49 protein-coding genes (1 of these 49 cut by a window edge) are annotated in these 49,573 nt (G+C 71.1%); 27 read left to right on the top strand and 22 right to left on the bottom strand.

What is annotated here, in order from left to right; all coding sequences use genetic code 11:
* Nucleotides 1–162: 162 nt before the first annotated feature.
* Nucleotides 163–384, bottom strand: coding sequence for an antitoxin (locus ACFVTR_RS08950; protein WP_376943265.1), 222 nt, complete (start codon nt 382–384; stop codon nt 163–165).
* A gap of 145 nt (nt 385–529) precedes the next feature.
* On the opposite strand from ACFVTR_RS08950, the gene ACFVTR_RS08945 reads away from it, so the two are divergent.
* A complete protein-coding gene (locus tag ACFVTR_RS08945) occupies nt 530–1,165 on the top strand; it encodes a GNAT family N-acetyltransferase (RefSeq protein ID WP_387036586.1) in 636 nt (211 codons plus the stop codon).
* A gap of 111 nt (nt 1,166–1,276) precedes the next feature.
* Here ACFVTR_RS08945 and ACFVTR_RS08940 read toward each other — a convergent pair whose 3' ends face one another.
* The 5 genes from ACFVTR_RS08940 to ACFVTR_RS08920 are packed head-to-tail and all read right to left on the bottom strand — an operon-like array spanning nt 1,277 to nt 5,843.
* Entirely contained in the window at nt 1,277–2,017 is a 741-nt protein-coding gene (locus ACFVTR_RS08940) for a TSUP family transporter (RefSeq protein ID WP_387036584.1), read from the bottom strand.
* Nucleotides 2,018–2,057: 40 nt separating this feature from the next.
* Complete coding sequence (locus tag ACFVTR_RS08935; RefSeq protein ID WP_387036582.1) at nt 2,058–3,524, bottom strand: cation acetate symporter; 1,467 nt, start codon at nt 3,522–3,524, stop codon at nt 2,058–2,060.
* On the bottom strand, nt 3,521–3,904 hold the full coding sequence (locus tag ACFVTR_RS08930; protein ID WP_387036580.1) for a heavy metal transporter: 384 nt from the start codon (nt 3,902–3,904) through the stop codon (nt 3,521–3,523). Before ACFVTR_RS08930 ends, ACFVTR_RS08935 begins: the two co-directional genes overlap by 4 nt.
* Entirely contained in the window at nt 3,901–4,656 is a 756-nt protein-coding gene (locus ACFVTR_RS08925) for a LytR/AlgR family response regulator transcription factor (protein WP_376943277.1), read from the bottom strand. The genes ACFVTR_RS08930 and ACFVTR_RS08925 overlap by 4 nt, the downstream gene beginning before the upstream one ends.
* Nucleotides 4,653–5,843 (bottom strand): sensor histidine kinase, encoded by a 1,191-nt coding sequence (locus tag ACFVTR_RS08920; RefSeq protein WP_387036578.1) that lies wholly within the window; start codon nt 5,841–5,843, stop codon nt 4,653–4,655. The genes ACFVTR_RS08925 and ACFVTR_RS08920 overlap by 4 nt, the downstream gene beginning before the upstream one ends.
* 225 nt (nt 5,844–6,068) lie before the next feature.
* Here ACFVTR_RS08920 and ACFVTR_RS08915 point away from each other — a divergent pair, with 225 nt between their 5' ends.
* Nucleotides 6,069–6,440, top strand: coding sequence for a DUF485 domain-containing protein (locus ACFVTR_RS08915; RefSeq protein ID WP_387036577.1), 372 nt, complete (start codon nt 6,069–6,071; stop codon nt 6,438–6,440).
* Nucleotides 6,437–8,071, top strand: a complete 1,635-nt coding sequence (locus tag ACFVTR_RS08910; protein ID WP_387036575.1) for a cation acetate symporter — start codon at nt 6,437–6,439, stop codon at nt 8,069–8,071. The genes ACFVTR_RS08915 and ACFVTR_RS08910 overlap by 4 nt, the downstream gene beginning before the upstream one ends.
* 129 nt (nt 8,072–8,200) lie before the next feature.
* On the opposite strand, the gene ACFVTR_RS08905 is transcribed toward ACFVTR_RS08910, so the two are convergent.
* The 3 genes from ACFVTR_RS08905 to ACFVTR_RS08895 all read right to left on the bottom strand — a co-directional run bounded on the left by ACFVTR_RS08905 (nt 8,201) and on the right by ACFVTR_RS08895 (nt 9,945).
* Complete coding sequence (locus ACFVTR_RS08905; RefSeq protein WP_387036573.1) at nt 8,201–8,404, bottom strand: hypothetical protein; 204 nt, start codon at nt 8,402–8,404, stop codon at nt 8,201–8,203.
* Nucleotides 8,405–8,500: 96 nt separating this feature from the next.
* The gene (locus tag ACFVTR_RS08900; protein ID WP_387036571.1) at nt 8,501–8,809 is read right to left on the bottom strand and encodes a tyrosine-type recombinase/integrase; all 309 of its coding nucleotides are present in this window, start codon (nt 8,807–8,809) and stop codon (nt 8,501–8,503) included.
* Between the two features lie 566 nt (nt 8,810–9,375).
* A complete protein-coding gene (locus ACFVTR_RS08895; protein ID WP_387036569.1) occupies nt 9,376–9,945 on the bottom strand; it encodes a hypothetical protein in 570 nt (189 codons plus the stop codon).
* Nucleotides 9,946–10,495: 550 nt separating this feature from the next.
* Between ACFVTR_RS08895 and ACFVTR_RS08890 the strand changes: the two genes are divergently transcribed.
* Nucleotides 10,496–10,699, top strand: a complete 204-nt coding sequence (locus ACFVTR_RS08890; protein WP_387036567.1) for a hypothetical protein — start codon at nt 10,496–10,498, stop codon at nt 10,697–10,699.
* Nucleotides 10,700–10,904: 205 nt separating this feature from the next.
* On the opposite strand, the gene ACFVTR_RS08885 is transcribed toward ACFVTR_RS08890, so the two are convergent.
* Both ACFVTR_RS08885 and ACFVTR_RS08880 read right to left on the bottom strand, forming a co-directional pair.
* Nucleotides 10,905–11,381: a hypothetical protein gene (locus ACFVTR_RS08885; protein ID WP_387036565.1), complete on the bottom strand. Its 477-nt coding sequence runs from the start codon at nt 11,379–11,381 to the stop codon at nt 10,905–10,907.
* Nucleotides 11,382–11,445: 64 nt separating this feature from the next.
* Nucleotides 11,446–11,793 carry a hypothetical protein gene (locus ACFVTR_RS08880; protein WP_387036562.1) on the bottom strand — a complete coding sequence of 116 codons (348 nt, stop codon included), beginning with the start codon at nt 11,791–11,793 and terminating at the stop codon, nt 11,446–11,448.
* 358 nt (nt 11,794–12,151) lie between these two features.
* Here ACFVTR_RS08880 and ACFVTR_RS08875 point away from each other — a divergent pair, with 358 nt between their 5' ends.
* A complete protein-coding gene (locus tag ACFVTR_RS08875) occupies nt 12,152–12,316 on the top strand; it encodes a hypothetical protein (RefSeq protein WP_387036560.1) in 165 nt (54 codons plus the stop codon).
* Between the two features lie 265 nt (nt 12,317–12,581).
* Here ACFVTR_RS08875 and ACFVTR_RS08870 read toward each other — a convergent pair whose 3' ends face one another.
* From ACFVTR_RS08870 to lpdA, 3 genes are all read right to left on the bottom strand, one after another.
* Nucleotides 12,582–13,022 (bottom strand): GNAT family N-acetyltransferase, encoded by a 441-nt coding sequence (locus ACFVTR_RS08870; RefSeq protein ID WP_387036611.1) that lies wholly within the window; start codon nt 13,020–13,022, stop codon nt 12,582–12,584.
* A 57-nt stretch (nt 13,023–13,079) separates the two neighbouring features.
* Nucleotides 13,080–13,259: a hypothetical protein gene (locus tag ACFVTR_RS08865; RefSeq protein ID WP_387036559.1), complete on the bottom strand. Its 180-nt coding sequence runs from the start codon at nt 13,257–13,259 to the stop codon at nt 13,080–13,082.
* A gap of 158 nt (nt 13,260–13,417) precedes the next feature.
* Complete coding sequence (lpdA, locus tag ACFVTR_RS08860; protein ID WP_387036557.1) at nt 13,418–14,815, bottom strand: dihydrolipoyl dehydrogenase; 1,398 nt, start codon at nt 14,813–14,815, stop codon at nt 13,418–13,420.
* 134 nt (nt 14,816–14,949) lie between these two features.
* Between lpdA and ACFVTR_RS08855 the strand changes: the two genes are divergently transcribed.
* The 17 genes from ACFVTR_RS08855 to erm all read left to right on the top strand — a co-directional run bounded on the left by ACFVTR_RS08855 (nt 14,950) and on the right by erm (nt 30,367).
* On the top strand, nt 14,950–15,951 hold the full coding sequence (locus ACFVTR_RS08855; RefSeq protein ID WP_387036555.1) for a DMT family transporter: 1,002 nt from the start codon (nt 14,950–14,952) through the stop codon (nt 15,949–15,951).
* Between the two features lie 123 nt (nt 15,952–16,074).
* Nucleotides 16,075–16,443 carry a GntR family transcriptional regulator gene (locus ACFVTR_RS08850; RefSeq protein WP_387036553.1) on the top strand — a complete coding sequence of 123 codons (369 nt, stop codon included), beginning with the start codon at nt 16,075–16,077 and terminating at the stop codon, nt 16,441–16,443.
* Entirely contained in the window at nt 16,440–17,345 is a 906-nt protein-coding gene (locus ACFVTR_RS08845; protein ID WP_387036551.1) for an ABC transporter ATP-binding protein, read from the top strand. The genes ACFVTR_RS08850 and ACFVTR_RS08845 overlap by 4 nt, the downstream gene beginning before the upstream one ends.
* A complete protein-coding gene (locus ACFVTR_RS08840) occupies nt 17,342–18,124 on the top strand; it encodes a hypothetical protein (RefSeq protein ID WP_387036549.1) in 783 nt (260 codons plus the stop codon). Before ACFVTR_RS08845 ends, ACFVTR_RS08840 begins: the two co-directional genes overlap by 4 nt.
* Before the next feature lie 94 nt (nt 18,125–18,218).
* Nucleotides 18,219–18,965: an ABC transporter ATP-binding protein gene (locus ACFVTR_RS08835; RefSeq protein ID WP_387036547.1), complete on the top strand. Its 747-nt coding sequence runs from the start codon at nt 18,219–18,221 to the stop codon at nt 18,963–18,965.
* On the top strand, nt 18,962–20,281 hold the full coding sequence (locus ACFVTR_RS08830) for an FtsX-like permease family protein (RefSeq protein WP_387036545.1): 1,320 nt from the start codon (nt 18,962–18,964) through the stop codon (nt 20,279–20,281). Before ACFVTR_RS08835 ends, ACFVTR_RS08830 begins: the two co-directional genes overlap by 4 nt.
* 53 nt (nt 20,282–20,334) lie before the next feature.
* Nucleotides 20,335–20,670 carry a chorismate mutase gene (locus tag ACFVTR_RS08825; protein ID WP_376943302.1) on the top strand — a complete coding sequence of 112 codons (336 nt, stop codon included), beginning with the start codon at nt 20,335–20,337 and terminating at the stop codon, nt 20,668–20,670.
* Entirely contained in the window at nt 20,667–21,605 is a 939-nt protein-coding gene (locus tag ACFVTR_RS08820; RefSeq protein WP_387036544.1) for an SDR family NAD(P)-dependent oxidoreductase, read from the top strand. The genes ACFVTR_RS08825 and ACFVTR_RS08820 overlap by 4 nt, the downstream gene beginning before the upstream one ends.
* Nucleotides 21,602–21,796: a hypothetical protein gene (locus tag ACFVTR_RS08815; RefSeq protein ID WP_387036542.1), complete on the top strand. Its 195-nt coding sequence runs from the start codon at nt 21,602–21,604 to the stop codon at nt 21,794–21,796. The genes ACFVTR_RS08820 and ACFVTR_RS08815 overlap by 4 nt, the downstream gene beginning before the upstream one ends.
* A gap of 185 nt (nt 21,797–21,981) precedes the next feature.
* Entirely contained in the window at nt 21,982–22,908 is a 927-nt protein-coding gene (locus tag ACFVTR_RS08810; RefSeq protein ID WP_387036540.1) for a phosphate/phosphite/phosphonate ABC transporter substrate-binding protein, read from the top strand.
* Between the two features lie 50 nt (nt 22,909–22,958).
* Nucleotides 22,959–23,858: a phosphonate ABC transporter ATP-binding protein gene (gene phnC / locus ACFVTR_RS08805; protein WP_387036538.1), complete on the top strand. Its 900-nt coding sequence runs from the start codon at nt 22,959–22,961 to the stop codon at nt 23,856–23,858.
* A complete protein-coding gene (phnE, locus tag ACFVTR_RS08800; RefSeq protein ID WP_387036536.1) occupies nt 23,858–25,609 on the top strand; it encodes a phosphonate ABC transporter, permease protein PhnE in 1,752 nt (583 codons plus the stop codon). The genes phnC and phnE overlap by 1 nt, the downstream gene beginning before the upstream one ends.
* The gene (locus ACFVTR_RS08795) at nt 25,606–26,760 is read left to right on the top strand and encodes a TIGR03364 family FAD-dependent oxidoreductase (RefSeq protein WP_387036534.1); all 1,155 of its coding nucleotides are present in this window, start codon (nt 25,606–25,608) and stop codon (nt 26,758–26,760) included. The genes phnE and ACFVTR_RS08795 overlap by 4 nt, the downstream gene beginning before the upstream one ends.
* A 52-nt stretch (nt 26,761–26,812) precedes the next feature.
* Complete coding sequence (locus ACFVTR_RS08790) at nt 26,813–27,583, top strand: phosphonatase-like hydrolase (RefSeq protein ID WP_387036532.1); 771 nt, start codon at nt 26,813–26,815, stop codon at nt 27,581–27,583.
* A gap of 7 nt (nt 27,584–27,590) precedes the next feature.
* A complete protein-coding gene (locus ACFVTR_RS08785; RefSeq protein WP_387036530.1) occupies nt 27,591–28,751 on the top strand; it encodes an alcohol dehydrogenase catalytic domain-containing protein in 1,161 nt (386 codons plus the stop codon).
* Between the two features lie 96 nt (nt 28,752–28,847).
* Nucleotides 28,848–29,387 carry a hypothetical protein gene (locus ACFVTR_RS08780; RefSeq protein ID WP_387036529.1) on the top strand — a complete coding sequence of 180 codons (540 nt, stop codon included), beginning with the start codon at nt 28,848–28,850 and terminating at the stop codon, nt 29,385–29,387.
* Between the two features lie 170 nt (nt 29,388–29,557).
* Nucleotides 29,558–30,367, top strand: coding sequence for a 23S ribosomal RNA methyltransferase Erm (gene erm, locus ACFVTR_RS08775; RefSeq protein ID WP_387036528.1), 810 nt, complete (start codon nt 29,558–29,560; stop codon nt 30,365–30,367).
* Nucleotides 30,368–30,373: 6 nt separating this feature from the next.
* On the opposite strand, the gene ACFVTR_RS08770 is transcribed toward erm, so the two are convergent.
* The 5 genes from ACFVTR_RS08770 to ACFVTR_RS08750 form a co-directional block, all read right to left on the bottom strand.
* Complete coding sequence (locus tag ACFVTR_RS08770; protein ID WP_387036526.1) at nt 30,374–30,550, bottom strand: hypothetical protein; 177 nt, start codon at nt 30,548–30,550, stop codon at nt 30,374–30,376.
* Nucleotides 30,547–30,816 carry a hypothetical protein gene (locus ACFVTR_RS08765; protein ID WP_387036525.1) on the bottom strand — a complete coding sequence of 90 codons (270 nt, stop codon included), beginning with the start codon at nt 30,814–30,816 and terminating at the stop codon, nt 30,547–30,549. The genes ACFVTR_RS08770 and ACFVTR_RS08765 overlap by 4 nt, the downstream gene beginning before the upstream one ends.
* Before the next feature lie 13 nt (nt 30,817–30,829).
* On the bottom strand, nt 30,830–31,324 hold the full coding sequence (locus ACFVTR_RS08760; protein WP_387036524.1) for an NUDIX domain-containing protein: 495 nt from the start codon (nt 31,322–31,324) through the stop codon (nt 30,830–30,832).
* Nucleotides 31,325–31,358: 34 nt separating this feature from the next.
* On the bottom strand, nt 31,359–33,692 hold the full coding sequence (gene purL, locus ACFVTR_RS08755; protein WP_387036522.1) for a phosphoribosylformylglycinamidine synthase subunit PurL: 2,334 nt from the start codon (nt 33,690–33,692) through the stop codon (nt 31,359–31,361).
* A 134-nt stretch (nt 33,693–33,826) separates the two neighbouring features.
* Nucleotides 33,827–43,033, bottom strand: coding sequence for a SpvB/TcaC N-terminal domain-containing protein (locus tag ACFVTR_RS08750; RefSeq protein ID WP_387036521.1), 9,207 nt, complete (start codon nt 43,031–43,033; stop codon nt 33,827–33,829).
* A 170-nt stretch (nt 43,034–43,203) separates the two neighbouring features.
* Here ACFVTR_RS08750 and ACFVTR_RS08745 point away from each other — a divergent pair, with 170 nt between their 5' ends.
* The 3 genes from ACFVTR_RS08745 to ACFVTR_RS08735 all read left to right on the top strand — a co-directional run bounded on the left by ACFVTR_RS08745 (nt 43,204) and on the right by ACFVTR_RS08735 (nt 46,797).
* On the top strand, nt 43,204–44,808 hold the full coding sequence (locus ACFVTR_RS08745; RefSeq protein WP_387036520.1) for an AAA family ATPase: 1,605 nt from the start codon (nt 43,204–43,206) through the stop codon (nt 44,806–44,808).
* A gap of 110 nt (nt 44,809–44,918) precedes the next feature.
* A complete protein-coding gene (locus ACFVTR_RS08740; RefSeq protein ID WP_387036518.1) occupies nt 44,919–45,422 on the top strand; it encodes a hypothetical protein in 504 nt (167 codons plus the stop codon).
* A 175-nt stretch (nt 45,423–45,597) separates the two neighbouring features.
* Entirely contained in the window at nt 45,598–46,797 is a 1,200-nt protein-coding gene (locus tag ACFVTR_RS08735; protein ID WP_387036516.1) for an MFS transporter, read from the top strand.
* A 13-nt stretch (nt 46,798–46,810) separates the two neighbouring features.
* On the opposite strand, the gene ACFVTR_RS08730 is transcribed toward ACFVTR_RS08735, so the two are convergent.
* Nucleotides 46,811–47,629 (bottom strand): shikimate 5-dehydrogenase, encoded by an 819-nt coding sequence (locus tag ACFVTR_RS08730; protein WP_387036514.1) that lies wholly within the window; start codon nt 47,627–47,629, stop codon nt 46,811–46,813.
* 73 nt (nt 47,630–47,702) lie between these two features.
* Entirely contained in the window at nt 47,703–48,215 is a 513-nt protein-coding gene (locus ACFVTR_RS08725) for a DUF3817 domain-containing protein (protein ID WP_387036513.1), read from the bottom strand.
* Between the two features lie 120 nt (nt 48,216–48,335).
* Here ACFVTR_RS08725 and ACFVTR_RS08720 point away from each other — a divergent pair, with 120 nt between their 5' ends.
* Together ACFVTR_RS08720 and ACFVTR_RS08715 are read left to right on the top strand one after the other, a co-directional pair.
* Nucleotides 48,336–48,869, top strand: a complete 534-nt coding sequence (locus tag ACFVTR_RS08720; RefSeq protein WP_387036511.1) for an adenine phosphoribosyltransferase — start codon at nt 48,336–48,338, stop codon at nt 48,867–48,869.
* An 86-nt stretch (nt 48,870–48,955) separates the two neighbouring features.
* Nucleotides 48,956–49,249: a hypothetical protein gene (locus ACFVTR_RS08715; protein WP_387036509.1), complete on the top strand. Its 294-nt coding sequence runs from the start codon at nt 48,956–48,958 to the stop codon at nt 49,247–49,249.
* A 57-nt stretch (nt 49,250–49,306) separates the two neighbouring features.
* Here the strand turns inward: ACFVTR_RS08715 and ACFVTR_RS08710 are convergent, their stop codons facing one another.
* A protein-coding gene (locus ACFVTR_RS08710) for an AMP-binding protein (RefSeq protein WP_387036508.1) crosses the window boundary here: on the bottom strand, nt 49,307–49,573 show its 3' end. 1,323 nt of this gene lie beyond the right edge of the window; the window shows 267 of its 1,590 coding nt (coding positions 1,324–1,590); its start codon lies off the right edge, out of view; it ends in the stop codon at nt 49,307–49,309.

The following is a 49,573-nucleotide window of genomic DNA, read 5'->3' as shown; positions in this document are numbered from 1 at the left end:
GGCTTTTTTATTTTCCCCCAAGGGGCCCGGCGCGGGGGCGGGGGGGGGGGGGGGGGGGGGGGGGGGGCGGGGGGGGGGGGGGGGGCCCCCCCCCCCCCCCCCCCCGACCCGCTCATGACGAAGGGGGCGGATGCCGATGCATCCGCCCCCTTCGTCTGCGCGCTACTTCTCGGTGCCGACGGCCCCGTCGATGTTGCCGCGAACGTCGTCGATCTTGTCGTGGTGCTCTTCACCGACGACCTTCTTCGCCGCGTCGCTCACGCCGTCGAGGATCTTGTCGCTGATGTCCTCGGCCTGCTCGCTGTTCAGCGCCTCGTCGATCTTGTCCTTGTTCTCCTCGATGAAGTCCTGTGCCTTCTTCGTGATGTCGTCCAGAGCGCCCATCGCCCCCCGCCTTTCGTGTCTGTTCGGTCGTGCTCTCGTCATCGTATGTGGCGGACGACGCAGGGGGAAGGGGGGCCGATGCGGCTCGTCCGTCCCGCCATCCGGCCGTCGTCGGCGGTTCACCCGCGCATGGCAGACTCGACGGGTGCCCGCGATCATTCCCGCCGAGACCGAACTCCGGGGGCGCCACGTGCGCCTCACCCCGCTCGCCGTCGACGACTTCCCCGAGCTGTACGAGGCGCTCGCCAGGCCCGAGGTGTTCGCCGGCGGATTCGGCGGCGGCCCCGCCGGGCGGCCCGAAGGGCGGGCAGCCTTCGACGACTGGGCGCACGCGTACTACTTCGGTCGTGGCGGCGACGCCGCCCTGCCGTTCGCGGTACGCCTCGAGGGCGGCCCCGACGCCGGGCGGATCGTCGGCGCGACGAAGCTCGCCGACTTCGACACCGCGAACGAGTCGACCCACATCGGCTGGACCGGCTACCACCCAGATGTCTGGGGCACTGCCGTGAACCCCGAGACGAAGCTGCTGCTGCTCGACCTCGCCTTCTCGCACGGCTTCGGCCGGGTGAAGATCCAGGCCGATTCCGTGAACGCCCACTCGCGTGCGGCGATCGAGAAGCTCGGTGCGAAGCTCGACGGCGTCATGCGCCGCGACAAGCGCCGCGCCGACGGCAGCTGGCGCGACAGCGCCGTCTACTCGGTGATCATCGACGAGTGGCCCGAGGTGCGGGCCGGGCTCGAAGCTCGAGTCGCCCGCTTCACGGCCGACTCGAACGCGTAGCTCGGCGCGTTCGCGTACGAGCCCCGTTTCCGGTGTGAGTCCGGTTTCCGCCTGCGAGCTCCGGATGCGTCGGGTTCGGTCGCGGAGATCGGGTTCAGTGCGGGCGGGAGGTCACGACAGCAGGTCGATCGCGCCGTCGACGAGGGCGGCCGCGCCGCCGAGGTAGGCGATGACGATGACCGCGGCGCGCGCGGCACGATGGCCGACGCGAGGGGCGAGCCACTCGCCGGCGACGAGCCCGACGAGCAGCGCGCCGACGATGAAGGGCCAGGCTCCGGCGTCGAGCGCCGGCCACGCCCACCCCGTCGCCGCCAGCTTGCCCGTGAGGGCGGCCGCACCGATCGCGACGAAGTACGCCTGCGCCGTCGCCGCGAACGCCGTCTGCGACCAGCGGGTCGCGACGGCGTACACGCTGAGCGCGGGTCCGCCGACGCCCGCTGAGGCGTTCATGAAGCCCGAGGCGGTGCCCGCGATGATCGCGGGCGCGGGGCCGCTCGCCGTGTGCTCGGTCCGGGTCACGAGCAGCGTCACCGTGAGGGCGACGATCACGAGAACGCCGACGCCGAGCTGCAGCACCGGGCCCGGCACCAGGGTCGCGACGAGGGCGCCCGCCGCGGTGCCGACGAACGCGGGAAGCACGAGCCACGTGAAACGGCGCCATTCGACGTCGCGCCACACCCGCGGCAGGATCAGCAGCGACGAGAGCACCGCGCAGAGGTTCACGACGATGACGCCGTCGAAGGGCCCCAGCAGGATCACGAGGGCGGGGGAGGCGATGAGCGCGAAGCCCATGCCGGTCACCCGCTGGGCCGCCGCACCCACGAGCACGGAGACGGCGATGGCGAGGAGCACCGGGACAGCCTAGTTCAGCGCCGCCATCGTGCCGCTCGGCTCATGGTCGCTCGGGCACGTGCAGCCGGCGAAGATAAGCCTCGGTGCCGGTCGGGGCGCCGCGGCGGTCGAGCCGCGAGACGACGATCGTGACGAGCACGGCGACCGGCACGGTCCACGCGGCCGGCTGCTCGAGGAACGGGCGCAGTGCCGGCACTGCCGCACCGAGCGCCCCGCCCCCGAGGATCGCGGCGCCCGAGAGCGCCGCCCCGGTGAGCATGCCCGAGATCGCACCGCGCGCGGTGAGCCCGCGCCACCAGATCCCGAGCACGAGCATCGGGCAGAGGGTCGACGCGGTGAACGCGAAGACGAGGCCGACGCTGCCGGCGAGCCCGGCCGACTCCGTCGCGAGGGCGACGGCGAGGGGCACGACGGTCGAGACGACCGCGGCGATCCGGAAGCCGCGCACGCTGCCGCCCAGCAGGTCCTGGCTGATCACGCCGGCGAGCGAGACGACGAGCCCCGACGACGTCGAGAGGAACGCGGCGAAGGCTCCCGCGATGACGAGCGCCGTCAGCAGCTCGCCGGCGAGGCCGGGCACGAGCCGATCCGGCAGCAGCAGGATCAGCGCATCGGCGTCGCCCGGCGCCGCGAGGTCGGGGGCGAACGCCCGCCCGAGGAACCCGAAGGCGGTCGGGAACAGGTAGAAGACGCTGAGCAGCACGAGCACGATGACGGTCGTGCGGCGCGCGGCGACGCCGTCGGGGTTCGTGTAGAAGCGCACCAGCACGTGGGGGAGTCCGAGGGTGCCGAAGAGCAGCGCGACCATGAGCGACACGGTGCGGTACACCTCGAGGTCGCCGGGGCCCGCCTCGGGCGGGAACGCGGCGACGGGCGGCAGCTCGGCCGCGACATCCCCGCCCCCGACGACGAGGAGCAGGGCGATCACCGGCACCGCGAGCGCCGTGAGCTTGAGCCAGAACTGGAACGCCTGCACGAAGGTGATCGAGCGCATGCCGCCCGCCGCGACCACGACCGCGACGATCACCGCGACCGCGACCGACCCCGCCCAGGCGGGCAGCCCCGTCGTGATGCGCACCGTGAGGGCCGCGCCCTGCAGCTGCGGCACGATGTAGAACCAGCCGACCACGATGACGAGGAGGCTCGTCACCCGCCGGGCCGCGAGCGACTCGAGGCGCGCCTCGGTGAAGTCGGGGATCGTGTACGCGCCGCTCCGCCGCAGCGGTGCCGCGACGAAGAGCAGCAGCATGAGGTATCCCGCCGTGTACCCGATGGGGAACCACAGCGCCGACGCGCCCGTGAGCAGGATGAGCCCCGCGATGCCGAGGAACGACGCCGCCGAGAGGTACTCGCCGCCGATCGCCGACGCGTTCCACCACGGGCGCACCGTGCGGCTCGCGACGTAGAAGTCGCTCGTCGTGCGCGAGACCCGCAGGCCGTAGAAGCCGATGACCGCCGAGGCGAGCGCGACGGCGACGATCGCGGTGTAGCCGACGGCGGGGTTCACGAGTCCTCGTCCTCCGCCAGCGCACGGTAGCGGGCCTCGTTGCGCGACGCGGCCCGCACGTAGAGCACGCCGACGGTGATCGCGAGCGGGTACACGCCGAAGCCGAGCAGCAGCCACGAGGCGGGTACCCCGAGCACGAAGGTGCGGTCGAGGTCGGGCACGAGGGCGATCGCGACGACGAACAGCACGGTCGCGACGACGAAGCCGGCCGCGACCGTGAGCGCCAGCCGCAACTGCGAGCGGATGAGCGAGCGCACGTAGACGCCCTGCACGTCGCTCGGCTCGCGTCGTCCGGGTCGGCCGGGCGGCCGGGCGGATGCCTCGCCCGCGCCCCGTCGCGGCGCGGTCACCCGCACCCGCTGCGGCCGCTCCTCGCTCATGGCCGCGCCCGCAGGGTCGCCTGCTCGAGCCGGTCGCGCAGCCCGGGCAGCAGCCGCCGGCTCACGGGCAGCTCGGCCTGTCCGACCACGACGCTCGGGTGGTCGGCGCCGAGTCGCACCCGGGAGACGTGCGCGAGCGACACGAGGTACGAGCGGTGCACCCTGACGAAGCCCGCCTCGGCCCACTGCCGCTCGAGGTCGGCCATCGGCACGCGCACGAGGTAGCTCGCCTCCTCGGTGTGCAGGCGCGCGTAGTCGCCCTGCGCCTGCACGTAGCGCACGTCGTCGCGGCGGATCATGCGAGTGGTGCCGCCGAGCGTCACCGCGATCATCTCGGGCGGTGCGGATGCCTCGGGCGCGCCCCGGCCCGCGGCGCTCGCGCTCGCCGCGGCGATCGCCTCGACCACCCGCCCGATCGAGCGGTGCAGCCGCTCGGTGCGCACCGGCTTCAGGAGGTAGTCGACGGCGGCGAGGTCGAAGGCCTCGAGCGCGCCCTCCTCGTCGGCGGTGACGAAGACGAGCACCGGGCGGTGCTCGAACCGGCCGAGGGCGCGCGCGAGGTCGAAGCCCGTGAGCCCGGGCATGTGGATGTCGAGGAATGCTGCGTCGACCGGCTCGCGGGTGAGCAGGCGGATGGCCTCGGCGCCGGAGGAAGCCTGGTGGATGACGCCGATGCGCGGGTCCTGGCGGAGCAGGAACGCCAGCTCGTCGATGGCCGGCTGCTCGTCGTCGGCGATGAGCACGGAGATCATGGGGTGATCCTCCCATCTCGGCGGGGGCCCGCCTTGGGCACGCGCATGCGCACGAGGGTGCCGGCGCCGAGGTTCGTCTCGACCACGAGCCCGTGCTCCTCGCCGTACACCTGGCGGAGCCGCGCGTCGACGTTGCGGAGGCCGACGTGCTCGCCGCTCGCCGTGCCGCCCGCGAGCGCGAGGGCCAGCGTCTCGGGGTCGATGCCCACGCCGTCGTCCTCGACGCTGAGCTCGGCGAAGGCGCCCGAGTCGGACGCCTCGATCGTGATGCGCCCGCCGCCCTCCTTCGACTCGAGCCCGTGCCGCACCGCGTTCTCGACGAGCGGCTGGATCGAGAGGAACGGCACCACCGTCGAGAGCACCTCGGGGGCGATCTGCAGCGTCACCTTCAGCCGGTCGCCGAAGCGGGCGCGTTCGAGCTTCAGGTAGCTGTCGATCGAGCGCAGCTCCTCCGCGACGGTCGTGAAGTCGCCGTGCCGGCGGAACGAGTAGCGGGTGAAGTCGGCGAACTCGAGCACGAGCTCGCGGGCCTTCTGCGGGTCGGTGTTGATGAAGGAGGCGATGGCGTTGAGCGAGTTGTAGATGAAGTGCGGGCTGATCTGGGCGCGGAGCGCACGCACCTCGGCCTCGGCGAGGGCGGCTCGCGAGGCATCCAGCTCGCCCAGCTCGACCTGCGCGGCCACCCAGTCGGCGACCTCCCCGGTGGCGCGCACGAGCCCTGCCCGAACCGGCGAGGCGAAGGCGACGATCGCGCCGACCGGGCCCGTTCCGCCGACGATGGGCGCGGCGACGGCGTCGGTCTCCCACGCGCCGACGGGGATGCGGCGCTGCACCTGGGCGCGGCCGCCGGCCAGCACCTCGGCGACGAGCCGCTCGGCGACCTGCCGCACGGCGTCGTCGCCGTCGATCGCGATGGTGCCCGCCCGGTCGGCGATCGCGAGGCTGTCGGCGCCGAGGAGGGCGCGCAGGTGCTTGCCCGCCCGCTGCGCATCGGGGCCGTCGATGCCGCCCCGCAGGTGCTTCGCCGCCCGCGAGGCGAGGTGCAGCGTCTGGTAGGTGGCCTGCTCGGCGTCGGTGCCGAGCTCCTTCGACGCGAGCACCAGCCGGCGGAGGAACAGCACGAGCCCGACCGCGAGCGCCCCGCCGATCGCGCCGAGGACGGCGGCGAGCAGCATCGACTCGGGCATGGAGGCCAGCGTAATCGCTCGGCCGCCGAGCCACCCGTCGCTCGTCGAACCCGCTCCGCCGTTCGTCGCACGGTCGATGCCGTTCGGCGACGACGAACGGCGACCGCCCCACGCGGCGGGCGGGGCGTACGAGAGTGGGCGCACGCAACGCAGCGAAGGCGACTCTCGCCGACGCCCGGTGCAGATCACCCCCGAAGGAAGATCACCCCCGATGAAGGAGACGCCATGGGCAACGAGGCCCTGAGCGCGGAGAACGAGACGGCCAGGCCCGTCGACTACCGCGCGGTGCAACAATCCCCCGAGTTCCAGCAGCTGCGTTCGAGGCACCGGAGGTTCGTCTTCCCGGTGCTCGGTGCATGCCTCGCCTGGTATCTCGCCTACGTGCTGCTCGCGAGCTACGCCCACGACTTCATGTCGACGCCCGTGTGGGGCAACGTGAACGTCGCGATGCTGCTCGGCCTGGCGCAGGTCGTCACGACCTTCGCCGTCACCACCTGGTACGTCAGCTACGCCAACCGCCGCCTCGACCCGCTCGCCGGTGAGATCCGCGACGAGATCGAGACCGCGCAGTTCGCTCCCGAGGGGGTGGCCCGATGAGCCTCGACACCATCGTGCGCGCGGCGGACGCCGCCCCGGCCGCCGCCCCCGGCGAGCCCTGGCTCAACATCGCGATCTTCGGCGCCTTCGTCGCGATCACGATGATCATCGTGTTTCGCGCGAGCCGCAACAACAAGACCGCCGCCGACTACTACGCCGCCGGCCGTTCGTTCACGGGCGGCCAGAACGGTTCGGCGATCGCGGGCGACTACCTCTCGGCGGCGTCGTTCCTCGGCATCGTCGGCGCGATCGCGATCACCGGGTACGACGGGTTCCTCTACTCGATCGGGTTCCTCGTGGCGTGGCTCGTCGCGCTGCTGCTCGTCGCCGAGCTGCTGCGCAACACCGGCAAGTTCACGATGGCCGACGTGCTCTCGTTCCGGTTGAAGCAGAAGCCGGTGCGCATCGCCGCCGCGACGACGACGCTCGTCGTCTGCTTCTTCTACCTGCTCGCCCAGATGGCTGGCGCCGGCGGGCTCGTCTCGCTGCTGCTCGGCATCGGCGACCAGGTCGGCCAGGCAGTCGTCATCACCGTGGTCGGCGCGCTCATGATCCTCTACGTGCTCATCGGCGGCATGAAGGGCACCACCTGGGTGCAGATCATCAAGGCGATCCTGCTCATCGCGGGCGCCGGCGTGATGACGGTCTGGGTGCTCGCGCTCAACGGGTTCAACTTCTCGACCCTGCTCGAGAACGCGGTCGCGACCGCAGGCAACCCTGAGATCCTGAACCCGGGCCTGAAGTACGGCGTCTCCGACATCGCGAAGGTCGACTTCCTCTCGCTGGGCCTCGCGCTGGTGCTCGGCACGGCGGCGCTGCCGCACGTGCTCATGCGGTTCTACACGGTGCCCACCGCGAAGGAGGCCCGCAAGTCGGTCGTCTGGGCGATCTGGCTCATCGGCATCTTCTACGTGTTCACGCTCGTCCTCGGCTACGGCGCCGCCGCCCTCGTGGGTGCCGACGTCATCGCCGCGGCCCCCGGCGGCCCGAACTCGGCGGCCCCGCTGCTCGCGTTCGAGCTCGGCGGCCCGCTGCTGCTCGGCCTGATCTCGGCGATCGCGTTCGCGACGATCCTCGCGGTCGTCGCCGGCCTCACGATCACCGCGGCGGCCTCCTTCGCGCACGACATCTACGCGTCGGTCGTGAAGAAGGGCAAGCCCGAGCCCGGCGCCGAGGTGAAGGTCGCGCGCCGCACGGTCGTCATCATCGGCATCGTGGCGATCATCGGCGGCATCGGGGCGAACGGCCAGAACGTCGCGTTCCTCGTGGCGCTCGCCTTCGCGGTCGCGGCCTCGGCCAACCTGCCGACGATCGTGTACTCGCTCTTCTGGAAGCGCTTCACCACGAAGGGTGCCCTCTGGAGCATGTACGGCGGCCTCGCCTCGGCGATCCTGCTCATCATCTTCTCGCCGGTCGTCTCGGGCTCCGAGACGTCGATGCTGAAGACCGAGGCGATCGACTTCGCGTTCTTCCCGCTGTCGAACCCCGGCATCGTGTCCATCCCGCTCGCCTTCTTCCTCGGCTGGCTCGGCACGGTGCTCGACAAGGGCACGGAGGACCCGCTCAAGCAGTCCGAGATGGAGGTTCGCTCGCTCACCGGCGTCGGCGCCGAGAAGGCGTCGCAGCACTAGGGTTCCGGCGGCGGGTGGAGGCCCGCCGCCGGGCAGTACTCGACACGGCGGCACCGCCTGTCCCAACCGTGTCGAAACCGATCGGGCGGATGCCCCGGGGCCAGCCCCGAGGCATCCGCCCGCTTCGGTTCACGAAGGCGAGCCGCGGCGGCGCAGGCGGGCGATCGCCCAGCCGATGAGGCCGAGCCCCACGGCGGCGACGAGCGCGCCGATGATCAACCAGAGCGTCGAGCCGGACATCACGGAGCCCGGCAGCAGTCCGAGGCCCTGAAACAGCCAGACGCCGCCGATGACGGTCAGCAGCGCGCCGACGACGATGATGAGCCAGTTCATTGGTTCCGCCTTCCACTCGTTCTCGGGGTCTAGATACGCTTCGCTGCTCGACCGGCTGAAGCGCTACATGTTGATCATGTGGCTACTGCCCCGGAATCACAAGGAAGTAGCGGCCTCGGTCCGCGAGGAGTCCGCAAGGCGCTCGCGGAGTACCGCGCCGATGGCCGCTCGGCCGGTCTCGTCGCGGTCGGGCCAGAGGTGCCCGTAGACGTTCAGGGTGATGGCCGGGTTGGCGTGGCGCACGAGGACGGAAACGGTCTTGACGTCGAGGCCGGACGCGATGAGCAGGCTCGCGTAGTAGTGCCGTAGGTCATGGAGTCGGAAGCCCTCGGGCAGCCCGTCGACGGTCTCGCGGGCGGCTTGAACTGGTCGTTGAGCATCGTCGCTGATACCTGGCGGCCCCACGGGTTGACGACGATGTGATCGCTCGAGAACTTCGCCGGCATGCGACTCAGCTCGAGCGCGAGCTCCTGCGGGATCGGGATCGGTTTGAGCGATTGCTCGGTCTTGAGGGGCTCGCCGTCATTCTGGAACTCCGGTGTGATGAGCCCACGCATGAAGTCGACGTCCTGCACGCGCAGCGCGATGATCTCGGCTCGGCGGAGGCCAGCGAAGGCGCCGAGCAAGATCGCCGGCCGCAGCCCCTCAGACATGGCGTCGTGCAGCGCCCACACCTGCGCCGTTGACGCACGCGCAGTTGACACCTGACCAGGCGCGTTCCCTCGCGGTCGCGCTGATCGAGGCAGCGCAGGGGGCTGAGCGCACGGGCAGCGACGATTGGCCGTAGTCGCGGTCGGGTTCGAGCGGAGAGCGTCCGAGGCGCTCTCCTCTCGGCGACTCCGACGTAGCATCACATCGATTTGGAGAGCTCATGTCTGAACGGCTGCCGATCGAAGCGCGCACTGGCGTCCGCCTCTTCTGCGAGGGTCCCACCGGCGCGTTTGCTTGAGCTTCGAGCGACCTTACGCGATTCAGAGGAACTGCTGCCACGTCGCGACCTCGCCGTTGGGGAGCTCGTACGTGAAGACAACTGTGATGATCGCGGGGCCACCGAGCACGTGATGCACCCTGAATTCGTAGCCCTCGCCCGGGTGGACTGTGAGCGGCCAGCTGAAGAGGGTGGTGATGTTGGCCGGCGATTCCGACGCCATCTCGAGCAGCGTGACAGGATGATCGGTGGCATTCCTGAGGATGTAGTGGCCCCGGCGTAGGGTGCGGATCTCCCAGGGTGAAGCGGGCGTCTGTCGACGGTAGGTCGAGGTCGTGCGCAGTGGGTGCACAGGTTCGTCTTGGGTGTCGCGCCATTCGGCTGCCTCTTGAGCAGCCTGACCCATCGCCACGACGGCCGAGTGCGGATCGCCGAGGTCGCTCTTGTTGGCCTCGCGGGCGATCTCGGTCAAGCCCTTCCTCGTCCCGATCTCGCGGATGAGGGCCCACGCTGCCACGCCGCTCGAGACAATCGCGCCGACTGCGCCGAGATAAGCGGGGAAGACGACGCCCCAGAAATCAGTCGGCGATTCCGGCGCCAGCACCTCGAGCATGCCCGCACTCTATCGGGTACTGCGAGGGCAGCCGACTTCGACGAGTTCGGGCAGGTCGCATTTGAAATGCGGCTGGTTACCGCAACGCTCAGGTACGCATCGCATCGCTGAGCGGGCAGCATGCCTTGCTCCGGATGAGGTATCAGCGGATCACCGATACTGACAGCGTTGAGTGCGAGCTACTGCTGCGTGTCGGCCTCTCGGTCACGCAGGCGGCAAGAGCCCGAGCTCGCGGCATCGTGTGGCCCGACGGTTCGCCGTTGCGCGGCTGATGCTCAGAACCTTCGCGGTCGCCGTCATCGCGCGGTGAGCGTTGCGAACGCGCTGCTCGGCGTAGACCTTCGCGAACTCGACGAGTTCGTCGGGCGCTGCGCCTCGCGATGCCGCGCGGCTTGGCATTGGCAGATGTGGGGCCTGACGGACGTATTACTCGTGCATGAGGCCCCATTCGATCTGCTCGGCGAGATCCTCATAGTCGGGGTACCCGCGTCCTGTGTACGCTCGCGCATGTCACTGGCAACTCGGCCGGGGCAGAACGAAGGAGCGTTTCATGGGCCACATCGAAATACGGGCGCGTGGTGAAGGCTTCGCGGTCCGCGTGGTGCGCGGCGACGACGTACGCGATTCGTACGTGACGAACACGCTCGGCATCAGTGCCGTCTTCGAGGAGTACGGCGTTGGCGAAATCGGGCCAGTCGAGGATGTCACGGACGAGAACGGCGAGGTCTACCGGCGAGCACCATTCATCGGTTGACCGGGGGCGTTCCACTCCAGGCAACGCGGCGAACCTCGCCCCTGGCCCCGCATCATCTTCGGGACCTCCCGATAGTGGTCTGCGGGCCATCGCCACTCAGTCGAACGTTCGACTCCTGTTCCGATCCGTCCACCGCCCTACCCCGCAGCCTTGCCGCACGCGCGCACACGCAACGCGCGCACGCGCATAGGTGTGACCGGTGCTTTCAGCCAAGAAGGTGAGGGGGGATCGCCCCGATGTCGGGCGCGGTGCCGGGGGATGTGCGGGGCAGCACCTCGGGGGCGTCTCCTGCGCCGATGCTGTGGAGCTTCCACCCTCCGAGTTCTGGGCGCCATATCCAGGTGAAGGTGTGTGGAACCACAACGGTCTCGGGCGTCGTGATCATCCGGGCGTCGGGCGAGTACTCCATGAGCCAGACATAGGCGACATCTGGTGCGCTCGGGTACGACCGCGCAACGGAGTTGATCCCGTACTGTGCCTCAAGAGCGCGTGCGGCCGCCGTAAAGTCGCCCCAGGCCGGCAGTGACTCGGGGGTGACAACAAGGCGGAGAAATTCGTGCGACTGGTCGAGGGCTGTGAGCGCCGCGTAGACCGCGGCTGTCAGCTTCACCGGATGTTCGGGCGGGATCGATTCGAACGCAACCGAGGCGTCGTCCGCATCCGACCAGGTTTCTGTGCTCATCGTTGTCCTCCGTTGTATGCACGGCTACCGCCTTCACGATACCCAGCACCTCCGACAGCAGGGGTCAGGCGTGGTGCCGGTGAATGTCGTACAGCTGGTAGCTGATGCGACGGTAGGCCTTGGTTGCTTTGCCGTCGCGTTGCCGTGTCGTTTGGGGCAGGTGGAGTAGCTCGCCGATGAGCTCTTCCTCGCGAGTGAGGCGTGCGAGCGCGGCGTCGACGCGGTGAGCTTCGGTCGCGGTGGCTGTGCGCCAGTCGTCGTCGAACGAGAGCCTATACTCGCGGGCGATCTTCGAAACGGACCCCGATGAGACGCCGAAGCTGCGTGCGATCTGGTTGCGCCCCTCGCCGGCGCGGATCGCATCGGCGACGGCGTCGTGGGTGCTGCCGGGGCGCGGTAGGCGCTTCGGCATGCTTCGACGGTACGCCTCGGTGGGGATTCCGAGGGAAGCGTCAGTACCACTCGCGACGAGCTCGCCCTCTGGCGTGCTTGACCCATCCGGCTTTGGCTTCGATCGTGGTGCGACTGCCCTTCCCGCGACGTCCGCAACTGCAGACCCAGACCGCGGTCGAGTATCCGTCGCGATCAACACCTTCGTAGAAGTCGAGTAACTCGTGCATGGCGTTACGGTAAGGCGAACCGCTGACACTCGACACACCCGGCATGGACATGCCATGACCGGATGTCCCTCGTCGTGGGGGTCGCGTACCCCCCGAAAAGGCCGTAACTGGGGCTAACGTGCCACGCGCGGCAATCCTAGGCTCGACGGCATGAACGTTGGCGAGATGATGTGGCAGGTGATGCTTGCAGTACCGGGGTACCTGATTCAGGCGGTGCAGCAGAACCCGGGGCAGTGGATTGCGATCGGCGCAACCATCGCGGTGCTTGCTTTCGTCGCCCTGGCGGCTCGGCGACTTGCAGTGCGACGAGGATGAGGGAACGTCGATGAGCGTACATGCGGTGGGAGCAGCAATGCCCACGCGTGAGGAAGCTACTCGCGCCGCTGCGCGAGTCGCATCAGAGGGCTATCGGGTGCTTTTCCTGATCCCGCTCGACGAGGCTGCCCGCCGCTGCACGCGGCCAGGCGGCCCATCGGTCGAGGAGATGCACGAACGCATCGCGGAGAAGCGGCGCACGCGATTACGCCCGCAGTCGACCGGCGGCCACGCGGCGGACGAGCCCGTCTAGTCCGGACGTGAGCTAGCTGAGCACCCAGGATTCGAGGGCGCTTCCCTCGACTGCCCCCAGCGACTCGAATCCGAAACGTGCAAAGAGTCGCTTGCTTGGTTCGTTGTCCTGATGGATTCGAGCCCAGATGCCGCAATCCATGCCGTTGTCGGCCTTCGTCCGATGGAGGGTAGTCAGTCCTGCCTCGAGGGCCTCATTCCCGATGCCTTGGCCTCGAAGGTCGACCCGCACAGCGACAGCCAAGACCATGAGCTGCTCACCGTCGGAGTCGAACGACACCCTCGTCACGGCCGCGAGGTCTCCGGCGTCATCCTGAGCTAAGAGCAGCGCCTCGGATTCAGGGACTGGCGGGTGGAGGGTTCGGAGCCCAGACTGGACCTCCAGCTCCCAAAGTCTCGGGTGAAAATTACCGCGATGCAGCTCGTACTGCAGCCGCGGCGGCTCTGCGCACACGAACCGCTGGAGCGCGATTCGGTGGGTTCGATTCGCGGAGTGCCAGGTGAGCAATTTCTACGAGCGCTGCTTCAACGCCGCGAAGGCGTCCTTCTCTGACTGGCTCAGCGTCTTGTTGCCGATTCCATCGTGGTAGGCGTCAGCCAGTTCGGCTCGCTTCATGTCCGTCATACCGTCATTGCCGACCTCGACCTGGGCTTGCGCCTCGGGTCGTACGAGTGTCAGTGCCGGAGTCATAACCAGATGCTACCGGACATGGGTAGATTGCGCCCCAAGTCCGCAGCTAGTCCGCAAGGATCTCGAAACAGCCCAATCCCAACCAATCGGGTGCAATCATGAAATAGCTGGTGAAAGGACGTATTCAAGGAGAGCCAACGCTGGCCGATCACGCTCAACTACATGTTGATCATGTGGCCGGCCAGGCCGTGGAACGCCTCCTGCAGCGCCTCCGACAGGGTGGGGTGGGTGTGCACGTTGCGGGCCAGTTCGAGCGCGCCGAGGTCCCACTTCTGGGCGAGCGTGAGCTCGGGCAGCAGCTCCGACACGTCGGGCCCGATGAGGTGGCCGCCGAGCAGCTCGAGGTGCTTCGCATCGGCGACGAGCTTCACGAAGCCCACGGGGTCGCCGAGGCCGTTCGCCTTGCCGTTCGCGGTGAACGGGAACTTGGCGACGACCACGTCGTAGCCCTCGTCGCGGGCCTGCTGCTCGGTGAGCCCGAAGCTCGCGACCTGGGGCGAGCAGAACGTCGCGCGCGGCATCATCCGGTAGTCGCCGAGCTCCATCGTCTCGGCGTCGCCGATGGTCTCGGCCGCGACGACGCCCTGGGCCTCGGCGACGTGCGCGAGCATGAGCTTCGCGGTCACGTCGCCGATGGCGTAGATGTGCGGCACGTTCGTGCGCATCCGCTCGTCGATGGCGATCGCGCCGCGCTCGGTGAGTTCGACGCCCGCGTTCTCGAGCCCGAAGCCCTCGACATTCGGGGCGAAGCCGACCGAGATGAGCGCCTTGTCGGCGACGAGCGAGTCCGGCTGCCCGTCGGCGCCGGTGTACGACACGGTGACCGAGGTGCCGTCGTCGACGACCTGCTCGACCTTCGTCGACGAGAGGATCGGGACGCCGAGGTTGCGGTACTGCCGGGTGATCTCCTTCGAGACCTCCGCGTCTTCGTTGGGCAGCGCCCGGTCGAGGAACTCGATCACGGTGACCTCGACGCCGTAGTTGCGCAGCACGTAGGCGAACTCCATGCCGATGGCGCCGGCGCCGACGATCGCGATCGAGCGGGGCAGGTCGCGGGTGAGGATCTGCGTCTCGTAGGTGACGACGTTCTGCGACAGCTGCACGCCGGGCAGGAGCCGCACCCGCGAGCCGGTCGCGATGATCGCGTTGCGGAACGAGACCTGCTCGACCGAGCCGTCGGCCTTCGTCACGTCGATCGTGTTCGCGTCGCGGAACGACCCGCGCCCGTCGAACTCGGTGATGCCGTTCTTCTTCATCAGGAAGTGCACGCCCTTGACGTGCTTCTCCGAGACCTGGCGGCTGCGGTCGAACGCGGCGCCGAAGTCGAAGTGCACGTCGCCCGAGATGCCGAAGGTCGCGGCCTGGTCGTGGAAGATGTGCGCGAGCTCCGCGTTGCGCAGCAGCGCCTTCGATGGGATGCAGCCGACGTTGAGGCACACGCCGCCCCAGTAGCGCTCCTCGATGACCGCGACCTTCAGGCCGAGTTGTGCGGCGCGGATCGCGGCGACGTAGCCGCCGGGGCCCGCGCCGAGGACGACGACGTCGAATTCGCTCATGGGCGTCAGCATATGCCTGTGCGCTGTCGGTATCGAGGGCGGCGGGATGTCGCGCCCTGCCGTTCTTCGGCGGATTCCGGACACCGAGTTCCCAGACGGTTCCGGGCGGGGGAGGGCCGCCGTAGCCTCGGTGGGTGAGCAGCACCGAGCAGATCGAAGCCCCCGCGGGGGCATCCGGGTCATCCGCGTCGCCGACGCCGAAGCGGCTGTCGACGTGGCTGCAGTTCCTCGCGATGGGGCTCGTGTGGGGTGCCAGCTTCCTCTTCATGAAGGTCGCGCTCGACGGGGTGTCGTTCGGGCAGGTCGCGTGGTCGCGCACCCTGCTCGGCGCCCTCGCGCTCGGGGCCATCGTGCTCGTGACGCGGCCGCGGGTGACGGCCCCTGACGGAACGCCGGGGCCGGTGCTGCCGCGCGAACCGGCGGTGTGGGGGCACTTCCTCGTGGTGTCGCTCACGACCTGCGTGATCCCGTACCTCTGCTTCGCCTGGGCCGAGCAGTACGTGTCGTCGAGCCTCGCCTCGATCTACAACGCGACGACCCCGATCATGACGGCGCTCATGGCGACGCTCGTGTTCCGCGTCGAGCGGCTCGGGCTGAGCCGTTGGGCGGGCGTCGGCGTCGGCATCCTCGGGGTGCTCGTCGTGATCGGCCCGTGGCAGATCACGGCGCTCACCGGCAGCGTCGCGGGCCAGCTCGCCTGCCTCGTCGCGACCGCCTGCTACGGCTTCACCTTCGGGTACCAGCGCCGGTTCCTGAGCGGCCGCCCGATCGCGCCGGCGACCTTCGCGTTCCTCTCGATCGGGGTGTCGGCCGTTGTCATGCTCGTGCTGACGCCCGTGGTCGCGATCGGCCCGGTCGCGCTCGACTGGCCCATCGCGCTGTCGCTCGTCGCGCTCGGTGTGCTCGGCACCGGCCTCGCCTACATCTGGAACATCAACGTGCTGCGCGCGTGGGGACCGACCGGCACCTCGACGGTCACCTACGTGACGCCCGTCGTCGGCGTCGCCCTCGGGGTCGTGCTCCTCGGCGAGCGGTTCTCGTGGCACGAGCCGCTCGGCGCGGCGCTCGTGCTCGTCGGCATCCTGCTGACGCAGGGGCGGTTGCGGTTCGGTCGGCGCCGCCGGGCGGGCGCATAGCGCGTTCACGCCTTCTCGACCGACTGGGGGGTTGACAACCGCGCCCGAGGGTGGTTGGTTAGTTGGTGAAGTAACTAACCAACTTGCGAAGCTTTCGCATCGTCGCACCAGAGATAGGCGGGCATGGACGACTCGCGGCCGATCTTCATCCAGATCGCGGAACAGCTCGAGAACGACATCATCGACGGGGCGCTGCCCGAGGGTTCGCAGATCCCGTCGATCAACGAGTTCGCCGCGTTCCTCAGGGTGAACCCGGCGACGGCACTGAAGGGGGTGGGTCGTCTTGTCGACGACGGATTCGTGGAGAAACGACGGGGGATCGGCATGTTCGTGACCGTGGGCGCCCGCGACCGGCTCATCGAGCGGCGGCGGGCCGAGTTCAGCACCCAGTACCTCAGACCACTTCTCGTCGAGGCCGACAAGCTCGGCATCGACGTCGACGACCTGGCGGGCATGCTCGTCGCACTCCGATCCGAGAGGACCGCATCATGACCACCACCGTGGCCCGCGTATCCGGGCTCACCAAGCGCTACGGCGACTTCACCGCGGTCGACGGCGTCGACTTCACGCTCGAGGAGAACCGCATCTACGGGCTCCTCGGCCGCAACGGCGCCGGCAAGACCACGATCATGCAGCTGCTCACCGGGCAGCTCTTCCCGAACGGCGGCGAGATCGAGGTGTTCGGGCGCACCCCGGCCGAGCACGCCGACGTGCTGCGCCGCCTCTGCTTCATCGCCGAGTCGCAGCGCTACCCCGAGGACTTCGGTCCGAGGCACGTCTTCAAGGCGGCGCCGTGGTTCTTCGAGAACTGGGACCAGGAGTTCGCCGACCGGCTCGTCGCCGACTTCCGGCTCCCGCTCAAGCGCCCCATCAAGAAGCTCAGCCGAGGGCAGCTCTCGGCGGTCGGCGTCATCGTCGGTCTCGCCTCCCGGGCCCCGCTCACCTTCTTCGACGAGCCGTACCTGGGTCTCGACGCCGTCGCTCGCCACATCTTCTACGACCGGCTGCTCGAGGACTACGTCGCGCACCCCCGCACGATCGTGCTCTCGACGCACCTGATCGACGAGGTCGCGAACCTGCTCGAGCACGTCATCCTGATCGACCAGGGCCGGATCCTCCTCGACCGCGACGCCGACGAGGTGCGCGGCTCGGCGACGACGATCGCGGGGGCCCGTGCGGCCGTCGAGCAGTTCGTTGCCGACCGACCGGTGATCGGCCGCGAAGGGCTCGGCGGGCTCGCCTCCGTCACCATCGACGGACGGCTCGACCAGGCCGAACGCGTGCGTGCGGCCGAGCTCGGGCTCGAGCTCGCACCCGTGTCGCTCCAGCAGCTCATCGTCCACCTCACCGGCACCGACCTCGCCGGTTCGACCGAACAGGAGGCCGCAGCATGACCACCGTCACCACCACCGCCGGCACCGCCGAACGCGAGGCCGCCGCGCCGAGCCGGGTCCGAGTCGGCGAGATCTGGCGCATCGTGCGTCTGCTCGCGGTGAATCCCGCGATCTTCTTCGGCGTCCCCTGGCTCATCCTCGGCGGCGCGTGGGCCGTCACGATGGTCATCGCGCTCATCATCCAGGGCGCGGGCGCCTCGACCGCCGACATGCAGGAGGGGTTCCGCTACAGCTGGGCGGTGCTCTCGCCGCAGTGGTACCTCGTCGCCGTCGGCGTGCAGGCCGTCGCGTTCACCTTCTCGTTCGCGCTCGGCTTCGGCTCGACGCGTCGCGACTACTGGCTGGGTCTGAGCGCGATGTTCGTGTTCGTCGCCGCCGAGATGGCCGTGGCCATCGCGACCCTCGTGCAGATCGAGAAGGCGACGGGCGGCTGGTGGATCGGGGCCGGCATGTTCGACACGCTCTGGTACGGGCAGTCGGGGTGGGCGTTCGACTTCTTCAGCACCTTCTCGTTGCAGCTGTTCGTGCTCTTCGTCGGCGCCGGTGCGACGACGGTGTACATGCGCTGGCGGGTGCGCGGCATGATGATCCTCTTCTTCAGCTTCGTCGCCCTCGTGCTCGCCCTCATCGCCGGGTTCACCTTCACGAACACGTGGCCGGCGGTGATGAGCTGGTTCGCCGCCATCGGACTGCTCGGCGTGTTCACCCTGACGCTCGTGGCCGCGGTCGTCGCCGCCGTGGCGGGGTTCCTGGTCATCAGGCGGGCCACGCCCCGGTGATGGCCACGGGTCATTCGGGGGGATGACCCCGTCGGGCGGGAGATACCTCTCCCGCCCGACGCGTGCGCGGCACCTGCCCCGGCAGGCTCGAAGCATGAGTTCCTTCGTGCTCGAGGCATCCGGCCTCGTCAAGTCCTTCGGCCAGACGCACGCGCTCGCGGGCGTCGACCTCCGTGTCCGCACCGGCGAGTCGCTCGCCATCATGGGAGCCTCCGGCTCGGGCAAGACGACGTTGCTGCACTGCCTCGCCGGCATCGTCGCCTCCGACGCCGGCAGCGTCTCGTTCCAGTCGGGCGCCGGGCGGGTCGAGGTCACGGGGCTCGGCGAGCGCGAGCGCTCGCGCCTCCGTCGTGAGGCCTTCGGGTTCGTGTTCCAGCAGGGGCTGCTGATCCCCGAGCTCACCGCGGTCGAGAACGTCGCGCTCGCGCTGATGCTGAACGGGATGCCGCGCGCCCGGGCCGAGGAGTACGGCCGCGGCTGGCTCGCCGCCCTGGGGCTCGCGGGCATGGAGGATCGCCGCATCGGGCAGCTCTCGGGCGGCCAGGCGCAGCGCGTCGCCATCGCGCGGGCGCAGGTCACCGGTGCAGCCGTGGTGTTCGCCGACGAGCCCACCGGCGCGCTCGACTCGACCACGTCGGCCGAGGTGATGCGGGCGCTGCTCGACTCGACCACGGGCCAGGGCCGCACGCTCGTCGTCGTCACGCACGACGCGGACGTCGCCGGGCTCTGCTCCCGCATCGTCGACATGCGCGACGGGCGCATCGTCGGCGAGCGGGTGCCCGCGGGCGCGGTCCCGACCGCGGCGGCGACCACTCCCGAGAGCGCGGAGGCCGGCGCGTGATCGCCCGCGTCGCCTGGCTGCTCGCCCGGCCGGGAACCGGCGGCCTCGCCCCGCTCGCGCTGCCGGTCACGGCATTCGCCATCGTCACGGCGCTGCTGCTCACCGTGCTCGGCGGCGCCCAGTCGTTCTGGAGCTGGACCGACGACATGGGCGTCACCTACCAGGCGCTCGCGGTGATCGCCCTCGTACTCCTCGTGGTGCCGCTCGCCTCGCTCGGCGGCGCCGCGGCACGGCTCTCCGCCCGTCGGCGCGACGACCGGCTCGCGACCCTGCGCCTGCTCGGCGCGACGCCCGCCGCGGTCTCCGCGCTCGCCGTGCTCGAATCGGTCGTGCTGGCGGTCGTCGGCGCCCTCGCCGGGGTCGTGCTCTACTTCCTGCTCGCGCCGCTCGTCGCACTCATCCCGTTCCGCGGCGAGCCGCTCGGTCTCGACGGCGTGCTGCTCGGTCTGCCGGCGCTCGCGGGCGTGGTCGCCGGCGTCGGGCTGCTCGCCGCCGCGAGCGCGGTGCTCGGGCTCCGCCAGGTCGTCATCTCGCCGCTCGGCGTGCGCACGAAGCAGGACGCCCCGAAGCTGCACTGGGTGCGCATCGTCGCGGGTCTCGCGGTCATCGCGGTCGCGTTCCTCATGATGAGCGCACTGCAGGTCGCCGGCTCGATGATGGCCATCCTCGCGATGCTCGGCGCGGCCTTCGGCGGCACGATCGCCGTGCTCAACCTCATCGGGCCTTGGGTGATCCGCATCGTCGCGCAGTCGCAGGCACGGCGTGCGAAGACGCCCCAGCGGCTGCTCGCCGCCCGCGCCGTGCTCGAGTCGCCCAAGGCGGCCTGGCGGCAGGTCTCCGGCGTCGCCATGACGAGCTTCATGGCCGTGTTCGCGGGCACCGGCATCGCGCTGCTCGGATCGTTCGGGGAGGCCGCCGACACCGAGTCGATGCTGCTGTTCGCCGACATCCGAACCGGCATCCTCATCACCGTCGTCGGCTCGTTCCTCATGGTCGCCTGCTCGGTCGGCGTCAACCAGGCCGCGGGCATCCTCGACCGGGCGGAGATCTCCCGGTCGCTCGGGATGCTCGGCATGCCGACCCCGACGATGGAGGCCGCGCGGCGCCGTGCGGTGATGTCGCCGCTGCGCATCACCGCGATCGGCTCGGCGGTGACGGCGGCCGTGGTGATGCTGCCGCTCACCGGGATCACGATCATCGTCGCCCCGCTCTCGCTCGCGGTCATCGCGGCCGTGCTCGCCGGCGGGATCGGCGTGGTCTGGCTCGGCCTCCTCGCGACGAAGCCGATGCTCGATCGGGCCGCGGCCGTGGGGTGATCACCCGGCGTCATGCTTCGCGCGAGCCGACCGTTGCGAAGTACGCTCGAAGCATGACCAACCCGCCCGCCTTCGACGACCGCGACGCTGCGATGAGCGAACTGCTCGGCATCCGCTCGAGCATCGACAACATCGACGCGGCGCTCATCCACCTGCTCGCCGAACGCTTCAAGTTCACGCAGCAGGTCGGTCGGCTGAAGGCGAAGCACGGCCTGCCGCCGAGCGATCCGGGCCGGGAGCAGCGCCAGATCGCCCGTCTGCGGGCGCTCGCGATCGACGCCCACCTCGACCCCGCCTTCGCCGAGAAGTGGTTCAACTTCGTCGTCGCCGAGGTGATCCAGCACCACGAAGAGCTCGCCAACGGCGGCGGCACCGCCGGCGAGCTGTGAGCCGCGCCGCCCGCCGGGGCTGGTACCCGCTCGAGCTGCCCCCGCAGGCGGGCAAGCGGTACCTCGTCACGGGGGCGAACGCCGGGCTCGGCTTCTTCACCGCCGCCCGCCTCGCCGGCGCCGGTGCGCACGTGGTGCTCAGCGGGCGCAGCCCCGAGCGGCTCGAGGCCGCGATGGCCGCGATCCGCGGCGCGCGCCCCGAGGCATCCATCGAACCGATCGTGATCGACCAGGCCTCGCTCGACTCGGTGCGGGCGGGGGTCGCACGGCTGCGGCATCGCCCGGCCTTCGACGGCATCGTGACGAACGCGGGCATGGTGCACACGCCGGGCGAGCGCCTCGAGTCGCCCGACGGCAACGAGCTCGTGCTCGCGACGAACGTGCTCGGCCACTTCGCGCTGCTCGCCGGGCTACTGCCCCACCTCGCGCCGGGTGCCCGGGTGGTGGCTCTCGGCTCGCTCTCGAGCCGGCTGTCGACGTTCCGCGTCGACGACCTGCAGCTCGAGCGCGGCTACGACTTCTGGCGCGCCTACGCCCAGTCGAAGATCGCGACGCAGGTCTTCGCCTTCGAGCTCGACCGGCGGCTGCGGGCGGCGGGCAGCAGCGTGTCGAGCCTCGTGGCGCACCCCGGCTACTCGATCAGCGGACGCACCCCTCGCGTGCCCGGCGTGAACGAGCCGAGCGCGGGCAGCCGTTTCGCCGATGCGCTGCAGGCGGCCTGGGCCCAGGGCAAGCACCGCGGCGCCGAGATCACGCTGCACGCGCTCACCGCGCCCGAGGCCGAAGGCGGCCAGTTCTGGGGGCCGCGCTGGTCGACGAAGGGCGACCCGACCCTGCAGAAGCCCACGCGCACCTCGATCGACCCCGCGATCGGGGTTCGCTTCTGGTCGTTCGCCGAAGCGGCGACCGGCACCGCGTTCCCGGTCGCGGCATGAACGAGCCGGCCGGGCGCCCGCGGCTCTTCGCCCGGCCCGGGTTCCGGCGCGTCCTCTCGCGCGTCGTCGTCGTCATCGGCATCGTGCTGGCCCTGATCGGCGTGGTCACGGCCCGCTACGGCTGGCTCTTCGCGGGGATCGTCGTCGTCGGCCTCGGCGCCGCGATGGGGCCCGGTCGCATCCGGCGATAGGTCCGCTCGGCGGCCCGGCTCGGCCCTCTCCGGCCGGTCGGCGCGCTCTCGCGCGCACGCGCCGCGCGGGGTTCACCTCCCGGTAACCGTGCCGCCGCCGGGTGTTGGCGGCCGCTGCCTACGTTGAGCCATCGGAACACACAGCATGCGCCTGCACCGGGCGCAGCGGTCACGAAAGGTTTCCGATGAAGCTCAGCACCAAGACCTGGCCCGCACTCGCCGCGGCCGCCATGCTCGCCGTCGGCCTCGCAGCCTGCGCGTCGCCCTCCGCGGCCGAGGACACCGCGGCCGGCGACTCGGCAGTGAAGTTCGCGGTCGACGAGAACACGCTCGTCTTCGGCGTCGTGCCCGACTCGGTCGACACCGAGACGAACTACCAGCCGCTCATGGACTACATCGCCGCCGAGACCGGCAAGACGGTCGAGTACCACGAGTCCACCGACTACGCCGCCCTCATCGAGGCCGCGGTCGCGGGCAAGATCGACGTCGCGAGCTTCTCGGGATTCACCTACGTCACGGCGACGAACAACGGCGCCGCGATCACCCCGATCTCCTCGATCATCACCGAGGAGGGCCAGGAGCCCGGCTACTACTCGCAGGCGATCGTGCCCAAGGGCTCCGGCATCACCGACCTCGCCGGCTTCAAGGGCAAGAAGGTCTGCTTCGTCGACCCGTCGTCGACTTCGGGCTACCTGTTCCCGAGCTACAACCTGCTGAACGAGGGCATCGACCCGAAGACCGACGTCACCCCGGTGTTCGCGGGCAAGCACGACGTCTCGGTCACGAAGACCGGCGAGGGCGTCGAGTGCGAGGCGGGCTTCGCCGAGGACAGCGAGGTCGCCAAGAGCGACAAGGTCGAGGTCATCGCCGAGACCATGGTGCCGGGTGCCCCGATCGTCGTCTCCGACACGCTCCCCGAGGAGCTCAAGACCCAGCTGACCGAGATCCTCGGCGAGGTCACGATCGACCAGATCATCGAGTCCGGCGTCGAGTCGGCCGACAGCGACGCCTTCCGCAGCGTGTTCTACGCGACGCTGCCGGTCGACGACGAGTACTACGACACCATCCGCGACATCTGCGAGAAGACCGAAGCGGAGCAGTGCCAGGGCTGAGCCACCGGCACTGAACGCGCACGGACCACGGAACGGACACGAGGCCTGAGATGAACGAGACCAACCCAGCCGACGCCGACGTCGTCATCGACGTCGAGCGGCTCACGAAGGAGTTCGGCTCGACCGTCGCACTGCGGGATGCCGCGCTGCGGGTCGAGCGGGGGGAGATCGTCGTGCTGCTCGGCCTCTCGGGCTCGGGCAAGTCGACGCTGCTGCGTCACCTCGACGGCCTCGAGATCCCGACCGCCGGATCCGTGCGCGTGCTCGGCCAGGAGGTGCCGCGCCTGACCGGCCGGCGCCTCCGGGCCCTGCGCAGCCGCATCGGCTTCGTCTTCCAGCAGTTCGAACTGGTGCCGTCGCTGACGGTGCTCGAGAACGTGCTCACGGGTGCGCTCGCCGAGCTCCGCGGGCCTCGCCTCGGGCTCTGGAGCTACCCGAAGCGGCTGAAGCTCGCCGCGCTCGGTCACCTCGACCGGGTGGGCCTGCTCGACCGTGCGTACCAGCGCGCGGACACGCTCTCGGGCGGGCAGCAGCAGCGCGTCGCGATCGCCCGCGCCCTCATGCAGGACCCCGAGATCCTGCTCGCCGACGAGCCCGTCGCCTCGCTCGACCCCGAGTCGAGCGAGCAGGTCATGGCGCTCATCCGCGAGATCGCCATGGACGCCGGGCTCACCGTCGTCTGTAGCCTGCATCAGGTCGACCTCGCCCTCTCGTGGGGCGACCGCATCGTCGGCCTCCGCCACGGCGAGGTCGTGCTCGACACCCCGGCCGAGGGACTCTCGAAGGCCGAGGTCATGGAGATCTACGGTCGCGTCGCGACCGCCACCGCCGAGCTCGAGGCCATCGAACGCGAGCTCGTCGACGAGCTCGGCGCTGCGGATGCCACGGCGCACGAGCCCTCCGCTGCGACCGAGCCGCTCGTGGCCGCAGGCCCGAACCGGGTGCGCTGATGTCGACCCTCGTCGCACCGTCGCGACGGCCGGCCGAGGCATCCGACGCCCGTTCGATCGCCGAGCGCACGCCGAAGCGCCGCCGCTCGCCCGAGCGGATCGCCGCGTCGCTCACCCTCGTGGCGATCGTCGTCGCCGCGATCGTCGCGCTCGCCGACTCGGGCATCTCGATCCCGAGCATGGTCGAGAGCTGGGGCAACGCCGAGCGCTTCTTCGCGCGCGTCGGCCCGATCAGCTTCCCCGAGCCCGCGCAGCTGCTCTACCTGACCGCGCTCACCGTCGGGCTCGTGCTCTGCGGCACGCTGCTCGCCGCGGCGATCTCGGTGCCGGTCGCGTACCTCGCCGCGTCGAACACGACGCCGGGGGCGGGCTGGCAGGCGTTCGGACGCTTCGTCACGGTGCTGACCCGTGCGATCCCCGACGTCGTGCTCGCGATGGTCTTCGTGCTCATGTTCTCGCTCGGCGCGCTGCCCGGCATCCTCGCCATCGGCATCCACTCGATCGGCATGATCTCGAAGCTCTTCGCCGACGCGATCGAGCAGATCGACGAGGGGCCGAGGCTCGCGATCCGAGCCGCCGGCGGCTCGAAGTGGCAGGAGTTCACGAGCGGGATCCTGCCGCAGGTGCTGCCGTCGTGGGTCGCGACCGTGCTGCACCGCAACGACATCAACCTGCGCGGCTCGGTCGTGCTCGGCTACGTCGGCGTGGTCGGCCTCGGCATGGAGATGTCGTTCGCGTTCAAGTCGCTGAACTACTCGCTCGGCCTCGGCATCGCCCTCGTCATGTTCGCGCTCTGCATCGTGATGGAGGTCGTGTCGAGCGTGGTCAGGTCGGCCATGCTCGGCGTGACGCCGACGGGGCGCAGCCTCGGCGCGCGGCTCGCGCGTCGGATGCGCCCCTCGCCCTCGTCGCGTGACCTCGACACGACTCCGTCGTCGGCAGCTCGGCCGGCGCTGTCGCTCGAGGCGGCGCTCCGTCGCCCCTGGGATGCGGTGCGGATCCGCAACACCGTCTGGGGCTGGGTGGCGCTCGCGGTCGTCGTCGGCAGCGTGCTCGTCTGCAACATCCAGTGGGGCGACCTCGTGACCTTCTGGGCGAAGGTGCCCGCCATCGCGGTGCAGTTCTGGCCGCCGGACTTCGGCAACTACGACGCCGCGACGATGTTCGGCGCGATGGGGCAGACGATCGGCATCGCGCTCGCCGCGACGCTGCTCGCGATCGTCGTCTCGGTGTTCGTCGGCTCGCTCGCCGCCCGCAACGTCGCGCCGAACGGCACGGTGCGCACCTCGATGCGGCTGCTGCTCGTCGTCATCCGCGGCATCCCCGAGGTGATCCTCGCGATCGTGCTCATCGTCATCACCGGACTCGGTGCGCGGGCGGGCACCCTCGCGCTCGCCTTCGGCGGCATCGGCCTCGCCGGCAAGCTCATCGCCGACTCCTTCGAAGAGGTCAAGTCGGGGCCCGAGCGCGCGCTCCGTGCGACCGGTGCGAGCCGCTCGCAGGTGTACGCCTCGGCGACCCTGCCGCAGGGCACGCGGGCGCTCATCGGCCACAGCTTCTACCTGCTCGACACGAACATCCGGGCCGCGACCATCCTCGGCATCGTCGGCGGCGGCGGCATCGGCTACTACCTGCTGAACGCAGGCCAGGGCTCGAACTACCAGGTGGTCACCGCGATCGTGCTCATGATCCTCGCGACGGTGCTCGTGGTCGAGAGCCTCGCGATGTGGATGCGACGGGTGTTCCGATGAGCGGCTACGACGTCGCCGTCGTCGGCTCGGGCGTCGTCGGGCTCGGCGCCGCGCTCGCCGCGCACCGCCGGGGCCTGCGCGTCGTGGTGCTCGAGCGCGGCAGCGAGCCGAGCGGCGCCTCGATCCGAAACTTCGGGCACCTCTGCTTCACGCCGCAGCACGGCGCCGCCCGCGAACTCGCGCTCGCCTCGCGCGAGGTCTGGCTCCGGCTCGCCCGCGACGCCGACGTCTGGCTGCGGGAGTCGGGCACGCTCGTCGCCGCCCGCCACGACGACGAGCTCGAGGTGCTCGCCGAGCTCGCCGCGCTGCGCGGCGACGACGAGGTGGTGCTGCTCGACGAGCACGACGCCGCGGCACGGATCCCGCTCGCCCCCGGCACCGCGGTCGGCGGGGCGTTCCTGCCGCGCGACCTGCAGGCGAGTCCGCGGCAGGCGCTCGGCGCGATCGCCGGGCACCTCGAACGCGAGGGGGTCGAGTTCCGCCGCCGCACCGCGGTCGGCCGGGTCGGCAGCGGCCGGGTCGAGACGAGCCGCGGGCCGATCGACGCAGGCGAGATCGTCGTCGCCGTGAACCACGACCTCGACCAGCTGTTCCCCGATCTGGCCGAGGAGCGCGGGATCGTGCGCTGCGCACTCGACATGCTGCGCGTCGACGCCGGTCTCGCCGCGCCGCTCGCCGCGCCCGTGCTCACCGGCTGGTCGCTCGTGCGCTACGGCGCCTTCGCGGCGACCGAGGCCGCCCGCCGCCTGCGCGAGCGGCTGCACGCCGAGCGCCCCGACCTCGCCGCCCTCGACCTCAACCAGATGTACACCCAGCTGCCCGACGGCTCGCTCATCGTCGGCGACACCCATTTCCGGGGCGCCACGGTCGCGCCGTTCCAGAGCGAGGCCGCCTTCGAGGCGCTGCTCGCGGAGGCCGGCTCGTTCTTCGGCGTGCCGCGCCCGCGCGTCATCGAGCGCTGGCAGGGCGTCTACGCGAGCGGACCGGAGGAGTTCCTCGTCGAGCGCCCCGAACCCGGTGTCCATCTCGCCGCCGCGACGACCGGCATCGGCATGACCTGCGGGCTCGGACTCGCCGAGCGGGTCGTCGGCCGCGCCCTCGAGTCGCCCGAGCCCGCTCCGGCTCCGGCTCCCATACCCGTCCACCGATGACCGACCAGCGGTCCACCACGCGACCCCGAACCACCTCACCGAAAGGCCGATCATGACCATCGACACCGACATCTCCGCAGACGAACTGGCCGAGTTCGACGAGTTCGCCGAGCTCGCCGACCCCGACGACGTCGACGAGGAGGGCGAGATCGAGCTCATCGTGCTCGACATGGCCGGCACGACGGTCGCCGACGACGGCGTGGTCGAGCGGGCGTTCGCGCTCGCCGCCGAGCGCAGCGGCATCGCCGCGGGCGATGGCTTCGCCGAGGCGCTCGACTACGTGCGCGAGACGATGGGCCAGTCGAAGATCGAGGTGTTCCGCGTGCTCGCGAACGGCGACGAGGATGCCGCGCAGCACGCGAACGCCGAGTTCGAGGGCGCGTACGCCGAGCTCGTGGCGAGCGAGGGCGTCGCCGAGATCCCGGGCGCCGCGCGCGTCATCGAGCGCCTGCGCGAGGCCGGGGCATCCGTCGTGCTCACGACCGGGTTCTCGCCCGTCACCCGCGATGCGATCCTCGACGCGCTCGACTGGCACGGCCTCGCCGACCTCGCCCTCTCGCCGGCCGACGCCGGCCGCGGGCGCCCGCACCCCGACCTGCCGCTCACGGCACTGCTCCGCACGGAGACGAGCGCGGTCGAGGCGATGGTCGTCGTCGGCGACACGGTGAGCGACATCGAGTCGGGGACAGCGGCGGGCGCCGGGCTCGTCGTCGGGGTGCTCACGGGAGCGCACGACCGCGACGCACTCGAAGCGGCCGGCGCCGACGCCGTCATCGAGAGCATCGCCGAGCTGCCCGGGCTGCTCGGCCTGCACGGCGAGTAGGCGCGCGATGCACACCGTGGTGCGAGTCGCCGGGCCCGACCTCATCCTCCGGCCGGCCCCCGTCGCGATGGTCTGGTACGAGCCGGGCCGACCGCACGAGGCGCTCGCGGCGCCGGGGGTGCACCTCTCGCCGGGGGAGGCCCTCGTCGAGGTCGAGCTCGCCACCGTCTGCGGCTCGGACGTGCACACCGTCCGCGGCGACCGCCCCGCGCCGGCGCCGCTCGTGCTCGGGCACGAGCAGGTCGGGCGGGTCGTCGCCGTCGGCGACGGGGCGGTGCGCGCCGACGGCGACCCGCTCGAGCTCGGCGACCGCGTCGTCTGGTCGGTCGCGGTGAGCTGCGGCGAGTGCGACCGCTGTCGCCGGGGTCTCAGCCAGAAGTGCCGCTCGCTCGCCAAGTACGGGCACGAGCGGGTACACCGCGGCTGGGAGCTCTCGGGCGGCTTCGCCACGCACGTGCAGCTTCGGGCGGGCACCGCGGTGGTGCGCGTCAGCGAGGAGCTGCCGGCGCTCGTCGCCGCGCCCGCGTCGTGCGCGACCGCGACGGCGGTGGCCGCGCTCGATGCGGCCGCGGCGCACGTGCCGCTCGCGGGTGCGCCGCTGCTCGTCACCGGCGGCGGCATGATCGGCCTCAGCGTCGCCGCGATCGCGAGCCAGGCCGGCGCCGAGGTCGTCGTCTCCGATCCGGATGCCTCGCGGCGGGTGCTCGCCCGCAGGTTCGGCGCGCGAGCGGTCGACCCCGCCGCGACGCCGGGCGACGGCGAGCACCTCGACACCGTGCTCGCGGAGTTCGCCGCGCAGGGACGCCCCGAGCTGCTGATCGCCGTCGAGGCTTCGGGTGCGGCGCCCGCCGTGCGCACCGCGATCGCCGCGCTCGGCGTCGGCGGGGTCGCGGTGCTCGTCGGCAGCGTCTCGCCCGGCACCGAGGTGCGGCTCGACCCCGAGACGGTCGTGCGACGCCTCGTCACCGTGACGGGGGTGCACAACTACACGCCCGATCAGCTCGCCCGCGCGGTCGCGTTCCTCGAGCGCTCGTGGAGGTCGACGCCGCTCGACGAACTCGTCGGTGCGACGCACGCGCTCGACGAGCTCGACCTCGCGCTCGCCGAGGCGGCGACGGGCGAGCACGTGCGCGTCGGGGTCGCACCGGGGCGCCGGCCGCTCCACTGAGCACGGGGGATTTCCGCTCGGACGGCGATCGCGGGAACATGGGGGCATGACCGCCCGCGTTCCCGCGATCGCGCCCGCCCGTCCGGGCGGTGCACGATGACGGATGCCACGGGCCCGGCCCCCGACCCGCTCGAGCAGCTTCGTGCGATGCTCGCCGACGCGGCCGCCCGCCTCGCCGCCGCGCACGCCCGTGACGAGGTGCTCGCCGAGCTCGTGCAGCCGAAAGCGGTGCTCGGCATCGCCCGGGCGGTGCGCATGGCGGACCGCGGTCGCGTCTGGCGGCTCGGCGTGCTGCTGCTCGCCGCCGACGGCGGGCTGCACGCGACCGGCCACGTCGTGCGCGCCGAACGCCCCGCACGTCGCAGCGTGCTCGCGGCGAGCGTCGCCGAGCACCGCGCCTGGCAGGCGGCCGCGGTGAAGGGCGGCATCGCCGAGGGCGAGACCGTCAACTTCGATGCGCCCCCGGTCGACCTCGCCGAGCTCGCGCGCGACGGGGCATCCGGGCCGGTCGTATTCGACGGCGAGGTCGTGCGGGTGCGCTGGAACCCCCGTCAGCCGAGCGCCCTCGCCGAGCTCGACCGCTATCTCGACGACCGCGTCGGGCTGCTCGTCGATCCGCCGGGCGGCAGCAGCTGATAGCGTCGATCCTCGTGTGTAGCCAATTCGCCACGATGATGATCGCGCGGCCCCGCACCGCCTAGAGGCGGAGCGACCCGATCATCCACGTCACTCCGCCTCGGCCATGACCATGGCCGCGGTGCGATCTCGCGTACCCGGCCGACCATCTTCGGCAGCGGAGCAGACTCTTGCGCACACGCGAACACCCGTCCACCCCTCGTCCCACCCCGACCCGCCACGGCGGCCGTCAGGAGCTGGGGCAGAACTTCCTCGTCGATCGCGCCGCGATCGACCGACTCGTCGGCCTCGCCGCCGCGACCCGGGGCCCGATCGTCGAGCTGGGCGCCGGCGGCGGCGCCCTCACCGATCCGCTGGCGCGCCTCGGCCGGCCGCTCACGGCGCTCGAGCTCGACCCCGGTCGCGCCGAGTCGCTGCGGCGCCGGTTCGGTGCCCGCGTCACCGTCGAACAGGCCGACGTGCTTCGCTGGCGGTATCCGGCCACGCCGCATGTGGTCGTCGGCAACGTCCCGTTCCACCTCACGACGGCGATCCTGCGCTCGCTCCTCGAACGGCCCGGCTGGACCGACGCGGTGCTGCTCACCCAGTGGGAGGTCGCCCGCCGCCGCTGCGGGGTCGGCGGCTCGAGCCTGCTCACCGCGCAGTCGGCGCCGTGGTTCGAGTTCCGGCTCGACGGGCGGGTGCCGGCGCGGGCCTTCCGGCCGATGCCGGCGGTCGACGGCGGGCTCTTCAGCGTGCAGCGCCGGGCGACCCCGCTCGTGGCACCGGTCGAGCGGCGCGGCTACTGCGGATTCGTGGCCGCGGTGTTCCGCGGGCGAGGGCGCGGCATGGGGCAGATCCTCACCCGGACCCCGCGGCCCATGAGCGGAGGGCAGGCGCGCTCGTGGCTCGCGCGGCGCGGCCTCGCCCGCGACGTGCTGCCCGGGCGGCTCACCGCCGAGGACTGGGCCTCGCTCTGGCAGGAGGTGCGGCGGCGCTGAGCGGGCTCAGCGGCGCCAGTCGCGTCGATCGTCGTCAGCCGGCGGGCGCAGGCGGAACGCCTCGCGCATGCGCTCGCCGGGCGGCGCCTTGATCGCGCGGATCACGACGCCGATGAGGATGATGACGGCGAAGAGCGCGATCGCCCCGCCGAGGAGCATGCCGTAGAAGGCGAAGTCGTTCATCTCGTGTGCTTCCTGTCGTTCGTCGTCTGCCCGCCGTGCTCCTGCTCCTGGATGGACTCGATGATCGAGTCCTGCAGGCCCCGCTGGCCGGTGTGCAGCTCTTGGTACACCTCGCCGGCGCCGGCGAGCGGGCCGAAGGCCCCGCGCATCCGCTGCCCTCGGGGCGCTCGCACCGCGCGCACGACCATGCCGACCACGAGGGCGACCGCGAACAGCGCGATCGCGCCGCCCATGATCAGGCCGGGGACTCCGAGTGCATCGGCCATTTCGTCGCCGGGCTCAGAATCCGAAGAGCGTGACCGGCCCGAGGCGCTCGTCGCGCAGCGCCTCGAGCACGCGCAGCTCGTGCGGCACGACGGGCTCGGGCAGCGCGTCGAGCGGGAACCACTCGAGCGCCGCCGCCTTCTGCGTCTCGAGGAGCCGCGGCTCGCCCGTCCACTCGCCGACCTCGAAGAACACGTCGAAGCGCTGCTCGATCGGGCGGCCGCTGCCGTCGGTGCGGTGCATGAGCGTCAGCAGCCCGAGTGCGTCGGCCGAGACCTCGACGCCGAGCTCCTCGCGAGCCTCGCGCGCCGCGCCCGCGAGCAACGACTCGCCGGCCTCGACGTGACCCGCGGCGCCGAACGCCCAGTGCTCGTCGTAGTACCCGGTGCCGCGGCGCAGCTGCAGGAGCACCTCGTCGCCGCGGCGCAGCAGCACGTACGCCGCCGGCACGACCGTGAATCGCCCGTGGGTCGACGCGTACGCGTCGGTGTACCGCTCGGTCTCGGTCATGGGGCCTCGATGCGCTTCGCTGCTCGACCGCCGGTCAGTAGCCGACGACCGGCCCGAACGCGTCGGCGAGCGGGGCGCGGTTGACGGTGCGGAGCTCGTCGATCGAGACCGTGAACGCGTCCTGCACCTCGAGGGTGCCGGAGGCGGCGTCGGTCACGCCGATGCGGCGGACCGGGTAGCCCCGGCCCTCGCAGAGCCCGCGGAACTTGACGTCGTCTTCACGGGGGACCGTGACGATGACCCGACCGGTCGACTCGCTGAACAGCGCGGTCGCGAGGTCGATGCCGGCATCGGCGACGACCTCGCCGAGGAACACGCGGGCGCCGACGCCGAAGCGCGACACCGCCTCGGAGAGGGCGATCGCGAGGCCGCCGTCGGAGAGGTCGTGCGCCGAGTCGATGAGGCCCTCGATCGCCGCCGCGTTGAGCAGCTCGGCGAGCGTCTTCTCGGCGGCGAGGTCGACGGCCGGCGGGCGACCGCCGAGGTGGCCGTGCACGACGCCGGCCCAGGCGGAGCCGTCGAGCTCGGCCGCGGTGTCGCCGAGCAGGTAGATGTTGTGACCCTCGTCCTGCCATCCGCTCGGGATGCGGCGGGCGACGTCGTCGATCACGCCGAGCACGGCGATGACGGGCGTCGGGTGGATCGGGACGTCACCGGTCTGGTTGTAGAAGCTGACGTTGCCGCCGGTGACGGGGATGCCCAGCTCGAGGCATCCGTCGCTGAGGCCCTCGACGGTCTCGGAGAACTGCCACATGACCTCGGGGTTCTCGGGCGAGCCGAAGTTCAGGCAGTCGCTGACGCCCATCGGCACGGCGCCCGTCACGGCGACGTTGCGGTACGCCTCGGCGAGGGCGAGCTTCGCGCCCTGGCGCGGGTCGAGCTGCGAGTAGCGGCCGTTCGCGTCGGTCGCGACCGAGACGCCGAGGCCCGACTCCTCGTCGACGCGCACCATGCCGGCGTCGTCGGGGTAGCTGAGCGCGGTGTTGCCGAGCACGTAGTTGTCGTACTGGTTGGTCACCCACGCGGCATCCGCCTGGTTCGCCGAGCCGACGAGCTTCAGGAACTGCTCGCGGATCTCCTCGGGCGTCGCCGGGCGGTCGAGCTTCGCGGCCGTGTCGGCCTGCAGTGCGTCGATCCAGGTCGGGTAGGCGACCGGGCGCTCGTAGACCGGGCCGTCGACGGCGACGGTGCGCGGGTCGACGTTCACGATCTCCTGGCCGTGCCACATGATCGACAGGCGGCCGGTGTCGGTGACCTCGCCGAGCACGCTCGTCTCGACGTCCCACTTCTCGACGACCTTCAGGAAGCCTTCGAGCTTCTCGGGCTTCACGATCGCCATCATGCGCTCCTGGCTCTCCGACATGAGGATCTCCTCAGGGGTGAGCGTGGGGTCGCGGAGGAGCACGTCGTCGAGCACGATCGACATGCCGCCGTCGCCGTTCGACGCGAGCTCGGAGGTCGCGCACGAGATGCCGGCGGCGCCAAGGTCTTGAATGCCCTCGACGAGGTCGTTCTGGAAGAGCTCGAGGCAGCACTCGATGAGCACCTTCTCGGCGAAGGGGTCGCCGACCTGGACCGCGGGGCGCTTCGTCGGGCCGCCCTCGGCGAAGGTGTCGGACGCGAGGATCGACGCACCGCCGATGCCGTCGCCGCCCGTGCGGGCGCCGAACAGCACGACCTTGTTGCCCGCACCCTTCGCGTTCGCGAGGTGCAGGTCTTCGTGGCGGAGCACGCCGACCGCGAGCGCGTTGACGAGCGGGTTCGCCTGGTAGACGCCGTCGAACCAGGTCTCGCCGCCGATGTTCGGCAGGCCGAGGCAGTTGCCGTAGAAGCTGATGCCCGAGACGACGCCGTGCACGACGCGCGCGGTGTCGGGGTGGTTGATGTCGCCGAAGCGCAGCGCGTCCATCACGGCGACCGGGCGGGCGCCCATCGAGATGATGTCGCGCACGATGCCGCCGACGCCGGTCGCGGCGCCCTGGAACGGCTCGATGTACGAGGGGTGGTTGTGCGACTCGATCTTGAAGGTGACGGCCCAGCCCTCACCGATGTCGAGCACGCCGGCGTTCTCGCCCATGCCGACCATGAGGTGCTTCTTCATGTCGGGCGTGACCTTCTTGCCGAACTGGCGCAGGTAGATCTTCGACGACTTGTACGAGCAGTGCTCGCTCCACATGACCGAGTACATCGCGAGCTCGGCGCTCGTGGGGCGGCGGCCCAGGATGTTGCGGATGCGCTCGTACTCGTCGGGCTTCAGGCCCAGCGCCGCGTACGGCTGCTCCTTCTCGGGGGTCGTGGCCGCGACCTCGACGGTGTCGAGCACCGCGGTCGTCGGTGCAGCGATGTTTGCGGGGGTGTTGATGGTCACGAGTGGCGAGCTCCAGAAGACGGCGGCGAGGCGGATGCCGCGGGGCGAATGCCTGACCCCTGCAGTCTACCGGCCGTGCTCGGGTGAGCAGGCCGGGCGGCCGAGCGGGCGGCCGCCCGGGTGCGGAGGCGAGCTCAGCTCCCCGTCGAGTTCGTCCCGGCCGGCTGCGTTCCGCTCTTCGACGGCGGGGTCGGCAGCGGCTTCTTCGTCTGGCCGCCCGACTGCGCCTTGGTCGGCGGTGTCGGCAGCGGTTTGGCCGCCGCCTTCGCCGTACCGCCGGCGCCGCCGGACGTGGCCGAGGCGTTCGAGGGCTGGCTGCTGTTCACGGACGGGGTGCCGCCCGAGGTCGCGTTGGCGCCGCCGCCCGGCGAGGCGGCCGTCGTCGCGGCCTTGTCGCCGCCGAACTTCGCCCGCTTGCCGTACGGGGCGCCGAGCTTCACGGTGCCCTCCGCCGGGTCGATGTCGATGAGCGGGTTCGGCTCGCCGATCTCGGCCGTGTCCTGCCACTTCTTCGCGGCATCCCGGTCCATGCCGACGCCGAGCCGGACGAACGCCTTCGGGAGGTGGTTCGCCTTGCCGGCATCCATCGCCTGGCCCAGCGGACCGAGCCCTGCGAAGCCCGACATCTGCGCGGCCGCGTCGCTCTTGTCCCACGCCGCCCGCACGACGTCGTTGGCCTTCGCGATCGTGAACAGGGCGCCGCTCGGGTCGTCGTACCTGATCGCGTTCGATCCCGCGTAGGCGTACGAGGCCTGCAGCTCGGGTGAACCGACGAGGCTGAACGGATCGCTGAGGGCCGGATCGACCGTGAGGAACATCTCGCGCCTCGCGTCGTACCAGCGCTCGCCGAAGTCCATGAGGCTGCGCCGCTCGTCGGTGTAGGCGCCCGCGTACTGGTACGGCGTGCGGTACACCGTCGAGTGCTCGTCGATCCACACCTCACCGGTGGGGAAGTACTCCTGGTGCTGGAAGGTCTGCCCCGTCGCGTCCGTGACGACGTTGGTGCTGCCCTGCAGGTCCTTGTGCACGAAGTACCGCTGCCCCTCGGGCGCGTACGGGTCGTCGCCGGGATCGCGCTGCTGGGCGATCAGCTCGTCGTCGACCCAGATCTGCTTCATCAGCTCGTTGCCGTTGCGCACCGTGACCCACGGGTTGATGAACGCCGACTCGCCGTTCGGGCCGCGCTCGATGACCCTGCGGCCCTCGTCGTCGTAGGCGTACTCGGTGGTCTGGCCGTACTCGTCGACGAGCACCATCCGCCCGGCCCAGTCCCAGGTGATCTCGCGGGCGATCTTCGCCTTCTTGCCGGTGCCGCTCACGATCTGGATGAGCTCGCCGTCGGCGTCGTAGTGGAACGTGTCCTGACCCTGCGTGCTCACCTGGTGCGGGCCGCCGGCCGAGTAGGTGCGGTTGAACGAGTACGAGGTGTCGGACTGCACCTTGCTGCCGAGCTTGTCGACCTGCGACTTCGTCACGACGTTGCCGTCGCCGTCGAAGCCGAGGTCGAAGGCGAAGGTGCGGGTGTTCTTCCACACCTTCGCGGTTCCGGCGGCGTGCACGAGCCGGTCGTAGGGGTCGTAGTCGTACGTCATCGACACGGGGCTGCCGAACAGGTTCGACACGGTCGCCGGCACGTTGTTCGTCGCGGTCTTCGGGTTGCCGACCTTGTCGTAGGTGTACGTCTGGTCCTGCACCTCGGTGTACTGCGCAGGGTTGCCCTTGAGCGGCCGGTTCGCCGAGACGGTGCGCACGTTCTCGAGCCAGCGCGTCTCGTCGTCGTAGTTCCACGTCGTCGTCGCCCCGTTGCCGTAGTCGATCGCGGCGGGCACGAGGAACTCGTCGTAGCGGCGGTCGTTCACGTAGTCGTAGTGCCACGTCGTCGGCTCGTCGGTGAACGTCGGGTTCCCGTCGGCGTCGAGCACGGGGTTGCCGTTCGCGTCGAGCACGGGCACCCGCTTGAGGCCCGGCTCGTCGCCCACGACCGACTTCGTCAGCCCGCCCGCGTCGTAGTCGTAGGTCAGCACCTCGCCGTCGGGGTAGGTCATCGTCTTGATCCGGCTGAGGCCGTCGTAGACCCATTCCGTCGTCCACTGGAACCTCGGGTCGCCCGGCTTCCAGTTGTGCAGCTTGATCTCGCTGAGCTGGCTCGTGGTGTTGCCGAGCGCGTCGTACCCCAGCGTGACCACGCGCGCGGCGTCGTCGATCTCCACGATGCGGCCGGCGCCGTTGTCGGGCGCTCCCGCGGTGCCGTACGTGTAGGTCACGTCGGGGGTGTCCTCGGGGTAGACGATCTTCACGAGGTTCTGCAGCTCGTAGTGGTAGGTGGTCTCGACCTCCTCCTCGCGGAGCGTCCCCGAGACCTCCTTGATCACCTTGCCCTCGGCGTCGTACCACGTCTCGACGAGGCCGCCGTCGGGGGTGTCGGTGCTGAGCTTGTTGCCGACCCCGTCGTAGGTGTGGGTGGTCTCGTCTCCGGCGATGTCGACGACCCGCAGCAGCTGGCCGAGCGGGTCGTACGCGTACGTCGCGGTCTTGGGGGCGAGCAGGTCGCTCGGGTTCGGCGTGACCGGGTTGAGCGGCTGGTCGTCCATCCGCACCTCGTTGCCGCGGATGTCGGTGAAGGTCGTCGTCACCCGGCCCCGCGGGTCGGTGCTGACGGCCTTCATCACGGATGCCGCGTGGCCGGCGACCTGGGCCTGGCCGAAGCCGTACGCCGTGGTCGTGGTGCGCGCGCCGGGCTCCGTCTGCTTGGTCTCCTGGTCGAGCAGGTTGAACTCGCGGACCGTCTTCGTCGAGGCGGCCGAGGTGGCCGTCGCGTAGGCGGTCTGGGCGACCGTGTCGAACGTCGGCCGGTAGGTCTCGACCGCATGGCCGAAGACGTCGTAGACGACGGCGCCGCTGACGACGCGGCCGTCGGCAGGCACGCCCTGGGCGTTCACCACCCTCGCGTCGCGCTTCTGCTGCGTGATGCGCCCGATACCGTCGGCGAACTGCACGGTCTCGATGGGATCGTCGTTGAAGGCGTCGGCGTGCCGGGCGATCGCATAGCCGTAGCCCGGCGCGTTCGGGTGGTACTCGAACGTGACGGCGTCGGCCTGCAGCGCGTTGCCGATCGAGGCGAGCCGCGCGAGGTCGTCGTAGGCGTACGAGGTCGTGTTGTCGTTCGCGTCGGTGCGGCTCTCGACCTTGCCCGATCGCCAGTCGAACGTCGCGGTCGAGGTGAGGCCGGTGCGCAGCGGCGCGGGATCGGTGTCGGCCTCGTAGTCGAGGAAGACGTCGACCTCCGACTGGCTGTCGAAGTCGTACTCGCTCACCTCCGCGATGTTCGCGTGCCCGACGTTCGTGTCGTAGACGTACTCCACGGCGTAGCGCACGCCGCCCTCGCCCTCGGGGTAGACGATCCGGTTGTAGCTGCCCCACGAGTCGTACTGCAGTTCGGTGACCGCCTTCTCGCCGTCGCTGATGCGCTCCTCGAGGTGGGTGACCGACTGGTTGTCGCACACCGCGTCGCGACCGTCGCGCTGCCGCAGGACGTCGCCGTTCGCGTCGGTCACGGTGATGACCGCCGGAACGCTCACCCAGGTCGGGCAGACGTCGGGGGAGAAGATCGGCGAGGCCTGCTCGTCGCTCGGCATCGGGTAGTACGGGGTGTCGCCGAAGCAGCCGAGCCCGGCGTCGTAGTCGCCCTGGTCGTCGAGCTCGACCTCGGAGGCCGAGATGCGGCAGTCGGCGTAGTCGATGACGGTGCGCACGTCGTCGGCGTCGGTCTCGAGCTCGCCCTCGTCGAGCTGCTCGAGCACGTTGCCGAGGCCGTCGTAGCTGAAGCTCGTGCTCGTCTCGTTCCCGACGGTCGTGCCGTCGGCGGCGAAGTATCGCTCCTCGCTGTCGACCACGAGCGGCGCGTACGACCAGGTGAGCGACTCGGTGCCGGTCAGTGCGGGGATCGCCGTGTCGACGTCCACGAGCTCGGCCTCGGCGAGCGGGTCGAACCCGGCCCCCACGCCCTGCACGTCGCGGATGCCCCAGTCGAGCGTCGCGGCTCGCAGCTTCTTGCCGCTCACGGCGTCGCTGACGACCATCGAGGTCTGCAGGCCGGCCACGAACACGTCGTCGTTGAGGTACTCGGTCTCGGTGGTGCGCTTCGCGATGCCCTGCTCGTCCTGCTCGTGCTCGGTGACCTTGCCGAAGCCGAGCGACTGGCGGAACAGGCGGTCGAACCGCAGCTCGTCGTACGAGAACGTCGAGGTCGAGACATCCGCGCCGTCGCCCGGCCGCCCGTCGTCGACGGCGACGCGGCTGAGCGCCCAGGCCGAGCCGGGGTGCTCGACGGTGTTGCCGTAGCGCTCGTAGTCGAGGCCGACGGTCCCGCCGAGCGGGTTCGTGAACGACGAGAGCAGGTTGGTGCGGCCCGTCGTGTTGCGCTGCACCCGCACCTCGTGGTCGTCGGTCGAGGCGAGCGAGTCGACGAAGCCGTCGCCGTCGATGTCCTCGAGCGTGACCTCCGAGAAGCTCACCGAGTTCTGGTACGAGGCGCCGGGGTTGATGACGAGGTAGCAGGCGACGAGGCACAGCGGCCCCGCGTAGACGGTGAAGTCGACGCCGCCGCCCATGCCCTGCGAGCGGTCGTACGACACCTGCGGTGCGGCGCCGAGGTCGGCGACGCCGACGCCCGCGGCCCGGGCGAAGTCGCCGAAGTCGACGGCGGGGGCGAGGCCCGAACCGGTGCCGAACTCGACGGTGGGCTGCTCGCCGGCCGACGGCTTGTGCAGGCGATCGGGGATGCCGTCGCCGTTCACGTCGACCCAGGCGAACCGCGCCATGTCGTAGTTCCAGTTGAACGAGAGGCCGCCCGAGAACTCGCCCCAGGGAGTGGCGAAGCCCGCCGAGGCGTGGCCGCCGATCGACTCCTGGGTGTTGAACCCGCCCGTGGCGAGCGGCAGCTCCGCCTCGGCGAACGAGTAACCCAGGTTGTAGCGCACGAAGACGCCGCTCGGGTTCGTGTACACGACATCGGGCAGGCCGTCGCCGTTGACGTCGGCGAGCTCCTGCGACATCTGCGCCCCGTCGCCGCCGCTCGTCGGGATGTCGGACATCGCGTCGGGCGGACCGTAGTCGGCCGAGAGCGGTCCGCCGGAGGGGCCGGACTCGTTCGGGTTCGTGAACGAGGTGTCGAACCCGCCCCCGATGCTGATGCCGAAGCCGGCGCCGAGGCCCGGATCGCTGTCGGCGGCCTTGCCGCCCTTGGATGCCGCGTTGCCCTGCGTGGTGTTCGTCTTGCCCTTGTTGTTCGCCGCGATGTCGACGAGGCCGGCGTCGAGGCCGCCGGACGCGTTCACCGTGAAGTCCTGGTTGACCAGTCCCTTCCGCGGCCCCGGGTCGTCGATGGTCTTGTGGAAGATGCCGCGCTGGCTCGTGTACTGCACGTTGCCGGGGGTGATGACGTCGGGGTAGCCGTCGCCGTTGAGGTCCTCGTAGTCGACAAGGCTCCAGCTCGGGCCGACGCCGACCGATCCGCCGAACGGGCCGAAGCCGAAGGCGAGCGAGAGGCTCGGGCCGGTGACGGAGATGCGGGTCACGCCGCTGCTCGACCCGCCTTCGTCGATCCCGAGCGAGACCGTGTCGCTCGACAGGCGCGACGAGCGCATCCGCTCGGCCGAGGCCGCGAGGTTGTCGCGCGTGCCCCGCCACTGCGGCGCGTCGAGCGCCTTGGACTCGGCGCCGAGCGAGTCGGGGTTCAGGAGCGGCAGGAACGCGTAGGACGGGTCGATGTCGGGCTCGGCCTCGCACTCGGTCACGGGGCCGGTGCAGAGGTCCTCGAATCCGTCGGCGGGCTCTGCCGACTGGGCGGCGGACTCGTCGATCACGAACGCGTCCTCGTCGATGGGGGTGGTCGCCGTCTCGCCGCTCGCCGTGTAGCCGGCGACGCCCCAGCCGCGGTATGCGAGCGGGAAGATGCCCTGCCGGCCGGTCCAGGTGCGGACGACCGGCGGAGTCACCTCCTCGGGGACGACCTCGTCGGTGCGCAGTGTCACCGAGAACTCGTCGGCCGAGAGCGCGTCGGCGAGCGCCGGCTCGCGCACGCTGAGCTCGAACCAGTACTCCTCGCCGTCGACGAGTTCGAACGTCTGGTCGGGCGGTGTCGCGGTCGGGTCGGACAGGTCGACCGTGGTCTGGTCGACCGAGGCGCCGAGCGTCACCTGCTTCTTCCAGACGAGGCCGTTCCGGCTCTTGATGCTCAGCACGACGTCGCGGTTCGGCAGCTCGTCGGCGATCGGCGACAGCGTGGCGTGCTCGATCCGGACCTCGCCGTAGTCCTCGGTGTCGTCGGCCGTCCACGGCACGAGCGCCTCGGCGGTCGAACGGTTCGGGTACTGCTCGATCTCGGGCGCGAGCTCGACGCGCTTCGTGTCGGTGAGCACGCCGTCGATCACCTGCTGCACCTCGATCGGGTCGCCGTTCTCGTCGGTCGCCGCGGTGTAGTGGATCGCGGGGTTCCACGAGATCGCGGTGAGGTCGATCGACGAGTCGACGCCGAGGTGCGCGTGCACGGTGTCGGTCTCGGGCTGGTCGGCTGCGTCGTCGGGATCGGCCGCGACCGGACCCGACACCGCGACCTCCGCGGCGAATGCGATGGTGCCGACGAAGTCGGCCGGGATCACGCCGTCGGTGATCGTGACGTCGGCACCGCCGCCGTCGGGTGTGCCGACCGCGTCGGGGATCGCGACGGGGAGGATCGTCTCCGGGTCGGCGTCGGTGCGGTCGACGACGAGCGTCAGCTCGTCGCTCGTCGCCCTCGACTTCACGACCGTCGCGGTGAAGCGCACGGTCCCGTCGTAGGGCATCACGACCCGGGTGTTCGGGCGGCCGGCGAGCGTGAAGTCGTCGGCGATCGAGTAGATCGTCTGCGAGAGGCCGTTGACGTCGAGCGGCACCTCGGTCGTGCCGTCGGGCACGGGATCGACCGAGCCCTCGTCGACGACCGCGTCGCCGCCGATCTCGGTGTAGGTGACGGTCGGCGCCCACGCCACCTCGTCGTGCGCGCCGTCGTCGATCGAGCCGACCCGGAAGTAGACGCGGTCGCCCGCCTGCACCACGAGCTCGGTCGGCGCATCGAACGCGACCGACTCGTCGTCGGGGGTGGCCGGGTCGTCCGCGACGAGGGTCTCCGGGATCTCGCTCGCCTCGTTCAGCTGGATCGCCACGCGAACGCCGTCGTCGCTGGTCGCGGCCTCGGGGGAGTCGAGCACCGCGGAGCCCTCGATCGAGACGGTGCCGTCGAACGGGGCGATCCAGCGCCGGACCGTGTCGACCGGCGGCGAGGCCGCCTGCAGCCGCTGCTGCAGGGCGTCGAGTTCGGCGCTGTCGACCTGGGGCGGCGGCCCGCCCGTCGCCAGCGGCACCGGCGTGCCCGTGCTGCCGGCCTCGAAGGTCGGCACCCCGTTCGTCAGGCGATTGAAGTAGACCGATCCCTCGTGCACGAGGTCGGGCAGGCCGTCGGCGTTGACGTCGGTGAAGTAGACGTCGCCCCACGCGACCGCACCGCCGACGCCGAACGAGGCGGTGACGACGATGTGCGATTCGACGGCGACCTGCAGCTGGAACTCGTGGTCGCGCGAGAGCCCTTTGCCGGAGAGCGTCGTGAGCGCCACCGGATCGCTGAACTTCTGCTGGCCGCGGGGCCCGCCGAGGTTGAGCCGGTACGACACGGTCGACGAGGTCGCCTGCCCGTCCTCCTTGAAGACCTTGTCGGGCAGGCCGTCGCCGTTGAGGTCGATGAACTCCTCGATGCCGTCGGTCTGGCCGCCGCCGATCTGGATCGATGCGCCGAACGAGCCGACCTTCTGCGGAATGGCGGGGTTGAAGCCGATGTACGCGTGGCCCTCGGCCGAGTTCGACTCGGCGCCGCCGAGGGCACCGGCCGTCACGTTCTCGTCGAGGAACGCGCGGTCGCCCATGTCGTCGCCCTCGCCGGTCTCGCCCGTGCTCCAGGTCGGGTCGGTCGCGAACCCGGTGTATCCGGCGGTCGAGTACTGCACGTCGTTGAAGTACTCGAAGGTGTGGCTGACCGCGTCCGCCGTGCCGGCGCCCTGCGTCACCGTCGACAGCAGGGTCTTGCCGAACGGCCCGGTCTCGTAGCCGAGGTCGTAGCGCGTCGCGAGCTGGTCGTAGACCCGCCCGCCGTCGACCTCGAGCTCGCCGTACCAGACCTCGACGCTCGCCAGCCGCTCGGCGAGCAGGTCGAGGTACCGGCCCGTGCCGTCGAGTGTCGAATCGGCGCGCAGACCGTAGTGGGCGCCCGTCTCCGACTCGGGGTCGACGTGCTCGGTCTGCCGGACGAAGCGGATCTCGTAGGGCGGCTGCTCGTGGTAGCCCTCGACGGGGTGGTTCTCGTCGGAGGCCTCGGCGGCCTCGGTGTAGAAGATGCTCCGCAGGTAGGTGTGGCGGGCGCACAGGGTGTCGCCGTCGTCGTCGCACGAGGCATCCGCGACCCAACCGCCGTCGACCGCGGCGTCGTACCGGTACCGCAGCGTGTCGTAGTCGTAGCGGAACATGTTGACGCCGACGTCGCGCTGCGCCGAGAGCAGCCACTTGACGATGTTGCCGTCGTCGTCCTTCACGATCGACTCGGCGTCGAGCGCGCCGACGTTCGGCCCCGGCTCGACGAAGCCGCGGGTGACCCCGAGCGGGCCGCCCATCGGGCCGCCGGCATCGGGCTTCGCGCCGTACCAGCGGATGCCGCCCATCTTGTCGCGGACCTCCCACCAGTAGTTCTTCGGGCTGTCGCCGTGGCGGATGATCTGCTCGTACTCGGTCTCGACCTGCCGGGTGAAGTCCTGCCGGTCGGCGATGCGGTCCTGCCAGGCGTCGCCGAGCGCGTTCGGCACGAGCATCGCCCCGTCGAGCGAGTACGACTCCGACTCCTTCGCCGGGTCGAAGTACGGCACGCCGTAGCTCGTGTCGACCTCGACGGTGCCGACGCCGAGGTCCCAGCCGAGGCCGGCCCAGCTCGACTCGGTCGCCGAGGTGTAGTCGAGCGAGAGCTCCGGCGTCATCCCGCGTCCCTGCGGCACGATCAGCGGGTACGACAGCTGCACGCTGCCGTCGTTGGAGGCCGCGGGCGCGTCGATGAGCGAGAGCCCCTCGGCGGGGTCGGCGTACTGCAGCCCGTCGAACGAGCCGTCGCCGAGGTCGTCGGGCGTGAGCATCGGTTCCCGGGCGAGCGGTTCGCCGGGCTGGGCACCGCCGCCGAACCCTCCGGTGGCGGCGAACGCCCCGGTCGCCAGGAGGCCCAGGACGGCGATCGCCGCCGCCGTCTTCACCGTTGCACGCTTCGCAGACATCGTCGTCCTCCGTCGTCAACCGCCGTCGGCCCTGCGCGGGTGACGCGACGGGCCAATGACTACTCGACCCCACAACTGGAGGCGTGTCCTGAAGGAATCCTTCAACTACCCTTCAAGCAGCGTCGTCGACGCGCGGCGTAGCGGGGTTCGGTCGGAAGAACGGATGACGCATGGCTGCACGACCGGGTGGTTCGATCTCGTTCGCCGCGCCGACGAGCTACTACTTCGGCGGACACCGGTTCGAACCGTCGACGGGGCTCCTGGTGAGCGGCGGCGTCGAGCAGCGGCTCAGGCCGAAGACGGCCGCGGTGCTCGCGATGCTGCTCGCGCGCGACGGGGAGCTCGTGACGAAGGCCGACCTCGTCGACGGGGTCTGGGACGGTTCGACCGGCGATGAGTCCCTCGCGGTGTGCGTGGCCGAGCTGCGCCGCGCGCTCGGCGAGCACCCGCAGGATGCGAGGTGCATCGCGACGCTGCACCGACGCGGCTACCGCATCATCACGCCGGTCGCGACCGCGCCGCTTCACCTCGACGATCCGTCGATGCAGCCCGTCGGGCGCGAGCGCGAACTCGCCGAGCTCGCGGAGTGGTGGGCGCGTGCGTGCGCCGGAACCCGCGTGTTCGGATTCGTGGCGGGGGAGGCCGGATCCGGCAAGTCCGCGCTCGTCCACGGCTTCCTCGGCCGGCTCCGCGCGGGCGCGCACTTCGCCCTCGGCGAGGGGCGCTGCGTCGACGGCGTCGGCGGTGCGCCGTACCTGCCCTTCCTCGACGCGTTCGCCGCCGTCTGCCACGGGCCGAACGGAGCGCGGTTCCGCGAGATCCTCTGGGAGACCGCCCCGAACTGGCTGCTGCTGCTGCCGGGGCTCGTCGGTTCCGACGCGGTCGCGGAGCTCCGCCTCCGCGCGGCCGAACCGTCGCCGGCGCGCATGCTGCGCGAGGCCGCCGACGCGCTCGATGCGATGTCGGCCGTCGCGCCGGTGCTCCTCGTCGTCGAGGACGTCCACGCGGGCGACCCTGCGAGCCTCGAACTCCTCGCGCACCTGGCGCAGCGACCGACGAGTGCCAGGCTCCTGGTACTGGCGAGCTACCGCCCCGATGGCGAGCAGGGTCGAGGCCACCGGCTCGGCGAGGTGATCGGGGCCCTGAGCGCTCTCCGGCGTTGCGAGCTCCTCGAGCTCCCGCCGCTCGACGGGGCGGCGGTCGCGCTGCTCCTCGCGGCCCGGGCCCCCGCCGGGGTGCCGTCGACCGGACTGGTCGACGAGGTGCTCGCACGGACCGAGGGCAACGCGCTCTTCGTCACCGCGCTCATCGACCGCCTGATCGCCGACGGCCTGCGGCCCGACGACGCCGGGGTGCTGCACACCGCGGTGCCCGTCGACCGGGTCGAGATCCCCGTCGAGGCGCGCCGGCTCATCGCCGGGACGGTCGCCCGCCTCGACTCGGCCGACCGGGAGCTGCTCACGATCGCCGCGGCCGCCGGCATCGAGTTCGGCGTCGACGAGGTGGTCGCCGGCCTCGCGGCGTTCGCGAACGGGTCGCGGGTCGAGGTCGTGCCCGACCCCGATGCGGTCGCTCGTGAGCTCATGCGCCTCGCCGAGCAGACCGGCATGCTGGCGGAGGTCGAGCCGACGGCTCGGCGCGACGGGGGCCTCGGCATGCGATTCCGCTTCGCCCACGGCCTCGAGCGGGACGCCCTGCACGAGGGCCTCCGCGGCGCCCGTCGCGTCGCCGTTCATCGCGCGATCGGCGAACTGCTCGAGGAGGCGGCCGTGTGACGGCTCCGGGTTCCTTCGCGATCCTCGTGGTCGACGCCGCGGGCACCTCGCGTCGCGAGTAGAGTCCGATCCGAGCACCGACCCCGTTCGTCTGGCCGAGGGGAGCCGCGATGAACACCATCCGCACGCCGGTTCAGCGAGTCCTGTCGACCTTCCGCACCGAGCACGCGATCCACGGCACGGTGCTCGTGAGCGCCGTCATCGCCGTCGGCTGGAACGACGACACCGACCTCGAGGTGCTGCTCTTCGTGCTCGGCTCGGTCGGCGTCTTCTGGCTCGCGCACGTGTACTCGGGCATCCTCGCACGCGAGGGCGACCGTGAGCCGCGACTCCGCGCAGTCGTCGTCGCGGCCCGCCGGTCGATGAGCCACACGACCGGGCTCATCGCCTCGATGGTGCTGCCGCTGGCCTTCCTCCTGCTCGCCGTCGTCGGGGTGCTCGACGAGTACGTGGCCTACTACGCGGCACTCTGGGTCGGCGTCGCCGTGCTCGCGGTGCTCGGCTACGCGGCCTCGGCCCGCCGAGGCAGCCCGTGGTACCTGCGCCTGCTGAGCGCCGTGATCACGTCGAGCCTCGGGCTGCTCATCATCTGGTTGAGCTCGCTCGTGCGCTGATCTCGTCGGCCGCTCAGGACGATGTCGCGCACCGCATCGTAGAATGGACGGCGGTCGGCGCATTCTCGTCGGCCCTGGGCGCGCACATCAGCGCGCAGTCGACCCGCCGCCGGCACTCGCGAAGCCTCGCACGCCGCCGCTCCGCGGGGTACGCCATCCATTCCCGGATACTTCTATGACCTCGTCGATTCCCACGGTGCATCCTGCGCCGCCGTTCCCGTGGCTCGGGCTCACCGTGCTCGCTTCCGCCGTCTTCCTCTCGGTCACGATCGAGATGCTCCCGACCGGCCTCCTCCCCGACATGAGCCGCGAGCTCGGCGTGGGCGAGCCCCTCATCGGCCTCCTCGTCACCGTGTTCGCGGCGACCGTGGTCGTCCTGACCGTGCCGCTCGCCGCGCTCACCCGCCGGGTCGGCCGCCGTCGGCTCATCGTCATCACCCTCGTGCTGCTGGCCGTGAGCTGCGTGCTCAGCGCGATCGCGCCGAACTACCCGACGGTCGTCGCCACGCGTGTCCTCGGCGGTGCGGCGCACGGGCTCTTCTGGGCGGTCGTCGGCGCCTACGCCGGCCACCTCGTGCCCAAGGAGCAGCTCGCCCGCGCCGTCTCGATCTCGGTCGCGGGCGGTTCTGCGGCGTTCGTGCTGGGCGTGCCGCTCAGCACGGCCCTCGGGCAGGCGCTCGGCTGGCGGTTCGCGTTCGCCGCCATGGGCGGCCTCACGCTGCTCGGCGCCGTGCTGGTCTGGCGGTTCCTGCCGCCGGTGCGTCACCACGCCGGCGAGGCGGATGCCGCGCCGGTGCGTGTGCGCAAGGACCCGACCTTCGTGCCGGTGATCGTCGTGTGCCTCATCACGGCCGTGACCATGATCGGCATGTACACCTTCTACACGTACATCGCGCCCTACATGACCGACGTCATGGGCCTGCCGTCGAGTGCGATCAGCCCCATGCTGCTCGCCTACGGCATCGCCGGCGCGGTGGGGCTCGTGCTCGCCGGCGCCGTGCTCGGACGACGGCCGACGGTCGGGCTCGTCGTCGCGATGGTCGCCACCGGACTCGGCGCGGCCGGGCTCGCGGCGTTCCCCGAGGTGCCGGTGGCGTCGATCGCGAGCTTCCTGCTGTTCGGCACGGCGTTCGGCGCACTGCCGACGATGCTCAACACCCGCCTGCTGCACTCGGCGTCCGCGAAGATCCGCGACGCCGCCGCGTCGTTCTACACGACGGCGTTCAACACGGGCATCGGCGGCGGTGCGCTGCTCGGCGCGGCGCTCTACGGCGTGATCGGGCTGGCGGCGCTGCCGTGGGTGTTCGTGGGCCTGCTCGCGTGCGCGACCGCGGCCCTCGTGTGGACCGCGCTCGTCAACCGCGTTCGCCGCTGACGCGGGAGCGGGTCTATTCGGCCCGCGAGAACGCGGCCGCCCTGGCGATCTGCTCGGGCGTGATCGACACCCCGGTGTAGCGCTCGAACTGCCGGGCCGCCTGCAGGGCGTGCACCTCGGCGCCGGTGATGACGGTTTTGCCCGCGGCGCGGGCGGCGAGGATGAGCGGCGTCTCCGCGGGGAACGCGACCACGTCGAAGACCACGGATGCCGCCGCGATGTGCTCGTCCGAGAAGGACAGCGCCGAGGCATCCGCCCCCTGCATGCCGAGGGGGGTCACGTTGACGATCAGGTCCGCCGAACCCGGGGCGGGGTCGTCGGCGATCCAGGCGTAGCCGTACTGCTCGGCGAGCGCCGAGCCGAGCGCCGCGTTGCGGGCGAGCACGGTGAGGTGCGCGAAGCCCGCGTCGCGGAAGGCAGCGACGACGGCCTTCGCCATGCCGCCCGATCCGCGCACGAGCACGCGCAGCTCGGGGTCGAGCTCGTTGTCGGCGATGAGCTGGGCGATCGCCTCGAAGTCGGTGTTCGACCCGGTGAGCACGCCGCCGTCGTTGACGATCGTGTTGACCGACTCGATCGCCGCGGCCGAGGGCTCGACGACGTCGATGAGCGGGATGACCGCCTCCTTGAACGGCATCGACACGGAGCATCCGCGCAGCCCGAGCGCCCGGATGCCGCGCACGGCGCCCTCGATGTCGTCGGTCGTGAACGCCTTGTAGACGAAGTTCAGGCCGAGCTCGTCGTAGAGGAAGTTGTGGAACCTCGTGCCGAGGTTCGACGGGCGTCCGGCGAGCGAGATGCAGAGCTGCATGTCCTTGTTGAGGATGGGCATGCGTCCATCATGCTCCGCCGGGGAGCGGTCTCGGTACGCGGGGCTCCTCGACCGACCGGGCCCACCGGGCGGATCAGCCGATCTTGGGCGGCCCGATCATGAGGAGCGCCGCGAAGAGCGCCGCGATCCCGACGACGGCGAGCACGGTCAGCAGCAGGGGCCGGGCGAGGAACCAGCGCAGCAGCCGGTTGACCCAGTTGCCGTCGGCGGGGTGGTCGGTGGCCTCGAACCGCCAGTCGCCCTCGAGGTGGCCCTTGCGGACGAGCCAGAGGTCGAACGGCACGGTGGCGTAGGGCACGATCGCGGTCAGCACGGCGAAGGCGATGCGGCCGACGTTCCAGCGCTGGTTGACGCCGACGAGCACTGACTGGAAGGCGTAGGCGAGGAACACGAATCCGTGGATCGATCCGCCGACGAGCACCGCCCACTCGATGCCGGCCGCGTACTTGAGGATCATCGCGACGATCAGGATCGTCCAGGTGACGGCCTCGGCGAAGGCGAGCGCGCGGTACAGGCCCTTCGGGGTGAGCCGGCTCGCGGGGGCGGTGCCGGCGTCGGTCGCGGTCGTGGTGGGGGAGGTGGTCATCTCGGTCGTGGCTCCAGTGGTCGGGATGCTTCCATCGTGTCAAACGGAGATGTGCGCGGCATCCGTCGAAGGTTTGAACTCAGGCCGGGCGGGCAGTGCCAGGCGGAGTAGGCTGCCACGGTGAACGCGCAAGACACCCGTGCCCTCGTCGAGTCCCAGCTCGCCGTCATCCCCGACTTCCCCGAGCCCGGGGTGCTCTTCCGCGACCTCACGCCCGTCTTCGCCGACGGCGAGGCGTTCCATGCCCTCGCCGAGTCGCTGACGGCGCCGTTCGTCGGCCGGTTCGACGTGCTCGCCGGGGTCGAGGCCCGGGGCTTCCTGCTCGCGGCGGCCGCCTCGGTCGCGGCCGGGGTCGGCGTGCTGCCCATCCGCAAGGCGGGCAAGCTGCCGCGCGCCGTGCTCACTGAGGAGTATGCGCTCGAGTACGGCACCGCGGCGCTCGAGGTGCACGAGGGCGAACTGCCGCCCGGCACCCGCGTGCTCATCGTCGACGACGTGCTCGCCACGGGCGGCACGGTCGGCGCAGCCGCCCGACTCGTCGAGCGGGCCGGGTGGCAGGTGGCCGGCGTCTCGGTCGCGATCGAGCTCGACGGGCTCGGCGGCCGCGCCGCGCTGCCCGACTCGTTCGAGACGTACAGCCTGCTGCAGTACTGAGCCGATCGCCCCCGGGGGCTCCGGTCGCCTCGTGCGGTCCGCCGGCGCGGTCGGTACCGTGGCCACATCGGAACGAGGAGGTCCTGATGGATGCGACGCCGAAGCGAACGCTGTGGTGGGGGATCGGCCTGGCGGGCGGGGGCGCCCTCCTGCTCGTGCTCATCCCGAGCGTGATCTCCGCCGTGTTCCCGACCCTCGACGGAGTGGGCCAGACCTTCTTCGATGCGCTCAACGTCGTGGTGAACCTCGTGCAGCAGCTCGCGATCCCGCTCGGCAGCGCGCTCATCGCGGCGGCGATCGTCATGCACCACCTCGGGGGTCGTCGAGTCGGCACCGCGCTCGGCGAGGTGCCGCACGCCGGGGCCGACCGGGCAGGCTGAATCGGCGGTCGCGGCGGTCGCGGCGTCGCGGTGTCGCGGCGGCCCGGGCGGTGAGGCTCAGGCGCGCGCCGACTCCCGCGCCCGCAGGTCCTTCCGCAGGATCTTGCCCGACGCCGACTTGGGCACCTGCTCGATGAACTCGACGACGCGCACCTTCTCGTGCGGAGCGACGTGCTCGGCCACGTGTGCCATCACGGCGCCGCCGTCGAGCTCGGCGCCCGGTTGCAGCACCACGAAGGCCTTCGGCACCTCCTGACCGTCGGCGTCGTTCACGCCGATGACGGCGGCGTCGGCGATCGACGGGTGCTCGAGCAGTACCGCCTC

The sequence above is a fragment of the Agromyces sp. NPDC058126 genome (genome assembly GCF_042884595.1).
In the GTDB taxonomy this organism is placed as follows: Bacteria; Actinomycetota; Actinomycetes; order Actinomycetales; family Microbacteriaceae; genus Agromyces.
This window is presented reverse-complemented; position numbering and strand designations above follow the sequence as displayed.

What these genes read in the sequence shown, in the direction of transcription:
- ACFVTR_RS08950 (WP_376943265.1), bottom strand. Translation starts at nt 384, where the DNA reads ATGGGCGCTCTGGACGACATCACGAAGAAGGCACAGGACTTCATCGAG.
- ACFVTR_RS08930 (WP_387036580.1), bottom strand. Translation starts at nt 3,904, where the DNA reads ATGAGCGAGGAGCGGCCGCAGCGGGTGCGGGTGACCGCGCCGCGACGG.
- ACFVTR_RS08925 (WP_376943277.1), bottom strand. Translation starts at nt 4,656, where the DNA reads ATGATCTCCGTGCTCATCGCCGACGACGAGCAGCCGGCCATCGACGAG.
- ACFVTR_RS08920 (WP_387036578.1), bottom strand. Translation starts at nt 5,843, where the DNA reads ATGCCCGAGTCGATGCTGCTCGCCGCCGTCCTCGGCGCGATCGGCGGG.
- ACFVTR_RS08915 (WP_387036577.1), top strand. Translation starts at nt 6,069, where the DNA reads ATGGGCAACGAGGCCCTGAGCGCGGAGAACGAGACGGCCAGGCCCGTC.
- ACFVTR_RS08910 (WP_387036575.1), top strand. Translation starts at nt 6,437, where the DNA reads ATGAGCCTCGACACCATCGTGCGCGCGGCGGACGCCGCCCCGGCCGCC.
- ACFVTR_RS08905 (WP_387036573.1), bottom strand. Translation starts at nt 8,404, where the DNA reads ATGAACTGGCTCATCATCGTCGTCGGCGCGCTGCTGACCGTCATCGGC.
- ACFVTR_RS08895 (WP_387036569.1), bottom strand. Translation starts at nt 9,945, where the DNA reads ATGCTCGAGGTGCTGGCGCCGGAATCGCCGACTGATTTCTGGGGCGTC.
- ACFVTR_RS08890 (WP_387036567.1), top strand. Translation starts at nt 10,496, where the DNA reads ATGGGCCACATCGAAATACGGGCGCGTGGTGAAGGCTTCGCGGTCCGC.
- ACFVTR_RS08885 (WP_387036565.1), bottom strand. Translation starts at nt 11,381, where the DNA reads ATGAGCACAGAAACCTGGTCGGATGCGGACGACGCCTCGGTTGCGTTC.
- ACFVTR_RS08880 (WP_387036562.1), bottom strand. Translation starts at nt 11,793, where the DNA reads ATGCCGAAGCGCCTACCGCGCCCCGGCAGCACCCACGACGCCGTCGCC.
- ACFVTR_RS08875 (WP_387036560.1), top strand. Translation starts at nt 12,152, where the DNA reads ATGAACGTTGGCGAGATGATGTGGCAGGTGATGCTTGCAGTACCGGGG.
- ACFVTR_RS08865 (WP_387036559.1), bottom strand. Translation starts at nt 13,259, where the DNA reads ATGACTCCGGCACTGACACTCGTACGACCCGAGGCGCAAGCCCAGGTC.
- lpdA (WP_387036557.1), bottom strand. Translation starts at nt 14,815, where the DNA reads ATGAGCGAATTCGACGTCGTCGTCCTCGGCGCGGGCCCCGGCGGCTAC.
- ACFVTR_RS08850 (WP_387036553.1), top strand. Translation starts at nt 16,075, where the DNA reads ATGGACGACTCGCGGCCGATCTTCATCCAGATCGCGGAACAGCTCGAG.
- ACFVTR_RS08845 (WP_387036551.1), top strand. Translation starts at nt 16,440, where the DNA reads ATGACCACCACCGTGGCCCGCGTATCCGGGCTCACCAAGCGCTACGGC.
- ACFVTR_RS08840 (WP_387036549.1), top strand. Translation starts at nt 17,342, where the DNA reads ATGACCACCGTCACCACCACCGCCGGCACCGCCGAACGCGAGGCCGCC.
- ACFVTR_RS08835 (WP_387036547.1), top strand. Translation starts at nt 18,219, where the DNA reads ATGAGTTCCTTCGTGCTCGAGGCATCCGGCCTCGTCAAGTCCTTCGGC.
- ACFVTR_RS08825 (WP_376943302.1), top strand. Translation starts at nt 20,335, where the DNA reads ATGACCAACCCGCCCGCCTTCGACGACCGCGACGCTGCGATGAGCGAA.
- ACFVTR_RS08815 (WP_387036542.1), top strand. Translation starts at nt 21,602, where the DNA reads ATGAACGAGCCGGCCGGGCGCCCGCGGCTCTTCGCCCGGCCCGGGTTC.
- ACFVTR_RS08810 (WP_387036540.1), top strand. Translation starts at nt 21,982, where the DNA reads ATGAAGCTCAGCACCAAGACCTGGCCCGCACTCGCCGCGGCCGCCATG.
- phnC (WP_387036538.1), top strand. Translation starts at nt 22,959, where the DNA reads ATGAACGAGACCAACCCAGCCGACGCCGACGTCGTCATCGACGTCGAG.
- phnE (WP_387036536.1), top strand. Translation starts at nt 23,858, where the DNA reads ATGTCGACCCTCGTCGCACCGTCGCGACGGCCGGCCGAGGCATCCGAC.
- ACFVTR_RS08795 (WP_387036534.1), top strand. Translation starts at nt 25,606, where the DNA reads ATGAGCGGCTACGACGTCGCCGTCGTCGGCTCGGGCGTCGTCGGGCTC.
- ACFVTR_RS08790 (WP_387036532.1), top strand. Translation starts at nt 26,813, where the DNA reads ATGACCATCGACACCGACATCTCCGCAGACGAACTGGCCGAGTTCGAC.
- ACFVTR_RS08785 (WP_387036530.1), top strand. Translation starts at nt 27,591, where the DNA reads ATGCACACCGTGGTGCGAGTCGCCGGGCCCGACCTCATCCTCCGGCCG.
- ACFVTR_RS08780 (WP_387036529.1), top strand. Translation starts at nt 28,848, where the DNA reads ATGACGGATGCCACGGGCCCGGCCCCCGACCCGCTCGAGCAGCTTCGT.
- ACFVTR_RS08770 (WP_387036526.1), bottom strand. Translation starts at nt 30,550, where the DNA reads ATGAACGACTTCGCCTTCTACGGCATGCTCCTCGGCGGGGCGATCGCG.
- ACFVTR_RS08765 (WP_387036525.1), bottom strand. Translation starts at nt 30,816, where the DNA reads ATGGCCGATGCACTCGGAGTCCCCGGCCTGATCATGGGCGGCGCGATC.
- ACFVTR_RS08760 (WP_387036524.1), bottom strand. Translation starts at nt 31,324, where the DNA reads ATGACCGAGACCGAGCGGTACACCGACGCGTACGCGTCGACCCACGGG.
- ACFVTR_RS08750 (WP_387036521.1), bottom strand. Translation starts at nt 43,033, where the DNA reads ATGTCTGCGAAGCGTGCAACGGTGAAGACGGCGGCGGCGATCGCCGTC.
- ACFVTR_RS08745 (WP_387036520.1), top strand. Translation starts at nt 43,204, where the DNA reads ATGGCTGCACGACCGGGTGGTTCGATCTCGTTCGCCGCGCCGACGAGC.
- ACFVTR_RS08740 (WP_387036518.1), top strand. Translation starts at nt 44,919, where the DNA reads ATGAACACCATCCGCACGCCGGTTCAGCGAGTCCTGTCGACCTTCCGC.
- ACFVTR_RS08735 (WP_387036516.1), top strand. Translation starts at nt 45,598, where the DNA reads ATGACCTCGTCGATTCCCACGGTGCATCCTGCGCCGCCGTTCCCGTGG.
- ACFVTR_RS08730 (WP_387036514.1), bottom strand. Translation starts at nt 47,629, where the DNA reads ATGCCCATCCTCAACAAGGACATGCAGCTCTGCATCTCGCTCGCCGGA.
- ACFVTR_RS08725 (WP_387036513.1), bottom strand. Translation starts at nt 48,215, where the DNA reads ATGACCACCTCCCCCACCACGACCGCGACCGACGCCGGCACCGCCCCC.
- ACFVTR_RS08715 (WP_387036509.1), top strand. Translation starts at nt 48,956, where the DNA reads ATGGATGCGACGCCGAAGCGAACGCTGTGGTGGGGGATCGGCCTGGCG.